Genomic DNA, 56244 nt, shown 5'->3' on the forward strand with positions numbered 1-56244 from the left:
TGCCCGACCGCGCCACCCTCACCATGACCCAGCCGTTCATGCGCGCCTACACCGACCTGCTGGTGCGCACCTGCCACCGGCGCGGCGCGCACGCGATCGGCGGCATGGCCGCGGCGATCCCGCAGCGCGACCCCGCGGCCAACGAGGCGGCCCTCACCAGGGTGCGGGCCGACAAGGAGCGGGAGGCGGGCGACGGCTTCGACGGCTCCTGGGTCGCCCACCCCGGTCTGGTCGCGACCTGCCGCACCGCCTTCGACGAAGTCCTCGGCGACCGCCCGCACCAGCTGGAGCACACCCGCGAGGACGTCGACGTCACCGCCGCCGACCTGCTGGGTGTCCAGCGGCTCTCCGCCGGCCTGCCCACCGAGCAGGGCCTGCACGCCAACGTGGCCGTCGCCCTGCGCTACCTGGTCGCCTGGCTCGGCGGCTCCGGCGCCGTCGCCGTCTTCGGCCTGATGGAGGACGTCGCCACCGCCGAGATCGCCCGCTGCCAGCTCTGGCAGTGGCAGCACCACTGCACCCGCCTCGCCGGCGGCTCCCTCGCCACCGCGGACCTGGTCCGGCGGCTGATCGACCGCGAGCGGGCCGGGCTGCTCGCGGAGCACGCCGACCCGGCGCTGGTGGACGATGCGGTGCGCATCCTGGAGGAGACCGCGCTCGGCGCGGAGCTGCCCGCCTTCCTCACCACCGAGGCCTACGCCCGCCACCTCGTCCGCACCACCGCCCCGGCCGCCTGACCCGGCCGGTCTCCGCATCGCCCCCGAAGGAGGCAATCGCATGAACGTCATCCGCCGTGTCGCCGTCGTCGGTGCCGGGCAGATGGGCTCCGGCATCGCCGAGGTCTTCGCCCGCGCCGGGCTCGACACCGTCGTCTGCGAGAGCGGGCGCGAGGCCCTGAGCGCCGCCCGCAGCCGGATCGACCGCTCGTTGCACCGCGCCGTCGACCGCGGCCGGATCAGCGAGGAACAGCGCACCGACGCCTGGGCCCACCTGCTCTTCGCCGACGACCTCGAAGCGCTCGCCGACCGGCAGCTCGTCGTCGAGGCCGTCGTCGAGGACGAACGCGTCAAGACCGAGGTGCTCACCACCCTGGACAAGGTGCTGGTCGCCGAGGACGCCGTCCTCGCCACCAACACCTCGGCGATCCCCGTCACCCGGCTCGGCATCACCACCGGCCGTGCCTCGCACGTCCTGGGCCTGCACTTCTTCAACCCGGCCCCGGCGATGCCGCTGGTCGAGCTGGTCAGCTCGCTGCACACCGACCCCGCCGTGGTCGGCCGAGTGGAGGCCTTCGCCGCGGACGTCCTCGGCAAGCACGTCGTCCACTCCCGGGACCGGGCCGGGTTCGTCGTCAATGCCCTGCTGGTGCCCTACCTGCTCGCCGCCGTCCGGATGGCCGAGGCCGGGCACGCCAGCCCGGAGGACATCGACGCCGGCATGGTTTACGGCTGCGCCCACCCCATGGGCCCGCTCGCCCTCGCCGACCTGATCGGCCTGGACACCGTCGAGGCGATCGCCCACTCCATGTACGAGGAGTACAAGGAACCGCTGTACGCACCCCCGCCGCTGCTCTCCCGCATGGTCGAGGCCGGACTGCTCGGCCGCAAGACCGGCCGCGGCTTCCACGCCCACCCGGCGGCCTGACGGCCCGTCCGTACCTCCCGCCGCCGGCCACCGGCCACCGGCAGACCCGATGCCCTGGAGACCGCGCCACCCGCGCGCTCCAGGGCGTCGCGCTGCCCGCGTTTCCCGGGGACGGCTCGGGCAGCCACCGGCCGGGCACCGCACGCGTGCGGTGCCCGGCCGGGTCGTACCGTCCTCGGGTCAGTCCGCCAGTTCCTCCCTCAGGCGGCGGGCGGCGCCGACCAGGCTGTCCAGGGAGGCTCGGGTCTCCGGCCAGCCGCGGGTCTTCAGGCCGCAGTCGGGGTTGACCCACAGGCGTTCGGCCGGGATCGCGGCGAGGCCGGTGCGCAGCAGGGAGACGGCCTCCTCGGTGCTCGGCACGCGCGGGGAGTGGATGTCCCAGACACCCGGCCCGACCTCGCGCGGGTAGCCCGCCTCGGCCAGCTCGCCGGCCACCTCCATGTGCGAGCGGGTCGCCTCCAGCGAGATCACGTCTGCGTCGAGGTCGTCGATGGCCGTCATGATCGCGCCGAACTCGGCGTAGCACATGTGGGTGTGGATCTGGGTGTCCGCCCGTACCCCCGAGGTGGCGAGGCGGAAGGCCTCGGTGGCCCACGCCAGGTAGGCCGGGCGGTCGGCGGCGCGCAGCGGCAGGGTCTCGCGCAGGGCCGGCTCGTCGACCTGGACGACGGCGGCGCCGGCGGACTCCAGGTCGACGACCTCGTCGCGCAGCGCGAGCGCGACCTGGCGAGCGGTGTCGGCGAACGGCTGGTCGTCGCGGACGAAGGACCACGCGAGCATGGTGACCGGCCCGGTGAGCATGCCCTTGACCGGGCGGTCGGTGAGGCCCTGGGCGTAGCGGAACCAGTCCACCGTCATCGGGTGCGGGCGGGAGATGTCCCCGGCCAGCACCGGCGGCCGCACGTACCTGGTGCCGTAGGACTGGACCCAGCCGTGGCGGGTGGCCAGGTAGCCGGTGAGCTGCTCGGCGAAGTACTGGACCATGTCGTTGCGCTCGGGCTCGCCGTGCACGAGGACGTCCAGGCCGGCCTTCTCCTGGTAGGCGATGACCTCGCGGACCTCGGCCTCCATCCGCTCCCGGTACGCCCCCGCGTCGATCCGGCCCGCCGTCAGGTCGGCCCGTGCGAGCCGCAGTTCGGCGGTCTGCGGGAACGAGCCGATGGTGGTGGTGGGAAGGAGCGGCAGGCCCAGCCGGGCGCGCTGGGCCTCGGCCCGCTGCGGGTAGGCCTGGGCGCGGCGGGTGTCGTCGGCGCCCACGGCGGCCGCACGGGCCCGTACGGCCGGGTCACGGGTGATGGGGGAGGTGGCGCGGGAGGCCAGGTCGGCGCGGTTGGCGGCGAGTTCGGCGGTGATCGCGCCAGTACCCTCCCGCAGCCCGCGGGCCAGCAGGGCGACCTCGGCGGCCTTCTGCTTGGCGAAGGCGAGCCAGCGGGCGATCTGCGGGTCGACGTCGCGCTCGGCCGCGGCGTCGATCGGCACGTGCAGGAGGGAGCAGGACGGCGCGACGTCGACCCGGTCGGCGAGACCGAGCAGCGTCGCGAGGGTGGCCAGCGACTTCCCGAGGTCGTTGATCCAGATGTTCCGGCCGTCGACGACCCCGGCGACCAGGCGCTTGCCCGGCAGGCCCCCGACTGCGGCGAGATCGTCCAGGTTGGCGGCGGCCGGGCCGGTGAAGTCCAGCGCCAGGCCCTCGACCGGGGCCTTGGCGAGCACCGGCAGGGCTTCGCCGAGGCGGTCGAAGTAGCTCGCCACCAGCAGCTTCGGCCGGGCGGTGAGGCCGCCCAGCTCGCGGTAGGCGCGGGCGGCGGCGTTCAGTTCGGCCGGGGTGCGGTCCTGGACGAGCGCGGGCTCGTCCAGCTGGACCCATGCGGCGCCCGCCGCCCGCAGGTGGGCGAGCAACTCGGCGTAGACGGGCAGCAGCCGGTCCAGCAGGGTGATCGGCTGGAAGTCGGCCGCGACGCCGGGCGCCGGCTTGGCGAGCAGCAGGTAGGTGATCGGGCCGACCAGCACCGGGCGGGCGGCGTGGCCGAGAACCAGGGCCTCGCGCAGCTCGGCGGCCGCCTTGGCCGGGTTCGCGGCGAACACCGTGTCGGGGCCCAACTCGGGCACCAGGTAGTGGTAGTTGGTGTCGAACCACTTGGTCATCTCCAGTGGCGCGACGTCCTGGGTGCCGCGCGCCATGGCGAAGTAGCCGTCCAGAGGGTCGGCCTCGACGGCCTCCCGGTGGCGGGCCGGGATCGCGCCGACGGCCACGGTGGTGTCCAGCACGTGGTCGTAGAGCGAGAAGTCACCGGTCGGGACCTCCTGGACCCCGGACTCGGCAAGCTGGGCCCAGTTCTCCCGGCGCAGGCCGGCAGCGGCGGTCAGCAGCGCCTCCGAGGTGACTGTGCCCTTCCAGTACCCCTCGATCGCCTTCTTCAGTTCCCGGTTACGGCCCTGCCGGGGGTAGCCGTACACGGTGGCCACGGTCGCCGCGGCTGCGGACTGCGCTGTCAAGGGACTCTCCTTCGCGAGCCTGATTCCTCTTGGTGCCCGGTGACGGCACGAAGGCGCGAAGGGGTGACGAACCGGACGGACGCCCGCACGTGGACGCAGCTCCGCCTGGTATGAACGCCGACCCGCCCACGAGGTCACCGGATTGCCGCGCGCGAAACGGTCGCGCACGGGCAGTGGCAGGTCTTCGGACTCGCGGGCACGGCCGCCCTGGTCCCAGGGCGGACACCTACTGGCCGTCGCTTCCCAGACCCTCCCGGGCCCAGTGCGTATGACGGCGGTCGTTCCCACTCACCGCTGCGGGGCAGTCCCGGATTCCCACCGGGTTCCCTCTTGCGACGCGCCTGCCTGGCGGACAGGGCGAACCAGCTGCACCGCCAGCTTAGGGGCAGGACGGCGGAAGCTGAACAGCGAATCGCTCAAATCGTCCGGATGCTGAGACCGGGTCGGCGTCAGGACCGGACGGCCGCGCGGCGTTCCCCGGAGCGGGAGGGACGTCGGAGCCGTCCGCGGCCTCGAAGCGCACCGTGGGTTCGAAGTTGGCGCGCCGGGCGGCCCGGCGGAAGACCGTCAGGACGGCCGGCCCGACGACCAGTACGGCCGTGAAGGTGGTGACGGCCCGGCCGGTGTCCCAGCCGAGCGAGGTGGCCAGGTCGAACAACAGGTAGCGGTGCCACTGTTCGGTGAAGGGCAGGCCCGGCAGGTAGGCGATGGAGCTGTTCGGGTCGGTCGAGAACGGCCAGAAGGACAGGTTGAGCAGGAAGCCGAACAGGTAACCGGAGAACGCCCCGTACACGGCCAGCATCGGCACCTCCCAGCGCCGGCGGGCCGGTGGGAGCAGTCCGGCTAGCATGCCCACGAAGGCGCAGCCGAACATCTGGTACGGCATCCAGGGGCCGACGCCGCCGGTCAGCAGGGCCGAGGCGAACAGCGAGGTGCAGCCGAGGGTGAAGCCGAAGCCGAGGCCGAAGACCCGGCCGGCCAGGACGAGGACGAAGAAGACCGTCTCCACTCCGGCCGTCCCGGCGCCGAGCGGGCGGAGTCCGGCGTTGACGGCGGACAGGACGCCGAGCATGGCGAGAGCCTTGGCGTCGATGCCGCCGGCCGCGATCTCCGCGATGACGACGGCGAGGACCAGGACCAGCAGGGCGCCGAAGATCAGCGGCGGTGCGTAGTTCGAGCCGAACTTCCCGGGGGCCACGACGAACGGCCAGGTGAAGGCGACGACGCCGATGAAGGCGGCCAGCGCGATGACGATGCGGGCCCGGCCGGGGATGCGCAGGGCGGTCATCGGGCGGCCTCCGCCGGTTCGAGGGCCCCGGCGACCTGCCTGGTGGTCAGGTACGGCAGGGGAGCGAGGATCTTGGCGGTCTGCGGGGCGAAGGTCGGTGAGGCCACGATGACCTCGGAGGTCGGGCCGTCGGCGACGATCTCGCCCTCGGCCATGACGACGACCCGGTCGGCGGCGGAGGCGACGAACTCGACGTCGTGGGTGGAGACCACGACGGTCCGGCCCTCGGCGGCGAGGGCGTCGACGATGCCGGTGAGCGCTTCCTTGGCCTGGTAGTCCAGCCCGCGGGTGGGTTCGTCCAGCAGCACCACCCTGGGTGCGGCTGCCAGTTGGATCGCCAGGACGAGGGCCAGCTGCTGGCCCTCGGAGAGGTCGCGGGGGTGGATGTCGTCCGGGATGCCGGGGGCCAGCCGGTCGAGGATCTGCCGGGCGGTCGGCCCTGCGGCGTGATCGGCCTCCAGGTCGCTCTGGGCCAGCTCCTGGGCGACCGTCTCCAGGTACAGCAGGTCGGTGGGGGTCTGCGGGACGAGGCCGACCAGTTGCCGGGCCCGGGCCGCGGGGAGGCGCTTGGGGTCCTCGGCCTTCCCGCCCTCGGCTGCGACGACCTTCACGCTGCCGCCCTGCCTGGGACCGGAGCCCTGGAGGGCCCAAAGGAGTGAGGACTTGCCGGAGCCGTTGCGCCCCATCAGGGCCGTGACCTCGCCCGCGCGCAGCTCCAGCCCGACGCCCCGGACGGCGGCCACCTGGCCGTAGCGCACCACGACCCGCTCGGCGGAGAGCACGGTCTCGCCGGTGGCCGGTTCGCGGCGCGGCGCCGGTGCCGGGCGGTCGGCCAGCCGCTCCCGCAGCGGAGCGGCCGCCCGGCGGGCGTCCCGGACCGAGAGCGGCAGCGGCTGCCAGCCGGCCAGCCGGCCGAGGTCGACCACGGGCGGCGCGATCACGGTGTCCCGGAAGACCTCGGCGGGCGGGCCGTGCACGACGGTCCCGTCGCCGGGCAGGTAGGCGACGCTGTCGGCGTACTGGACGACGCGCTCCAGGCGGTGCTCGGCGAGCAGGACGGTGACGCCGAGGTCGTGCACCAGCCGGGTGACGGCGGCGAGCACCTCCTCGGCGGCGGTCGGGTCGAGGGCGGAGGTCGGCTCGTCCAGGACCAGGACGCGCGGGTGGGCGGTGAGGACGGAGCCGATGGCTACGCGCTGCTGCTGGCCGCCGGAGAGCTCGTGCAGGGCGCGGTGGCGCAGGTCGGCCAGGCCCAGCAGGTCGAGGGTCTCCTCGACGCGCTTGCGCATGACCTCCGCGGGGATCGCCAACTGCTCCATGACGTAGGCGAGCTCCTCCTCCACCGTGTCGGTGACGAAGCCCGCCAGCGGGTCCTGGCCCACCACGCCTACCACGTCGGCGAGTTCACGAGGCGGGTGGTGGGCGGTGTCGCGGCCGTCCACGGTCACCCGGCCCCGCAGGGTGCCGCCGGTGAAGTGCGGCACCAGCCCGTTGACGGCACCGAGCAGGGTCGATTTGCCGACGCCCGTACGACCGACCACCAGGCAGAGCTCGCCCTCCGGGACGTGCAGGTCGACGTCGCGCAGGACGGGCGAGGTCTTGCCGTCGTACACGACACTCACCTGGTCGAATCGGATCACGTGCTCACCTCGGAGGTCGTGCGGTCGGTGCGGTTGCTGTGACTGCTGCCGCCGGTGCGGGCGTCCGGGCGCTGCGCGGGCGGGGCGACGGGTTCGGGCGTCCGGCCGGGCGGCGGTGCGACGATCCCGGCGGCGCCCGCCAGCAGCAGGGCGAGCACCGGGACGAGCGGCAGCGTCGGCCAGGTCAGCGGGTAGAGGGAGGGGTTGAGCTCGGTGGCGTCGTAGCCGACGGTGGCGAACAGCAGGACGGCGGCGGCCACGCCGCAGCCGGCGACGCCCCATTCGGCCGCCCGCCAGCGGTCCGGCCGGTAGGTGGTGCGTCGCACCCGGCGCCCGCCCAGCAGCAGGCCCGCCACACAGAGCACGGCGCCGGCGAGGAAGGCCGGCAGTCCCAGCGCGGCGGGGGCCGTCCCGTCCAGGAGCCCGTACACGCCGGCGCAGAGGCCGCACATGCCGAGCAGCATCAGGGCACCGGTGAGCCGGCGGGAGCGACGGGAGGCGGTGCCGGAGCGCCCGTAGCCGCGCGAGTCCATCGCGGCGGCCAGGTGCAGCGAACGCTCCAGGGCGTCCTCCAGGACCGGCACCACGATGCCACGCAACGCGCGGACGCCCTTGCGCTGCCCGGCACGCAACCGCCGCGCCCGGGCGACGCGTTGGACGCTCTGCACCAGCTGCGGCGCGACGCTCAGCGACACCGTGACGGCGACGCCCAGCTCGTACAGCGCACCGGGCAGGACACGCAGGGCCCGCTTGGGGTTGGCGAGGGTGTTGGCCGCGCCGATGCAGCAGATCAGGCAGGCCAGCCGCAGACCGTCGAAGGCCGCGGAGAGCGTGGCCTCCAGGGAGACCGGTCCGCCGATTTGGATCCCCGCGTACCAGGCGGGCGTGGGGATGTGCGGCAGGGAGAAGAGCAGGTGGTCGTGCGGGGTGATGCCGGTGGCGAAGATGCAGCGGAAGACCACCCGGATCGCCACCACGGTCAGGGCCACCCACAGGTAGTAGGTGAAGCCACGCGCCCACGGGGCCTCGGTCCGGCGGGCGGTGACCACGTACCCGAGCACGGCGAGGACGAGCAGGAGCAGCAGCGGGTTGGTGGTGCGGCTGGCAGCGGTCGCCAGCGCGAGCGCCCACGTCCACCAGGCCAGCGGGTGCAGGTTCCGCGGGCTCCGTCGGCCCCCCGTGCCCCACCCGGGGGCGGGGGGCGGGGAGCCGGCGTCGTGCTTGTCGGTCAGGGCCACCGGATCACTCGGCCTGTCGGCGGCGACGGCGCGCGGTCATCACGGTGACCGCGCCCAGGACCACCACGAGGACGGACCCCACCACGGCGGGGACCATGGAGCCGGAGTCGTGCGGGGCGTCGGCCACCGGAGCCGCGTCCACCACCGGCGGGCCGTCGGCGTGTGCGGTCGACCCGCTCCCGGGGTCGGTCGGGGTCGCGGACGCCTCGGCGGACGGGGTCGCCGACGGCGTGTCGGTCGGCTGCGCGGAGGGTGCCTCGACCGGTACCGGTGTGGCGGGTACGGGTGTGGAATCGGGCCCGCCCGGCGGGGTAATGCCGTCCTCCGGGGTCTCGGCCGTGCCCTTTGCCGGCGGCGTGCCGGGCGCGGGCGGACGGGCCCCGCCCGTCGTGGGCTTCGCGGGGGCCGGGCCCCGGCCCGTGCCGGAGCCTCCGGACGTGCTGGAGCCGTTGGTGGTGCCGGCGGTACCGGAGCCACCGGTGCTGCCGCTCGAACCCGAGCCGCTGCCGCCGGAGGAACCGGATCCACCGGACGAGCCCGAGCCACCGGAGGAACCGCCCCTCGTCCCCCCGGAGGTGCCGCCGGTGCCACCGCCGACCCCTCCCCCGCCGGCCGGCGGCTGGGGCGGCTCGGGCGTGGCGGCGGAGCCGCCCGGGGTGGTGTTGTGCGCCCGCACGCTGTCCGGCGAGAAGGTCGGACGGCCCTCGGTGCCCTCGATGTTGGTGCCGCCGAAGATCCACAGATCGACGCTGCCGGGCTTCGGCTGGTAGCTCATCGCCCCGAGCTGGCTGTAGGACCACTCGTTCTGCCCCGGGTCCGCGTGCCAGTACGACCAGTAGGCCGTGGCCGGGGGTGTCAGCACGCACTTCTCCTGGTCCGCGGTCGGGAACTGCTTCCCGCCCTGGAACCCGCTGTAGCCGATGCGGCAGATGAACGCCGGGCCGTCGTGGCCGGTCCCGGTGGTCTTCCAACCGCCCTGGTTGAGCAGGGCGTAGCCGGTGGTCGGCGTGGTTCCGCAGGAGCGCAGCAGCGGGCCGCCCCACCTGCTGAGGTCCACGGCGAGCACCACCCCGGAGGTGGTGGTGCACTGCTCGATCGGCAGGGGTGCGGCGGAGGCCGGGTCCGCCCCCGCCCCGACGCCGCCGGCGGCGAGGGCGAGGGTCAGGGTGGCGGCCCCGGACAGCCGGCCGAGTCGCCGGATCACCGGTGCCGCCCCGGGGCGGAGGCCGTACGGCGGCGGGCGACGAGGACGGCTGCCGCGCCGATCGCGGTCAGCAGGCCGGCGGTGCCCGTCAGCACCAGGGCCTCGGTGCCGGTGCCGGCCAGTGCGCCGGTGCCGGTGCCGGTGCCGGTCCGGACCGGAGCGCCATCGACCGGAGCGCCATCGATCGGGCCGCCGCCGACCGGGCCGTCGACGACGCCGGCGGCCGCAGGGTCGGACGGCCGCAGGGTGGTACCGGTGCCGCCGGCGGGCGTGGTGGTGGAGCCGGCCGTGGGCGTCGGGGAACCGGTGCCGGTCGGGGTACCCGTCCCGGTCGGGGTCGGCGTACCCGTCCCGGTCGGCGTCGCAGTACCGCTGGGCGTCGGAGTCCCCGTGGAGGTCGGAGTACCGGTCGGAGTCCCCGTCGGCGTCGGCGTGCCCGTCGGCGTCGGCGTCGGAGTACCGCCCAGGTTCCGGGACAGCGTGCCGAAGGAGATCCCGGTGGAACCGCCGACCACCTGCGTCGACGCGCGGACGTCCGATCCCTGCTGCCCGGCGGACGCGACGTTGAACCCGCCGTCGCCGTTCTGCTGGCCGGCGAGGAAGTCGAGCGCCTTGGCGATCTGCCCGCCGTAGGCGGCCTTGCGCAGCGTCATGCCCTGGACGGCGAGGGCCGCCGAGTTGGTCGAGTGGCCGGCCGCGCCGGGGAAGCCGCCGTCGGAAAGCTGCTGGGCCGCGAGCCAGGCGAGCCCCTTGTCGACGGCCGCGGCGGCCTCGTCACCGGGGACGAGGGCGAGCGCCATGAGGGCCATCGCCGTGCTGTCCACGTCGGAGTCGCCGGTGGCGGGTATCAGGCTCGGCCAGGAGCCGTCGGCGTGCTGGAGGCTCTTCAGGTAGGCGATCGGCGCGGCGGCGTTCGTCGCGTCGTCGGCGCGCAGCTGGGCCATGATGCCGAGCGCCTGGGAGAACACCGACGTGGCGTAGGTGTAGTTGCCGGAGTCCGCGCAGCCGGTGTTCTGGTCGGCCTTGGCACAGACCGCCCGGTCGAGCGCGGCGATCAGGTCGTGGCCGCCGAAGGCCCGGGGGTTGCGCCCGACGATCTCGGCGAGCAGGGCCTCCTTGCCGATCGAACCGCCGCCCGCGTACTCGGTCCCGACGGCGGTCCAGTCGTTGACGGTGCGGTCGTTGGGGTCCTTGCCCTGCTGGTCGAGGAAGTCGACGATCTTGCGCAGCGTGACGTCGTCGGTGCCGGTCGCCGCCAGGGCGTAGGCGCCGTCGATGGTGAGGCCGAAGTCGGCGAAGGTCGGGAAGGCCTCGTAGTAGTGACCGTCGATCAGACGGGCCGGATCGGTCAGGTACGTGCTGCCCTTGCCGAGGTCGGGGGTGCGCCCGGCGTCGTGCAGCAGGGTCGTTCCCGTCACGGGGTGGGCGTCGCAACCCCGGGCGGCACCATCGCCCCGGCTGAGGTCGACCGTCACGATCGCCCCGGATGCCGCGGCGCACTGCTCGACCGGGTCGGCGGCGGCCGTACCGGGGTGTCCGAGCAGGACCGCACCGCAGGCGGCAGCCGCGACGGTCCCGGCGACGACGAGGGACGCGAGGTCCCGGCTTCTGTGGCGTGCGCGACTGCTGCTGACCCTCACGACGACTCCCTGGTCGGTCGACGCGGGAGGCAGCGGCGCAGCCGACGGTTCCCGGGCAGGCACCGTCGCGACCGCGTCGTAGTCCGCGACGACGCATGTGCTGTGTGAACAGTCCCCCGGTCCAGGCATTCCGGCTCACCCACCCGGAGGTGGGTCCACGGTTGCGGGTCAGCGCCGGAGTTGGACCGGCTTCCCCTGAATACCGAGGGTGAAAATCGCTTCATCAGACCACGGCGCCTGACGGAGAGTCAACGGATCGTCATGTCGATCACATCACCTGCGCGCCGGGCTCCTCGGAGGGTGCCCGGCGCGCCGCGTGCGGCGACACACCGGTGTCAGGGCGCCGTGATTCCCGGCTGCGCGCCGGCGCCGAAGGACCAGCCCTCGACGTCCCCGGGCGCCGGGTTGTAGCTGCCCGCGCCCAGGTTGCTGTACGACCAAGGGCCGCCGTGCTGGGCGTGCCAGTACGACCAGTAGGCGCCGCCGGTCGGGTTGGTGCACGTCGTCGGCAGTGCGTTGATCTTGCACACGAAGCCGGGGAAGCGCGGGTGGAAGGCCCACGAGAATCCGGCACCGGTCAGCGCGGCGAGGCCGGTGGCCGGGTCGCCGGGTGCGCAGCCGGTCTCGATGCCGCCGCCGACGGCGGTGAAGTCGACCACGACGGTGACGCCGGTGGTGCCACTGCAGGCCGCGGCGTGGGCCTGCGGGGCCTGGACGGCGGAGGCGCCGAGCAGGCCGGCGGTGAGGGCCGCCACGGCGGCGATCGAGCCGAGCGTGCGGCGCGCGGGGCGGGCCGGGGTGAGGGTGTCGGTCATCGGAACTCTCCTCGTGGGGTCGGGGGTTCGGATTCTCAGCGGGCGGCCGGCGCCGGGCAGGCCAGGGTGGGGGCGTCGGGACGCGCGCCGGCGGCGGAGAGGGTCGCCAGCGGGGCTGCGGCCAGGCCGAGGACCGCCTGCGCGGTCGCCCGGGAACCGCTGCCGGGGTTGAAGCCGGTCGCGTCGTAGGCGATCGCGCCGCGTACCGCCGGGTCGGTGGCACAGCCCTGCTGGAACTTCACCAGCCGGCTCCAGCCCTTGACGCCGGCCCCGAAGCGCCCGCCGGACAGCAGCGCCTGCGTGGCCAGCCCGGTGGTGTTGGCGTTGGAGGCGGACGCCCCGGCTGCGGCGAAGCCGCCGTCGGCGTTCTGGTGGGCGGCGAGCCAGCCGAGGCCCGCGTTCGCCTTGGCGGTGCGGCCGGTGGCGGCCAGGGCCTGGGCGGCGAGGGCGGTGGCGTCCGGGTCGCTGGTGCAGGTGGCCTGGCCGAAGGAGACGGGGTAGCCGCCGTCCGCGCACTGGCTGTTCGCCAGGAAGTCGACGGCCGCGGCCGGGGCACCGCCGGGCGTGCGGTGCAGGGCGATCACCGCGAGGGACTGGCCGAACGCGTTGCTGTAGTCGCCCCACTGGGAGCGGTCGGAGAACCGGCCCTCGGCGGTCTGGAGCGAGCGCAGCCGGGCCGGCAGGTCGACGCCGCCGAAGGCCGTCGGGTTCCCGCCGCGCACCTCGACGGCGAGCAGCAGCTTGGCAGTGGCGCCCGCGTACGCCTCGGTGGTGCCGTCGCCGAGGTAGCCGCCGAGGATCTCGGGCTTGGCCAGCCAGGCGGTCGCCTTGGCGGCGGCCTCGTCGGAGCTGTGCGAGGCGGCGAAGGCCAGCACAGCGTCGATGGTCAGGCCCTGGTCGGGGTAGGCGGTGCCGTCGAAGACGGACTCGAAGTGGTCGCCGCCGACGAGCTGACGGGCCAGCCAGCCGGCCGCGGCGGCGTCCGGACGGACGGTCGCGGAGGACGGCGCGGCGGCGGGTGCGGCGGCGGGTGCGGCGTGGGCGGCGGTGGCCGCCGGGAGTGCGGTGGCGAGCGCCAGTGCGGGTATCGCGAGCAGACCGAGGGGGCGGCGGAGCGCGGACATGGGTGCCTTTCCGGGCCTGGACGCAGGGGCCCGGAGGACACCGGCGACGCGCCGGGGCAGCCCTCGGAGCTCCGGCCCGCAGACCACGACGGGAGGAGGGACGACACATCTCCGCCGACGGGTACTCGGGCTCGCCGCCGACGTGGCGTCGGCGGCCTACCGTTGCGGGTCAGCGCCGGATTCGGACCGGCTTCCCCCAGCGGCGGAGTCACTACATGACGGCTCATCATGGCGAAACGGAAAAGATCCGGTCAAGGGATCGTGCGTCACATCACGGTGGGCCGGAGCCTGGCCTTCCTCGGACGCCTCTCGCCTCCGACGGCCGGACGGCCGACGACTGCGAGGGACTCCGCCGAACCGGTGACCACCAGGCAACCGGTCTCCGGGTCGCAGTCGAACTTCTTTACCACAAAGACGACTTCGCCCACCAGGAGGGTGTTCACCGCGTTGAGCGCCTTGGGGCGGTCGAGCGTGATCACCCCGACCCGGTCCCTGCGCTCGACCAGGATCGTCTCGTAGCCGGTCACTTGGCGCCCTCCGTCAGAGTGGTGATGATCGCCGAGAAGTCCAGGCCCGCGCCCTCGCCGGCCGCGAAGTCCGCATACAACTGCGCTGCCCTGCGCCCGAGTTCCGTGCTCACGCCCGCGCTCTCGGCCGCGCCGGCGGCCAGTCCGAGGTCCTTGGCCATCAGAGCGGCGGCGAACCCGGCGGCGTACTCGCGGTTCGCCGGGCTGGTCGGCACCGGCCCCGGGACGGGGCAGTTGGTGGTGAGCGCCCAGCACTGGCCGGAGGCGGTCGATGCCACGTCGAACAGCGCCTGGTGGCCGAGGCCGAGGCTCTCCCCGAGCACGAAGGCCTCGCTCACCGCGATCATCGAGATGCCGAGGATCATGTTGTTGCAGATCTTCGCGGCCTGCCCGGCGCCGGACGCTCCGCAGTGGACGACCCGGCGGCCCATCGCCGCCAGCAGCGGCTCGGCCTCGGCGAAGTCGGCGTCCCCCGCGCCCACCATGAAGGTCAGGCTCGCCGCCTCGGCGCCGGGCACTCCTCCGGAGACCGGCGCGTCGACCGCCCGGTGGCCGGCGGTCCGGGCCAGATCGGCGGCGATCCGGGCGTCCCCGACCGCGACGGTGGAGCAGTCCACGAACAGCGCGCCGCGCGCGACCGACGTCAACTCGTCGTAGGCTTCGAGGACATGGCGTCCGGTCGGCAGCATGGTGACGACCACCCCGGCGGCCTCCACCGCCGCCCCGGCCGAGTCGGCCATGGCCACTCCCCGGCCGGCGGCCCGCCCGCGGGCGGCCTCCGAGAGGTCGTAACCGGTCACCGCGTACCCGGCTTTGACCAGGTTGGCGGCCATCGGGCCGCCCATGTTGCCCAGTCCGACGAATCCGATGCTGTGGGTCACCAGCGCTCCAGGGGTGTGGTGGCGGCGAGGCCCAGTTCGCGCTCGCCGAGCGGGACGAAGTAGCGGGCCACGGTGGCGGGTTCGACGGCACCCAGCGTCGCCGGGCTCCACCGGGGTGTGCGGTCCTTGTCGATCACCTGGGCCCGGATGCCCTCGGCGAGGTCCGGTGTGGAGAGCGCCGCGCAGGACGTGCGGTACTCCTGGTCCAGCACCGCCTCCAGCGGGCCGAGGGCCCGGGCCCGGCGCAGCGCGGCCAGGGTCGCCTTCACGGCGGTCGGGGAGTTGGCGGTGATCCGGTCGACGGCCTTCTTCGCCTCGGGTTCACCGCTGTCCCGCAGCCGGTCGAGGATCTCCTCCACGGTGGCTGCCGCGTAGCAGCTGTCGATCCATGCCCGCTGCCCTTCCAGCAGGCCCGTCGGCGCGGGCGCGACGTGTCGTTCGAGGGCGTCGTGCACGGGCAGTTCGGCCAGGTCGTCCAGCAGGGCCGGGAGCCGCCCGGTGGGCACGAAGTGGTCGGCGAGCCCGCACAGGAGGGCGTCCGCGGCACCGGCGGAGCCCGCGGTCAGGGCGAGGTGGGTGCCCGACTCGCCCGGCGCGAGGGCGAGCAGGTAGGTGCCGCCGACGTCGGGGACGAAGCCGATGCCCGCCTCCGGCATGGCGACGCGGGTGGTCTCGGTGACGATCCGGACGCTGCCGTGGGCGGAGACGCCGACGCCGCCGCCCATCACGATGCCGCTCATCACGGCGACGTAGGGCTTCGAGTAGCGGGCGATCCGGGCGTTGAGCCGGTACTCGTCGCGCCAGAACTCCTCGACGGCTCCGTGGTCGCCGCCGGTGGCGGCGCGGTGGATGGCGACGATGTCGCCTCCGGCGCAGAAGGCGCGGTCGCCGGCCCCGGTGACGACGACGGTCTCGATCCGGTCGTCGCGCTCCCAGGCGTCCAGGGCCTCCGAGATCCGCTGCACCATGCCGTGGGTGAGGGCGTTCAGGGCAGCGGGGCGGTTGAGGACGATCAACCCGGCCCGGCCCTCCCGCTGGACGATGACCTCCGCGGTGTCGTTCCCGGTCATCACGCGGCTCCGGTCAGGCCGCGGGCGACGATGACGCGCATGATCTCGTTGGTCCCTTCCAGGATCTGGTGCACCCGCAGGTCGCGGACGATCTTCTCGATGCCGTACTCGGCGAGGTAGCCGTAGCCGCCGTGCAGTTGGAGGGCGTCGTTGGCCACCGTGAAGCCGGTGTCGGTGGCGTGGCGCTTGGCCATCGCGCAGAGCTGCGGCGCACGGGGGTCCCCCCGGTCCAGGGCCGCGGCGGCCCGCCACACCAGCGCCCGGGCGGCCTCCAACTCGGTCGCCATGTCGGCGAGTCGGAATTGCAGCGCCTGGGCGTGCAGCAGTCGCGCCCCGAACGCCTCACGGTCGGCGAGGTGGGCCACCGCACGTTCCAGCGCACTCTGGGCTCCGCCGAGCGAGCAGGCGGCGATACCGAGCCGTCCGCCGTTGAGGCCGCCCATGGCGATCCGGAAGCCCTCGCCCTCCGCCCCGAGCAGGCGGTCGGCGGGCAGCCGGACGCCGTCCAGCAGCACCTGGCGGGTCGGCTGGGCGTTCCAGCCCATCTTCTGCTCGTTCGGGCCGAAGGACAGCCCCCGGTCGTCACGGTCCACGAGGAACGCGGAGACGCCCTTCGGCCCCGGACCGCCGGTCCGCGCCATCACCACGTACACCTGCGCCGTGCCCGCCCCGGAGATGAACTGCTTGACGCCGTCCAGCACCCAGTGGTCCCCCTGGCGCACGGCCCGGGTGGTGAGCGCGGCGGCGTCGGAGCCGGCGCCGGGCTCGGTGAGGCAGTAGCTGCCCAACTGTTCGGCCGAGCAGAGCGCCGGCAGCCAGCGGGTGCGCTGGGTCCCGGTGCCGTAGCGGTCGACCATCCAGCCGACCATGTTGTGGATGGACAGGTAGGCGGCGATCGACGGGCAGCCGGTGGCGAGCGCCTCGAAGGCCACCACCCCGTCCGCCCGGGAGAGTTCGGAGCCTCCGACGTCCTCGCGCACGTATACGCCGGCCAGGCCGACGTCCGCCGCCTTGCGCAGCACGTCGACCGGGAAGTGCTTGGTCCGGTCCCACTCCACCGCGTGCGGCGCCAGGTACTCGTCGGCGAAGGCCCGGGTGGTCCCGGCGACGGCCCGCTGGTCCTCGGTGAGGTCGTGCACGGCGCTCATCCCATCGTCGGAATGGTGAAGCTCGCGCCCTCCTTGACCCCGGAGGGCCAGCGCGAGGTGACGGTCCGGGTGCGGGTGTAGAAGCGGATCGCGTCCGGTCCGTGCTGGTTGAGGTCGCCGAACGCGGAGCGCTTCCAGCCGCCGAAGGTGTGGTAGGCGACCGGCACCGGGATCGGCACGTTCACGCCGACCATGCCGGTGTTGACCCGGCGGGTGAAGTCGCGGGCGGTGTCGCCGTCCCGGGTGAAGATCGCCACGCCGTTGCCGAACTCGTGCTCGCTGGGCAGGCGCAGCGCCTCCTCGTAGTCGGCGGCGCGGACGACGGTGAGCACCGGGCCGAAGATCTCCTCCCGGTGGATCCGCATCTGCGGGGTGACCCGGTCGAACAGCGAGGCGCCGAGGAAGTAGCCGCCCTCGTGCCCGTCCAGCCGGAAGTCGCGTCCGTCGACGACGAGTTCGGCGCCCTCTGCGACACCGATGTCGAGGTGGTCGCGCACCCGGGCGAGCGCGTCGGCGCCGACCAGCGGGCCGAAGTCGGCCGCCGGGTCGTCCGAGCGGCCGACCTTCAGGGCGGCGATCCGCTCGACCAGCTTCGCCACCAGGGCGTCGGCGGTCTCCTCCCCCACCGGGACGGCGACCGAGATCGCCATGCAGCGCTCGCCGGCCGAGCCGTACCCGGCGCCGATCAGCGCGTCGGCCGCCTGGTCGAGGTCGGCGTCCGGCATGACGATCATGTGGTTCTTCGCGCCGCCGAAGCACTGCGCCCGCTTCCCGTGGGCGGCCGCGGTCGCGTACACGTACTGGGCGATCGGGGTCGAGCCGACGAAGCCGACCGCCTCCACCCGCGGGTCCTCCAGCAGCGTGTCGACGGCCTCCTTGCCGCCGTTGACCACGTTGAGGACGCCCGGCGGCAGTCCGGCCTCCAGGAACAGCTCGGCCAGCCGCAGCGGCACCGAGGGGTCGCGCTCGGAGGGCTTGAGGACGAAGGCGTTGCCGCAGGCCAGCGCGGGCGCGGCCTTCCAGAGCGGGATCATCGCCGGGAAGTTGAACGGCGTGATGCCCGCGACGACGCCGAGCGGCTGGCGCATCGAGTACACGTCGATGCCCGTCCCGGCGTTGTCGGTGAACTCGCCCTTGAGCAGGTGCGGGATCCCGGCGGCGAACTCCACGACCTCCAGGCCCCGCTGGAGGTCGCCGTGGGCGTCGGCGACGGTCTTGCCGTGCTCGGCGGAGAGCAGCCGGGCGAGCTCCTCCCGCTCCTGCTCGACCAGTTGCAGGAAGCGCAGCAGCACCCGGGCCCGCCGCTGCGGGTTCCAGGCGGCCCACTCGGGCTGGGCCTGCGCCGCGTCGGCGATCACCGCCTCGACCTCGGCCCGGTCGGCCAGCGGCACCCGGGCCTGCACCCGGCCGGTGTTGGGGTCGTACACGTCGCCGAACCGGCCGGACGTGCCGGCGGTGCGCTTGCCGCCGACGAAGTGGGTCAGTTCACGGACCATCGGTTCCTTCTCTCATCGTGGATGGGGAGAGGAGGAATGGAGAGGGCACCGCCGGCGTCCGGGCGCACGCTCGTGCGCGCCGGGCGGCAGCGGCGGTTGACGTGGCGTCAGGGGCGGAGTTGCGCCCCGGTGCTCGGCACGGCAGGGCAAGGGGCGGCGGCGGAACGGGAAAGGCAGCCCGAAGTCATGCGTGTCGTCTCCATCCTCGTGGAAAACACGGACCACCCGCGGCCGGTATCCTGACTCCCGGATCAGCGCCCGTCCCCAGGCCTTCCCGGCTGGCTGCCAGTGGCCGTCGAACTGCGAGGACGAACTCCCCGGTCACAGTGGCGGGACCGTGCCGGACTCACACCGGCTTCCCTGACACCGCGGACCTGTCATCGACCATATAGTTGGACGTCCTAGTAAGTCCAGGGGTTCGCGCACGCGCCGCGCCAAGGCGTCCCGTCGGGCACCCTGGCCGGTGCGACCTCGACCCGGCCGACGTGGACGAGCCGACGTGGACGATCCGCCCAGGGCACTCACGGCCGGCGGCCATGACGGCAGCCGCGCTCAGGAACGCCCGTGCCGGAACCGGGCGGTCAGTTCCTCCGGCGCGACGACGGGGGCCGGGTACCGGCCGTCGAACAGCCAGGGCCGGTGGACGGCCGGGCCCGGGAGGTCGGCGAGTTCCGGCACCCAGCGGCGTACGTAGTCCCCGTTGGGGTCGTAACGGTCGGCCTGGCGCAGTGGGTTGAGGATCCGGTTGGGGCGGGTGTCGGTGCCGGTGCCGGCGACCCACTGCCAGTTGAGCTGGTTGTTGGCCACGTCGCCGTCGACGAGCAGGGACAGGAAGTGAGCGGCGCCGATCCGCCAGTCCAGGTAGAGGGACTTGGTGAGGAAGCCGGCCGTCAGCAGGCGGGCCCGGTTGTGCATCCAGCCCTCGTGGGCGAGTTGGCGCATCCCGGCGTCGATGATCGGGTAGCCGGTGCGGCCCTGCCGCCAGGCCTCGGCCTCCTGCTCGTCGTGGTGCCAGTGGTCGCCCCTGGTGCGGTAGTCGTGGCGGGCGGCGTCGGGGCGGGCGGCGAGGACCTGGTGGTGGAAGTCGCGCCAGGCGAGTTGCCGGACGAAGGCCTGCGCGCCGGCGCCGTCGTGCCGCACGGCGTGCGTGGCGAGCCAAGTGGGTGACAGGCAGCCGAAGTGCAGGTACGGGGAGAGCCGGGAGGTGCTGTCGGCGGCGAGGTCGTCGTGGATCTCGGCGTAGCCGTCGATGTCCCAGGCCCGCCAGCGCTTCAGGGCGACGGTCTCGCCACCGCGCGGCAGGCCCGGGGAGAACGGGCCCGCGACCACCAGGTTCGCACTGCCGATGCCGTCCGGAGTGTCGAGCCTGCGGGGCGCGGCCAGCACGGTCCGGCGGGGTGCCTGCTGCCAGGCGCGGTGGTACGGGGTGAAGACGGCGTAGTGATCGCGGCCGGCCGGGGTGATCCCGCCGGCCGGAACCACGGTGAGCGAGGCGTCGTGGACGTGCAGGCGATCACCGAACACCGCCCGTAGCCGTGCCTCGCGCCGGTGCGCGAAGGCGCTGACGCCCGCGGCCACGTGCACCGAGACGGCATCCGTCTCGGCGGCCACCCGGGCCGTCTGCTCCGCGGGTTCACCGTGCCGGACGGTCAGCCTGGAGCCGATGCGGCGCAGCGAGGCGTCCAGGTCGCAGAGGCAGTCGGCGAGGAACGCCTGACGGTTCGGGGCGGCGAAGCCGGCGGCTTCGACGGCGGGGTCGAGGACGAAGAGCGGCACGACCTGGTCGGCGGCGGCGCGCGCGGCGTGGAGGACGGGGTTGTCGTGCAGACGCAGGTCCTGGGTGAACAGGGCGATGGAGACGGTCACGGGTGGGGCCTCGCAGGTGGTGCGGTCGGGGTTTTCGGGTGTCGGCGTGGTGGCAGGGGCACGAAGCCGCTGGTGCGGGCGGCGTACTCGGCCCAGCCCGGCCGTTGCGCGCCCATCCGGCGTTCCAGCATCGGTTTGCCACTGCCGAAAGCGAGCAGCCAGGTCATGAGGACCGGGCTGAGGACGAACGCCCAGCCGGCGGGTGTGTCGGCGGCGAGCAGGAACAGGCCCCACCAGACGCAGGCGTCGCCGAAGTAGTTGGGGTGACGGGTCCAGCGCCACAGGCCCCGGTCCATGATCCGGCCGCGGTTGGCCGGGTCGGCCTTGAAGCGGGCCAGCTGCCGGTCCCCCACCGCCTCGAAGAACAGGCCGACCGCCCAGAGCGCCGTGCCCGCCCGGGCGAGCGCGGCGGGCGGGTCGGGAACGTACTGGGCGGCCAGGACCGGCAGGGAGACGAACCACACCAGAGCGGCCTGGAGCAGGTAGACCTTGCGCAGCGCATACCGGGTGCGGGACGGGCCCGCGGGGGCGCGGGAGAGCATCCGGGCGTAGCGCGGGTCCTCGGGTTCGCCCCGGGCGCGCCACCAGATGTGGGCGGACAGTCGCAGGCCCCAGACGGCGACGAGCACGGTGGCCAGCAGTCGGCGCCCGGTGTCGCCGTACCCGTCGGACAGTGCGTACCCGCTGAGCGCGACGGCGGTGAACGCCAGTCCCCAGGCGACGTCCACGCCGCGGTGGCGCCCGGTACGCACGCCGACCGCGAACGCGGTGAGCAGGACGGCGAGCGCGACGGCGGCGGCGACCGCGAGGCCGAGGGCGAAGGCGGTGACGTTCACGGCCGGGTCCCGGACCAACGGGCTGCCGCGCTCATGCCGTCACCGCTTCGCGGGTCAGCAGCACCTGTTGCACGTCGAGGTAGCCGGTGCGGAAGCCGGCTTCGGAGTAGGCGAGGTAGAGCTCCCAGGTGCGCCGGAAGACGTCGTCGAAGCCGAGGGCCGCGACCTGCGGTGAGCGTTCGGTGAACCGTTCGCGCCATAGCCGCAGGGTCTCGGCGTAGTGCGGCCCGTAGGCATCGGCCCGGACCACCCGGAGCCGGGTGTGGCGGGCGGCGGTCTCCTCGATCGCCCGCAGGGACGGGATGAGGCCGCCGGGGAAGATGTACTTGAGGATCCAGGTGTAGGTGCGGCTGGCGGCCAGCATCCGATCGTGGGGCATGGTGATCGCCTGCAGGGCGACGCGCCCGCCGGGTGCCAGGACCCGGTCGAGGGTGGCGAAGTACGCGGGCCAGAAGGGCCGCCCCACGGCCTCGATCATCTCGACGCTGACCACGGCGTCGAACTCGCCCTCGGCGGCGCGGTAGTCACGGAGGCGGACCTCGGCCCGGTCCGTCTGCCCGGCGTCGGCGATGCGCCGCCGGGCGAGGGTGAGCTGCTCCTCGGAGAGCGTGAGGCTGACGACGTGGGCGCCGCGGGCGGCGGCACGCAGGGCGAGTTCGCCCCACCCGGTGCCGATCTCCAGCAGCCGGGTACCTGGGCCGACGCGGGCGAGGTCGAGCAGCCGGTCGATCTTGCGGTGCTGGGCGGCGGGCAGGGCGTCCCGGGTGCCGAGCGGTTCACGGCCGCCGGGGCCGGTCGGGAAGACGGCCGAGGAGTAGGTCATCGTCGGGTCGAGGAACAGCGCGAACAGGTCGTTGGACAGGTCGTAGTGCCGGTGGGCGTTGCGCCGCGCGTTCGCGGCGGTGGAGAGCTCTTCCACGGGCGGTCGCCGGACGTAGAACCGTCGCAACCACTGCGCACCGGCCGGTACAAGTGTCTCGGGGGCGGTGGCGAGTCCGGTGAGGAGGGCGACCAGGTCGGGGCTGTCCCAGTCGCCGGCCTGGTAGGCCTCGCCGAAGCCGATCAGGCCGCCCTCGCCGACGCGCTGCAGAAAGGCTCCCGGCCGGTGCAGGCGGAGGACCGGAGCCCCGGGCGGGGCCGGGTGCAGGGTTCGGCCGCCGGGCAGTTCGACGCGCAGGCCGCGCCGCGCCGCGACCCTGCACAGCAGCCGTGCGGCGACGGCCGCGCGCAGCGGCGCCTTCGGCACCCGGGCGACGTCCGGCCAGCGCACCGGGTCGACGAGGCCGGCCGAGCGTGTCGCGGGAAGTGTGGCGGTCATGGGGCGGGCACCTCTTCTGCGGGCGGCACGGGCTTCGGGGCGGGCCGGGACGGGCCGCCGGCCGGGCGGGGGTGGACGGGCAGTCCACCGAGCCACAAGCGGATGCCCTGGTAGCGGATGTGCAAACTGACGGCCCAGGTGGCGAGCGGGTGGGCGAGCACGGCACGCAGCAGGGCGGCCGGGCCGGCCGGACGTGCGGTGCCGTGGACGGTGGCGGTGAAGACGCGACCGCCCTGGCGTTCCAGATGGACGGTGAGGTGGAGGCGCTCGCCCGGTTCGGGCAGTACCGTCCGGTAGCGGCCGTCGACGGGGAAGAACGGTGAGACGTAGAAGTCCTTGACGCTCTCACCGCGGCCGCCGGGATCGGGCGGCAGCACGTAGCGGTGCCGCCCGCCGTAGGTGTTGTGGACCTCGGCGACCGTGCACAGCGGGCGCCCGGACTCGTCGCGGCACCAGTACACGGTCAGCGGGTTGAACACGTGGCCGAGCGAGCGGGCCTGCGTGAGCATCAGCACCTGCCCGTCGCCGAGCCGGACCCCGTGGCCTGCGAGGTCGCGCTCCAGGTCCTGGCGGATCGTCAGCGGCTCGCCGCCCGGATCGAGGGTGTGGTCGTGCGGCAGGAAGCGGGCCAGTGGCCGCAGTGGCCGTGGAAGGGCCGGCAGGCGGTCGAGGTCCACCAGCCACAGGTACCCGCGGTGCCGGAACGACCGCGCACGGGGTGCGGTGCGCACGTGGGTGGTGACGGTGTCGTAGAGGACGGCGCCGCCCCAGGGCTCAGGGTAGGCGTTCACGGCGCGCTCACTCCCAGCAGGGACCGTGCGGCCTCGATGCCGGAGCGGCAGCCGTCCTCGTGGAACCCCCAGCCGTGGTAGGCGCCGGCGAACGCGGTGCGGGCCGTGGTGAGTCCGGGCAGCCACTGCTGGGCGGCGACCGTGCGCGCGGTGTAGACGGGGTGCTCGTAGACGGTGCGGGAGACCACCAGCTCGTCGGGGATCGGCTGCTGCCGGTCTTCGTTGAGCGTGACCAGGTAGTCCTCGGCGGTGTCCAGCCGCAGCAGCCGGTTGAGGTGGTAGCTGACCCGCACCCGGTCGCAGGGCGCGGTGCAGTGCGGCATCCGGTAGTTCCACGATCCGCGCGCCGACGGGGCGACGGGCAGGACGGACGGGTCGCGGTGCAGCACCGCCGTATTGCGCGAGTACCGGAAGGCGCCGAGGACCTTGCGCTCGACGTCGGTCGGGTCGGCGAGCAGCCGCAGGGCCTGATCGGCGTGGGTGGCGATCACCACCGCGCCGGCCCCGGTGCGGTGGCCGTCCCCGGTCACCACGGTGACGCCGTCGAGGTGGCGGCGCACCGCACGCACGGGGGCGGAGCGGTGGACGGCGGTCAGTCGCCCGGCGATCCGCTCGACGTAGGTGCGTGATCCTCCCACGACCGTGCGCCAGGCCGGCGAGCCGGTCACGGAGAGCATGCCGTGGTTGTCGAGGAACGCGAAGAGGTAGCGCGCCGGGTAGTCGCCCGCCAGGTCGGGGGCGCAGGACCATACCGCGGAGACCACCGGGGTCATGAAGTGGCTCACGAAGTACGGCGAGAAGCCCTCGGCGGCGAGGAAGTCCCGCAGACTCGGGTCGCCCGCTGCCGGGTCGGCGAGCAGGCGGCGCGCCCGGCGGTGGAAGCGGGGCACCTCGGAGAGCATCCGCAGGTACCGGCCGCGTCCCAGGGTGCCGGGCCGGGCGAACAGACCTGCCGGTCCCCTCGCTCCCGCGTACTCCAGGCCGCAGCCGTCGCACCGCACGGACATGCTCATCTCGCTGTCCCGGGTACGGACGCCGAGTTCGGCGAACAGGCGCACCAGATGCGGGTAGGTCCGCTCGTTGTGGACCAGGAACCCGGTGTCCAGCGGCACCGCCCGCCCGTCGTGGACGGCCTCCTGCGTGTGGGCGTGGCCGCCGAGCCGCCCGTCGGCCTCGAACAGCTCCACCTCCACCCCGGCCCGGGACAGCTCGTACGCCGCGGTGAGCCCGGCGATGCCGGAGCCGACCACCGCCACCCGGCGCGGCCGTTCACCGCCGTCCGCCCCGGCTGAGGTCCGGGTGGCGGAGACGGTGTCGAACATGGTCACGAGAGCCCCTCCCGACGGGGCCGCCGGCACGGCCCGCATTGTCGTTGCACGGGACGTTCGGAGCCGGCGCCGCTTCGGATTGGACCGACTTTGCGGCTGGGGCCCGCTTCGTGGGAAGCCGGGCCGACCGGGGGCCGCTGAGCGTCGACGCGGCGCAGTCGGCGCCCCCACGGGGCCCCGGTGCGCGGGCGGACCGACGCGCGAGCCCCCTCGGGAAGCGGGCAGCGGGACTTCAGCCCGTGACCGCCTGTTCGAGAAGGTCGACGGCGTCGGCGAGGGTGCGGGGACCGGCGGTCCCGATCGGGGGCTTGGAACGGGCCCAGCCGGGGCCGGCGGCGACGGTGACCGCCCCGCTGCGGGATCCGCGCGGACCCCACATGCTGGCGCCGACACGGCGTACCAGCTCGCGGTCCGCGCTGCGCCGGTCCTGGGACCACAGCATCACCGCCCCCGGGCCGAGACGGTGGACGGCGTCGAGCAGGGCCCGGGGTGGGACGGCCCCGCCCAGCATCCGGAACGGGAGCGCGCGTTCGGTCAGCGCCGCGGCCGTGGCTTCGAGCGGGAGCGTGTGCAGTTCGGCGGGCGTCGCGGCCAGCAGGACGGGCGGCACGTTCCGGGGGGCGGCAGTTCCCACCGCCACGCCCCTCAGGACGGTGGAGACGTGCCAGGACAGCAGGTGCTCGACCTCGACGTACTGCTCACCGTCCGCCGCCCACTTGCGGCCCGCGGCGCGCAGGGCGGGCATCATGACCTCCGTCCACGCGTCGATCACCCCGAGCGTGTCGACCGCTTCGCGCAGGATCCTGGCGACCTCCGGCGCATCGAGCCGCACGGCCGCGCGGGCCAGGCCACGGCACTCCGGGCGCACGGTTCCGACCCGCAGGGCTCGGCTTCCGCCCGGGCCGGGGCCCAGGCCGGGGCCGAGCCGGTCGCCGTCCGGGGGGTTCGCCTCCGGCCGACCGAGTGCGGGGCGCGGGGTGGCGTGGTGACCGGCGTCCCGGCGCTCGGCCAGGGCCGCGCGGGCGGCTTCGCCCGGCGGCACCCCGCGGGCGGTCAGGCGGCACATGGCCTCCAGGACGGCGATGTCCTGCCGGCTCCAGCGGCGATGGTGTCCGGCCTCCCGGTGGGCGGGGCCGATGCCGTAACGCCGTTCCCAGGAGCGGACCGTGGTGGGGGAAACGCCGAGCCGCTGGGCCACGCCCCCGGTCGGCAGACCCACGTCCTCCAAGCGGTCGGAGGCGACGGACGGGCCGCTGCCCCGTGCTCCGGTACCGCGCTCGGCGGACGGGCTCACCATCCCCCGATCCTACCGATGGCGAATCCCACGCAGCACACCACCAGGACGGCGATCACCAGCAGGGGAATCCAGCCCGGCCAGGCCGTGTGCAGCTCGACCGCCTCCGGAGTCGAGATGCCCGCGCAGGTCGACGCCTCGCACTCGGGCGTCTCGGCGGGAGGGCTCGCGGGTACGGGGCGCTCCCGGGTCGTGATCAGCTGCTCGGCAGTCATGACGTCCTCCCGCGGATGGGAAGTTCGAGGGGGTGTTCCGGGTCCGGATTCCGGAGCGCCGGACGTGAGTGGTCCCACATCAATTCTGGAGCAGGGGCCCCCGCTGTCGCAGCCGCGCCCCTGCCGCACGGTCTGCGGGGACCGGCCCGGCCTGCAGTCCGCTCGGCCGAGGACGGCCTCCGTCCGGCGTGATCGCCCCGCGCAGCCGGACGAGGCCGTCACGGATCCGGGTCTTGACCGTGCCCAGCGGCACGCCGACCCGCTGCGCGATCTCCCGCTGCGTGTAGCCGCCGTAGTAGGCCAGGACCACCGCCTCACGCTGCGCCGAGCTCAGGCAGGTGAGGGCGGACCGGACCCGCTGCCGGTCGAGCGCACGGACGGCCTGCTCCTCCGGCGGATCGCTCGGCGACGGCTCGTGGAAGCGGACGCGGTGCTCGCGTTCGGCGGACGCGTGCGCGGAACGCACGCGGTCCACCGCCCGGTGGTGCGCGATGGTCAGCACCCACGTCATCACCGGCCCGCGCTCGGGCCGGTAGCCGGCGGCGGTGCGCCACACCTCCAGGAGGACCTCCTGGGCGACCTCCTCGGCGTGCGCCGGGCTGCGCAGCGTCCGCAGCGCCACCGCGTACACCGGCCCGGCAACCGCGCGATACAGCGCCTCGAACGCGGCCTCGTCGCCGCGGGCCGCACGCTGCAGGAGGCGACGGAGGTCCTCGGCCATCGGCCTGGGGCTGTCGATGAGGCTGGTGCCGCTGTCGGTCGTCCTTGGCGAAGTCACGCCTTCACGGTGCAGCGATTCGACTCCACAGGCCCAGTCGAACCGTTTGTGCATCGTTTTGGGCGCTTCGAACGGCCCCGGGCGGCCCGGTGGCTCGCCCGAAACGATGCGACTCCCCTGCGACGTCCTCGCCGGCTGGCCGCGGCCGATGCTCGGTGCGAGGCCGCGTGCTCGGCGGTGGTGTGCCCGCCTCCGCATGCGGGCCTTCAGCGGCCCAGGGCGTTGGCGAGCTGCTTCTTGTTCATCTTCGAACGGCCGTCGATGTTGCGCTGTTTCGCCTCGTTGTAGAGCTGGTCGTACGTCGGGCCCTGCGAGCCCGAGTGGGAACGCTGACCGCCGCGACGCGACGACGACATGTCCTCGATCGACGAGCGGCTGGCCGTCTTCGACTCGCCGTGCCGGGCGCGTTCCTTGTTCACGGTCCGTGCCGCGATCTCCTTCGCGCGCTCCTCGCTCTCACCGCGGTCCTTCGCGCTCTCCTTGATGTGCTCGTACTGGCGTTCACGCTTCTTGTTCGAACCGGCAGGCATGGCTCCTCCTCGCCCTGTCGACCCTGTCGGGATGCTGTTCGGCGCCTACCCCGAACCCGGATTCCGACGCCTCGCGCGTGAACCGGTCTCCTGCTCGGTGTCCGGTGTCGTGGACCCGTCCTGGCGGCCGGAGACGGAGCGAGCGGCCTCGGCGGTCGCGTCATAGCGCTCGCGCACCGCGGTACCGTCCGGTGGCCGGTCTCGGGCGGGGTCCGGGTCGGGCTCGGCGCCGGCCGCGCGGTCACCGTAGGAGCGGTCTCCCGCAGCCTCGTCCCGCGGCTTGGCGGCCCGGCGGGGTCGCGCGTCGGCAGTTGGCAGGTCCTTTCCCCGGCCTCTCATCGTTCGCCTCCTGAAGGCTCGCGTCCCACGGATTCGATCGGGGCGGAAGGCGCGGACGCCGTCCCGCCCCTCGTCCTGCGGCTGCCCGGCCTGCAGCCGCTCAACCACCCGGCGAAGGCCGAAGCGACCAGGACGGGGGCGAAGCATCCCGGGGTCGGATCGGCCGGAAACGGTGTCGACGGAGCTTCAGTTATAGTGCCCACGACAACTTCCACGGTGGGCCGGCCACGAGCCGTCCCGGCGGTGGACCTCCTCGGCCGACCCGGCGCAGGAACCGACAACGTTGCCCAGAGTGCGAGTTGGCTGTCCGGTCACAGGGCGGAACGCGGTGCGCTGCCGTCCGCAGGCCGTGCACGGGGCCGCGGGCCGCCGACCTCGCGGCTTACCGCCGGCCTGAGAGCGCGGGCCACGGACCGCCTCGCCGAGGCCCCCGGACCACTCCCCGTTCAACGCCGGTCACCGGCACCGAAGCTCCTGTCACCCCGCCTCCCCGGTGGGCCCGTTCACCCGAGAGGCCCCGCCCCGGCCATGGCCGATCCTCACGTCAACAGCCCGCCCGAAGAAGCGGATGATCAGCCTCCGGAGCTCCGCGCAGCAACGCCGCAGGACCAGGTCGGCGTCGAACCGGAACAAGGGGCTCCGCAGGTGGCCGCAAGGCGTTCGCGGCCCGGGACCGGCTCGGCGCCGGTGCCCGCCGCCGCGGGAGCGCCGTAGAGACCTCCGGACCGCAGGGCCGGTCCGGTACCGAGAGATGGGGAGAGGAGCCGTCATGGCGTCCGTCCGGGAGAGACTGAGCAGCGCCCGCGTCCAGGCCTTCATCGGCCGGGACGCGGAGCTCGGGCAGTTCGCGCAGGCCCTGGCCGGTGATCCACAGGCGCCGTTCGCGTTCTACGTGTTCGGGCCGGGCGGCATCGGCAAGTCGACGCTGCTGCGCCGCCTGGCGGACGACGCCCGGGCGACGGGACGGCTGGTCGTCGAACTGGACGGCCGCTTCGTGAGCCGGGACCCGGCCGACTTCGAACGGACCGCCGCCCCGTTCCTGGACGTCCCCGGGACCGTCCTGCTGGTCGACTCCTTCGAGCACTGCCAGTGGCTGGAGAGCTGGCTGTGGCAGCGGTTCCTGCCCCGCGCCGCCGACGACAGCCTGGTCGTCCTGGCCGGCCGCCCCGCCCCGCAGCCGCAGTGGACCGCCGACCCCGCCTGGACCGGGCTGCTGGCCGTCCGCGAACTGGAGCCGTTCACCGAGGAACAGGCCCGGAGCCTGCTGACGACGGCGCAGGTCATCCCCCAACTCCGGGAGCGGGTGCTGCGCTTCGCCGGCGGCAACCCGCTGGCCCTCTCCCTCGCGGCCGCCGCGAGGACGGCCGACTGGAACCGGGAGGACGTCTGGGCCCCCTCGGCCGACGTCCTGCGCACCCTTCTCTCGGGGCTGATCGGGGAGGTGCCGACCCCGGCCCACCGCCGCGCCCTGGAGGTGGCGGCCCAGGCCTACTCGACCTCGGAGGAGCTGCTCGCCGCCGTCCTGCCCGACGAGGAGGCCCACCCGCTCTTCGCCTGGCTCCGGGACCTGCCCTTCATGGAGGCCACCCACCGGGGCCTCCACCCGCACGACGCCGCGCGCGAGACGCTGGCCGCCGACCTGCGCTGGCGGGCCCCCAACGCCTACGTGACGATGCGCCACCGGCTCGCCGAGGAGTACCTGCGCCTGCTGCGCGAGGCGCCCGAGGAGCGGGTCTGGACCGTCACCGACGAGCTCTTCTACCTCTTCCGCGAGGGGGAGATCGTGGCCCGCCTGCGCACCTGGTCCCGCGAGGACGAGGTGCACGACCGGCCGCTCACCCCGGACGACCTCGACGTCGTACTGCGCATGGCCACGGAGACCGAGGGCCCGGCCTCCGCGGAGCTGGTCCGCTACTGGGCGCAGCGCCAGCCGCAGGCCTTCAGCGTCTACCGGCTGGTGAGCACCGGCCGGGTCGTGGCGTTCACCGCCCGCCTGGCACTGCCCGCCCCCGCCGATCCGGAGGACCTGGCCACCGATCCGGTCGTGGCGGCCGCCTGGGCGTACACCGACGCCACCGCGCCGGTGCGGCCCGGCGAGCACATCGGCGTCAGCCGCTTCACGGTCTACCCCGAGCGGTACCAGATACCCTCGCGCGTCATCGACCTGAGCAGTTCCCGCGCCCAGGCCGAGTCCGCGCGCGCCCGCGGTCGCGCCTTCGGCTTCGCCGTGTGGCGGGACGCCGAGGCGTGGGCCGCGCGCGTCAAGGGCAGCCTCGCCGACACCGGCGCCCGCCCGCGGGTCGGCGATCACACGTACGGCGTGTTCGGCGTCGACTGGCGGCAGGTCCCCGTCGAGACGTGGCTGCGCCACTTCATCTCGGCCACCGCCGTGCCCGTCCAGGCCGGGCCGTCGGGCGTCTCGCGCAGCGCGTTCGACCAGGCCGTGCGCGAGGCGCTGGCGCACTGGCGCGATCCGGGCGCCTTCGCCGCCTGCTCCCTCATGCGTGCCCGCCTGGCGGCCGACTTCGAGAAGCCCGTCGAGGAGTTGCGCGACCTGCTGCGCCGGACCGTGGACGACCTCGGCCGCGACCCGCGCGGTGTCCGCGCCCGGGACGCCGTGACGGCGGGCTACTTCTCCGGTGCACCCACCCAGGAGGCCGCCGCCCGCCGCCTGAGCCTCCCCTACGGCACCTACCGGCGCCACCTGCGGCAGGGCCTGGACCTGCTCTGCGAAGCGCTGTGGGAGCAGGAGCTGCACGGCACCCGCTGAGGACGCGTGCGCCCGCCTTCCGGGGCGGGCGCACCTGGCGTGGCGGCGCGGCACCGGCGCGAGTGGACAGCTGCGAACAGGGGTGGACAGTCCTCGCCCCGGTCGGGCCTGGCAAGTGGACAGCGTCCCGAACCAGTCTGTGCGCCATGAACGTTGCACGCACGCAGACGGAGCCGGCAGCAAGCCGGGCCCACAGACCGGGAGCGGCGCTCGCGGCCCTCGCCGCAGCCCAGTTCACCGTCATGCTCGCCACCTCGATCGTGAACGTGGCGCTGCCCCAGATCCGGGCCGGGGTCGGCCTCTCGGACGGCTCGACCACCTGGGTGGTCAACGCCTACGGCCTGGCGTTCGGGGCGCTGCTGCTGGCCGGCGGACGGGCGGCCGACCTGCTCGGCCGCCGCCGGGTGCTGATCGCCGGGCTCACCCTGTTCGCGGCGGCCTCGCTGGCGGCGGGACTGGCCGCCACCGCGGGTGTGCTGATCACCGCCCGGGCCGTCCAGGGCCTCGCCGCGGCAGCGATCGCCCCGGCCGCGCTCGCCCTGGCGATGGCACAGTTCCCCACCGGCCCCGGGCGCGGCATGGCCCTCGGTGTGTGGGGAGCGGTCTCCGGCGCGGGAGGAGCCGCCGGCGTCCTGCTGGGCGGTGTGCTGACCCAGGCATGGGGCTGGCCGTGGATCTTCCACTCGGTCGCGCTCGGGTCGGCGCTGGTCCTGGCCGCCGTGGCCGCCCTCGTTCCGTCGGAAGTCGGGCGCGTGGCCGGAAGCGTGGCCGAGGCTGTGGACAAGCGCGTGTCCGGGGTGAAGGCCGGGCGCACGTCCGGGCGGTTCGACCTGCTGGGCACCACCACCGTCACCCTCGCCCTGACCGGCCTGGTCTGGGGCCTGACCACCGCCCGCGGAGCCGGCTGGAGCGACGGCGGGGTCCTCGGGGCCCTCGGCGCCGCCGCCGTCCTGCTCACGGCCTTCGCGCTCATCGAGCGCCGCCGGCCGAACGCCCTGATACCACCGCGGCTGCTCACCACCGGCCGGGTGGCCACGGGCAACCTGCTGATGGCGCTGCTGGGGTCGGTGTGGATCGCCCTCTTCTTCTTCCTGCCGCTCTACCAGCAGCAGGTCCTCGGGTCGGGGCCACTGGCCACCGGCGCGGGCCAACTCCCGCTCGCCGCGGCCAACATGCTCGGCGCCGCCGTGGCACCGCGGGTCTCCCGGCGGCTCGGCCCCGCCACGACCGTGGTCACCGCCCTGCTCACCGAGGCCGCCGGTCTGCTCTGGCTGTCCCGGATCAGTGCCGACGGCAGCTACCTCGCCGACATCCTCGGGCCGAGCGTCCTGATCGGCCTGGGCCTGAGCATCGCCTTCGTCCAGCTCACCGCCCTCGCCGTGGACGGCGTCCCGCCCCAGGACGCCGGGCTGGCCGGCGGGCTGGTCAACACCACCCGCCAGGTCGGCGGCGCGATCGGCCTCGCCGCCCTGACCACCCTGGCCGGCTCCGTCACCACCCGTGCGGCCGCCCGTCAGCCGCACCTCGAAGCCCTCACTGCCGGCTACCGGGCCGCCTTCGCCGTCTCGGCCGCGGTCCTGACCGTCACCGCCCTCCTCGCGTTCATCCTCACCCGGTGCACCGGCCGCCGGAAGAGCGCAGCCGCCTCCCCGCGGACGGCACCCGACCCGCAGACCGTCTGAACCCCTGACTCAGCACACCGAACACCGAAAGGACCCATGCCATGAGCACCCCCAAGCCGTACCTGACCGGCCACTACGCCCCCGTCGCCGACGAGGTCACCGCCACCGGGCTCACCGTCGAGGGCACCCTGCCGCCCGAGCTGACCGGCCGGCTGCTCCGCAACAGCCACAACCCCAAGCCCGGCATCACCCCCACCCACTGGTTCAAGGGCAGCGGCATGGTGCACGGCATCCAGCTGCGCGACGGCCGCGCCGAGTGGTACCGCAACCGCTGGGTGCAGACCCCCGCCCTCGACGGCGCCCCCTACCTGACCGAGCACGGCCCCGACCTGACCGCCAGCGCCGCCGGCACCCACGTCATCGAGCACGCCGGACGGCTGCTCGCCCTCTGCGAGGCGAACCTGCCGTTCGAGCTCACCCGGGAGCTGGACACGGTCGGGGCGTACGACTTCAACGGCAAGCTGCGAACCGCGATGACCGCGCACCCCAAGGAGGACCCGGTGACGGGCGAGCTCCACTTCTTCGGGTCCTCGCCCGTCCCGCCCTTCCTCACGTACCACGTCGCCGACGCCAAGGGCGAGATCGTCCACAGCGCCGAGGTGCCGGGCGCGACCGCCTCGCTCAAGCACGACTTCGCCATCACCCGCCGCCACGTGGTCTTCATCGAGGGCAACGTGACCTTCGACCCCACCGACCACTCCGGCATCCCCTACGGCTGGAGCGACGAGCACCCGGCCCGCATCGGCGTCATGCCGCGCGGGGCCGGCGGCGAGGCGAAGGTCCGCTGGTTCTCCATCGAGCCGGGCAACATGCTGCACGTCGCCAACGCCTACGAGGACGGCCTGGGCCGCATCGTCCTGGAGGGCCCCACCGTGGACCGCGAGGGGTTCCGGCTGTCCTGGAACTGGTGGATCGGTGCCCCCGGCCGCGGCAGCGAGCCCGTCAGCCGCTCCTACACCCGCCGCTGGGTGATCGACCTCGTGGCCGGCACCGTCGACGAGCAGATCATCGACGACCTGCCGGTGGAGTTCCCCAGCCTCAACGAGGAGTACCTGGGCGCCGAGAACCGCTACCAGTACGCCGTCTCCTTCCCCGACGAGGAGGGCTTCGGCGGCTACGGCGTCGTCAAGTACGACCGGATCACCGGGGCGCGCCGCATCCGCCCGGTCGGCGACGCGCGGATGCCCAGTGAGGCCCTCTTCGTCCCGGCCGCCGGAGCCACCGGCGAGGACGAGGGCTACCTGCTCACCGTCGTGTCCGACATCAAGCAGGACGCCTCGCAGCTGCTGGTCCTCGACGCCACCGGCCTCGACCGCATCGCCACCGTCCACCTGCCGCACCGGGTGACCGCCGGACTCCACGGCTCCTGGATCCCCGACGCCGCCCAGGCCCCCACCCGCGGCTGACACCCCGCAGCCCCGCGCGAACCGACCGGCCCCGCCCCTCCGCCCCCGGAGGAGCGGGGCCTTCGACATGGCACCCGCGACGGCGAACAGACGTCTCTCACAGGATGTTCCAGCGCTGTCCGTCGTCACCCGCGCGCAGGCCGGCGATCCTGCGGGCAACCTCGGCAAGCGTCGCCGAACCCGGCACGGCGCGCTTTGCATTCGTCGTGATCATCCTCAGCTCACGCACGTCCCGGAGGACCTCGTAGCCCCGCCACCCGGCGACATCGAAGCCGTACGCCTCGGCGAACGCCTCGTAGTGCTCCCTGCCGTATCCGAATCGGCGGCAGTGGATCTCGATCGTCACCAAGTCCATCTCCGGCGGCCCGTAGCCGGCCGTGTCCCAGTCGCAGAGGACGGCAATCGGGCCGTGGTGGAGGGCGTTCCGGTGCTGCGGATCACCCTGGAGCACCGCCGGCGGCAGAACGAACCGAACGTCGGCCAGGGCTTTCTCCAACCCGTCGAGACGACCGGCCAAGTACTCAAGATCCCCCTCGGCAAGCGCTGTGATCGCGGCCAAGGAGCGCCGGATCGCACCCACCGTATCGAGAGGCCGGAGCCGGAACGGTGGCGCGGGGAGCTCGTGCAGCATCCTCAGCGGGGCGGCGAGTTGCCCCGCCGACACCGGATGGTCGGGTTGGGGCAGGTACTCCCAGAACGTGACGGCGTGCCCGTGGACGAGAACCGGTTGCTCGACCGGCAGCAGGGGAACGGTCGGGAAACCCCTTCGGGTCAGCCACTCGACCAGCTGGACGGTGCGCCGCACCTCCGCAGTCCTGGAGCCGCGCCGTGCGACCTTGGCGACCACAGGGCCGCAGGCCAGCAGGAACACCGCATTGGTGTGCCCGCGCAGGACGGTGGCGCCTGCCTCGTCCAGTCCCACTACGCGGCACGCGGCATCGAGGACCTGGTTCACTTCGGATTCGCTGAAGCCGCCGATCCGGCTCGGTGCACTCATATCCACAAGCCTCGCGGACGACCGGCCCCTGAGGCCCACTCCCCGGCCGGCGGTTCCCGAAGGGACGGAGAGCCGGAGGCCACCGGGCCAGGCGGCCGAAAACCAGGGGTGCCGACGGCTCGCCACCTGTCATGATCCGGAAATGACGAGCGAAGATCTGTTGACCCGCAGCCGGCGCCTCTGGGCCGGCTGCGCCGCCGTGCCCACCGACTACCCCGCGGGCACCGCCGGCGCGACCGTGCTCGTCTCGCCCGACTCCGGCCTCTGCCCACCGGGATGGGTCGGCGTGGTCGTGCTCGGCGGGACGGCACTGATCACCGCGCCCACCGAGCAGTCGGCCGAGCGGCTGCGGCGTGCGGCGGTCGAGCTGCCGCCTGCCGCGCTCGGCGACCCGGAGCGGCTCGGCCGGCTGGTCCCGCTCGCCCAGGTACTCGGGCCGGCCAACCTCGCGTATCTCGACGCGACGGAGTTCACCCCGGTCGAGCTCACACAAGAGTCATACGCCATGGTCGAGTCGACACTCGACGAGCCGGCTGTCCACGCCCTGCTCGCGCGCGCGAGTGAGGCGGACCGCGAGGAGTGCGCCCTGGCCGACGTCACCTCACCGGTGTTCGTGCTCCGCGACGGCGACCAGGTGCTCGCCGCCACCGGCTACCGCACCTGGCGCGGTGGCGCGGCCCATCTCTCTGTCCTCACCGATGCGGCCTACCGTTCCCGAGGCCTGGCCCGGGCGGCCGCCTCCGCCGCGGTCGCGCACGCCATCGCAGCCGGCCTGCTGCCGCAGTGGCGGGCCCGCCCGGCCGCGTCCCGCCGAGTGGCCGCGGCGCTCGGCTTCCGCGATCTCGGCGTACAGCTCAGCTGCAAGCTGGCGGACTGACTTCGGCCCGGCGGGCTGTGTCGGGGGCGGCGGGGAGGCCCGGCGGCCGGCTTCGCGTGGGAACGGGAAGGGACTCCGCACGGTTCGGACGCTCCGGCGGGGCTGCGGCGCGCTTGGATCATCCGGGTCGAGGATTGCGTGCGAGGACGCTCCGGGGGTCGTCGGCGAAGATGATGGACGGCGACCGATGAGTTCGTCCATGATCAGCAGTCAGAACTCATGGCTGGTCCGGGCGGCGCGCTGCACGTGTGGTCGTGGTGGTGTCGTCGACGGACCGGCCGAGACGTGGCAACCGAATCCGAAGGAACACCGGACATGCGCACCCTGATCAGCACTGCCTTCATCTCGCTCGACGGCGTCGTCGAGGCCCCGGGCGGCGAGCCCGGCTACCGGAACTCCGGGTGGACCTTCAAGCACACCGAGTTCCTGCCCGAGGCGTTCGAGATCAAGGGCCGGGAGCAGAGCGAGGCCGCCGCGATGCTGCTGGGCCGCACCAGCTACGAGGCGTTCAGCCCGGTGTGGCCGGACATGGCGGACTTCGCCGAGTACAAGGTGATCCCGAAGTACGTCGTCTCCACCACCCTCACCGAGGACGACCTGGTGTCGAACTGGGGCGAGACGACGATCCTGCGCTCGCTCGACGAGGTCGCCGCGCTGAAGCAGACCGAGGGCGGCCCGATCATCATCCACGGCAGCGCCTCGCTGAACCGGAGCCTCTCCGACGCCGGGCTGATCGACCGCTACCACCTGCTGGTCTTCCCGCTCCTGCTGGGTGCGGGCAAGCGCCTGTTCAGCACCACGGACAAGGACGCCCAGAAGCTCAAGCTGGTCGAGCACCGGGCCTACGACAACGGCCTGCAGCTGAACGTCTTCGACGTCGTCCACTGACGCGGCCGGGCTCCCGCGGCGTCCGGGCAACCGGCCCGACCAGCGGTGGACGGCGGGCGGACACATCCGGCACACCCAATGCTCACCAACCGACAGACCTTCAAACAGCAGGACAACTCCCCAACCCGGCTCAGAATTGGCGGCCACAGCCCGAAGATTGGTGTAGAATCATAGGTGCAGGGGGGCCTTCGGAGCCGATGCCGAAGTCATCGGCAGGCCACCCGCCGGCAGGGGGAACGACCGCCATGAACTACCACCTCGACACCGCGCGCGCCATCATCGACGAGCGGATGCGTGAGGCCGAGCAGCACCGGCTCGCCCACGCGCTGTACCTGAAGAACCGCGCCGAGGCCAAGACCCGTCGGGCGCGCCTGCTCCTCGCCCGCCTCGGCGGATGAGCACCACCACCGCGGCGGGTCGTCACCCAGAGCGTGACGACCGGACCGCCGACCGGCCGACAGGCGTCCTACTCGTAGGGCGCCTGTCGGCCGTTCCCGTGGGAGCCGCCGCATGACCCCCGCCACCGGCGGCGAGGACGCCCCGATCGTGGTCGACGGCAGCGGGATGCTCTGCGTCACCCTGCTGCTGCACCTGCGCAAGCGCATCGCCGGCGCTCCCGGCGGCACGATCGTCCACGTCATCGCCACCGACCCGGCGGCCCCGCTCGACCTGCCCGCCTGGTGCCACCTCACCGGCCACGCCTACCTCGGCCCCGTCCCCGACGAGACGGACCGCGGGCGTGACGTCTACGCCCTGCGCCTGGCCGACGACCCCGCACCGACCCACCCCGACGCCCCCTGGCGCACCACGACGAGGCAGGACCCGCCGGCAGGTCGTTGACCTGCGGGTCGCGCAGCGACGGCCAGCGCGCAGGCCGGCTCAGGACGCAGCGCGCAAGTGCTTCCGGCCGGCCTTCCGGACGGCGTCCAGCAGCTCGTCCCGGTTCATGGTGGAGCGGTGCGGGATGTCGAGGTCGGAGGCCCGCTGGTACAGCTCCGCCTTGGTGAGGCCGTCGAGGTCTTCCTCCTGCTTTGCCGCCGACCGCTTCTTCGCCGCGGGCTTCTTCGCGGCGGCCTTCCTGGCGGCAGGCGCCTTGTCCGGGGACTCCGACGCGGCGGACGCAGAACCGGACGCCGGCTTCCCGCCCCGGGCGCCCTCCAGGCTGCGGCGCAGCACGTCCATCAGGTCGACCACGTTGGTGGCCTCGGCCGGCGGCCCCTCGGAGACTGCGATCTCGCGGCCGGCGGCCTTGTCCTCGACCAGCTTGCGCACCTGCTCCGCGTAGGTGTCGTGGTACTCCTCCGGGTCCCAGTCGACCTCCAGCATGCCGATCAGCTGCTCCGCGGTGTCCAGCTCCCTGGTGGTGGGGTTCACGTCCTCGCCGGGGAGTCCGTCGACCTCGCGCCGGGGGTCGCGGACCTCGTCGGCGAAGTGCATGGTGTGCAGTTCGAGCAGGCCGTGCTCCGCCCGGACGGCGGTCAGGTACTCCTTGCCGCGCATGGCGAACATGGCCAGCCCGGCGCGGTTCGACCGTTCGAGCGACTTCGTCAGCAGGGCGTAGATCTTGGCGTACTCCTTGGAGCGCGGCCCGAGGTAGTAGGTGCGGTCGAAGTAGATCGGGTCGATCTCCTCCAGATCGACGAAACCGGAGATGTCGATCGTCTTCGAGCGGCCCGGGGAGATCTGCTCCAGCTCCTCCGGCTCCACGACGACGTACTCGCCCTCGGTGAGCTCGTAGCCCTTCACGATCTCCGCGAAGGGGACCTCCTTGCCGGTGCGCTCATTCACCCGCTTGTTGCGGACCCGGTCGGAGGTGCCGCGCTGGAGCTGGTGGAAGCGGACCGAGCGGTCCTCGGTCGCCGTGTACAGGGCCACCGGCACGGTCACCAGGCCGAAGGTGAGCACGCCGCTCCACACGGGTCTGGCCATCTCCGCCTCCTCGTCCCCTTCGTCGCTGTTCCCTCCCTCCAGGATCGCCGGTCCCGGTGGTCCGCCGCCGGTCAGATCTGGTCCTCCATCCGGATCGCGTCGCGGAGGTCCGCCTGGGCATCGCCCCGGCGGCCCTCCTGCTCCTCCAGGAGCGCGGCGGCGATCGCGTCCAGCTTGCGCTGGATGGCCCTCTCGGCCCGGCGCTCGGAGTTCTTCAGCAGGGCGAGCAGCAGCAGAGTGACCGCCGACATCAGGTCGCCGACGAAGAACTGCACGCCGAGCGGGGCGTCCACCGCGTAGAGCAGCACGAACGCCACGACCAGCAGGACGCACAGGGTGGAGAACAGCAGTGAGCCGGTGAAGTTGGATCCGGCCTCGGCGAAGCTGGCGAACCGGCTGCGCCGGTCGCCGCCGCTGTCGGCCGGGTGGGCGAGTTTCATGCCATCACCACCTGTTCCGGCGTCTCGGCAGCGTTCGCCGCACTCAAACCCGGTCCGGTCGGACTCAGCGCAGCAGGACGGACAGCAGCTCGGCGATGGTGGGCCCGCTGTCGGCCGGGTGGCGCAGCTGCTTGCTCGCGATGACGTGGTACTGGTTGACGCGCCCCTGCCGCTCGTGGCTGAGGTAGCCGGCCGCCTCCAGGTCGACGATGATCCGCTGCACCGCGCGCTCGGTGAGCAGGCAGCGGGCGGCGATCTCCCGGACCCGGATTCCCGGGTCGCGCGCGATCTGGACGAGCACGCGGGCGTGGCTGGTCAGGAACGTCCACTGCCGGACCGGGGTTGTCGGTGCTCCCATTTCCACGCCTCCAGGCTACGGCCGCTGATCGTCCGCGACGAGGCCGCGGGCCCCGGGTCTCCTCGGTCGGGCGGTCCGGTGGGACGCTCCGGCGGGTACCCGGGCGGCACGGATTCACGCAGCGCGCAGGCCGGTCGGCGGCACGGTCCGCGCCCGGCGGCTCCGTCAGCCGGTCCTGCCGAGCAGGCTCCCGTCGAGCTCGGCCAGCAGTTCGGCGGTGTCGCGGTGGACCTCGGCGGCGCCGGAGCCGAGGAGTTCCGCCGCGGCGAAGCCGCCGGTCTCCACGGCGACGCACGGCACCTCGGCCCGGCCGGCGGCGGCGACGTCCCAGACGGTGTCCCCGACGAAGACGGCGTGCCGGGCCTCGGCCTCCGCCCGGTCCAGGGCGGCCCGGACGAGGTCCGGGGCGGGCTTGGTGGCGGCCACGTCGTCGGCGGTGGTGACGGCCGCGATCACCTCGTCGGCGCCGAGCGCTTGCCGCAGCACGGTGAGCTCCCGCTCGGAGGCGGAGCTGGCCAGGACGATCCGCCAGCCGCGTCCGGCGCAGGCGCGGAGCAGTTCGGGGGCGCCGGGCAGCGGCCTGACCACCGGCCAGTGGCTGGCGTAGAGGGCGTCGTGGGCGGCGGTGATCGCCTCGTCGGCGTCGCGGTCGCGGTGCTCGCCGAGCAGGTGGTCGAGCAGCTGGTCCGCGCCCATGCCGACGGCCCGGTGGACGCGGGCGGCCGGCACCGTCCGGTCGTACTGCCGCAGGGCCTCCCACCAGGCCAGGGTGTGCAGGTAGGTGGTGTCGAGCAGGGTGCCGTCGACGTCGAACAGGGCTGCTGCGGTGGAAGTCATGGCTCGTCCTTTCAAGCGACGCGGTACTCGGCGGCCCGGGCGGGGGTCAGCCGGAGTCCGTCGCCGGGGGCGGCGGTGCTCCTCCCTCTCCTTCTGCAGACGGAACCCCCCGCAGCGCGGCTGTCCGCTACGGGGGGTCGGAAACGCGGGTCGAGAGGGGAATCGGCGTGGGAACGGGCAGACCGGGCGGGCTCAGGCCGGAAGATCCTGGCCCTCGTCCCCCCACCCGGGGGCGTCGCGGTCCTCCAACTGCTCGCGCAGCCGCGTCAGGGTGGCGGTGAGCAGCCGGGAGACGTGCATCTGCGAGACACCGATCCGCTCGGCTATCTCGGACTGCGTCCGGCCCTCCCAGAAGCGCAGTTTGAGCACGAGCTGCTCCCGCCGGGGCAGTTGGGCGAGCAGCGGCTGCACGGCGGTGCGGAAGACCGCGAGTTCGATGCCCGGGTCGCAGGCGCCGAGGCGGTCGAGCAGCGCGCTGCCGGTCTCGTCGCTGTCGGGGTCGCGCAGCGCGTCCAGGGAGTTGGGGCGGTAGATGCGTCCGGCGACCAGCCCTTCGACGGCCTCGTCGACGGTGATGTGCAGGTCCTCGGCGATCTCGTCGGGGTGCGGGAGGCGGCCGAGCTGCTGTTCCAGCCGGTCCGAGCCGCGGGCGACGGTGAGGTACAGCTCCTGCATGCTGCGCGGGACCCGCACCGGCCAGGAGGTGTCGCGGAAGAAGCGCTTGATCTCCCCGGCGATGGTGGGGATGGCGTAGGTGACGAACTCGACGCCGCGTGCCGGGTCGTAGCCGTCGACGGCCTTGATCAGGCCGACCGTGCCGACCTGGAGGATGTCGTCCATGTCCTCGGCGCGGTGCCGGAAGCGGGCGGCGATGAACCGCACCAGCGGCATGTTGAGCTCGATGATCGTGCCGCGGACGTAGCTGTAGGCGTGCGTCTCGCGCGCGAGACCGGCAAGCCGCTCGAACAGCGCGTCACTGAGTTCGCGCGCCTCGGACTTGCCCATCGTGCGCAGCTCGGCCTCGGTCGGGCGCAGGGGAAGGTCGGAGGGCAGCTCGCGGGCGGGCTCCGGCGGGCGCTCCGAGGACGGAGCGGCCGCGGGGCGGGTGCGCGCGGGCGGGGTGGCTTCCAGTGGGGCTGGCACTTGGTTCTCCAGGGCATCGGGGTGAACGCCCGGTGTGACGGTGCGGGCTCGCGCTCGCGCGTCTCAGGCTTCTTCCCCCAGGACCTGTGCCCGGCTTCTTCAAGCGAAGGTCCCGGTGGCACCCGTTGGGGTGCGGGAACGGCGGCGGGTCCTCCGCAGCCGCTGTAAGTCGGTTCTACCCCCATATGCGACATTTGATTCACGTTTTAGATGGTTTGTATTGATTCCTCCGGGTAGGCGCGCGCGCACAACGACGTCCGCGACGAAAGGACGTCCGCGAAGAAAGGAGGGGCGACCGTGCCCCGGGGAATCATGTGCAGCTCAGCGTGCGGTCAAGGTCCGGCTCGGCGTGCGCGGCTCAGCGCCGGTGCCCGGCCGGGACCGCGCGGACGTGGTGGTCGATCGGGGACGCCACCTCCATCCAGACCGCCTTTCCGCACCCCTCGGGCACCGAGCCCCAGGCGCGTGCGAGCCGGTCCACCACCCGGAGGCCGTAGCCGCTCGGACGCCCCCGGTCGGACCGCGGGCGGAAGCGCGGCGGTACCGGGCTGGCGTCGGCGACCTCCGCCCGCAGCCGCAGGCCGTTCCAGCGCAACCGCAGCTCGCGGGGGCCCCCGGGAGCGTGCAGACAGGCGTTGGTGACCAGTTCCGAGACCATCAGCACGACGTCCGCGGCAGCGTCCTGCTGCTCCTCGTCCGCGGCGGGCAGCCAGTGCCAGCACAGCAGCGCCGCCCGGCAGAAGTCGCGACTGCGCTGCACCGCGGCCGAACGGCCCCCGAGGCGCAGCCGGACGGTGCGCTCCGGACCCCGGGCGGGGCCCGGCAGCGGGCGTGTCCCGAAGCCGGCCATCCGGGCCTCCTCGCGCCCGGTCAAGGGCGCCTGGTCGGGGATGGGTGTCTCCGGCCGAGGTCCCGCCACGGAGCCGTCGGCCGGCGGGTGACCATCGTGCGGGAGACCGTCGGGTCGCTGGGCTTCGGCCCGCGGCCGGTCGGTCACCGGGCGTGTCCGCCGCCCGTGAGCCGCGCCTACCCAGCCGCGCCGCCGTCACACACGCGCAGACCCGCCGGCAGGCGTGAACCGGCCGACGTTTCGGCGGCGCCCGGCAGGCAAGACGCGGGCCATGACGATCCCCGCCCGTTCACAACCCCGGACCGTGGTCATCACCGGTGCCACCGCGGGCGTGGGCCTGGCCTGCGTGCGCAGCTGTGGGCCTCCCAGCACCACGGCCTGCCGGCGGCGGGCGGGGCGGCCGCCCTGCTCGGCGCCGCCGCCGGGGCGCCGGCCCGGGGGCGGTGAGCCGCGGTGACCGGGACGGGCACACCGCCGGTCGTGCCGACGGTGGGTGTGGAGGAGGAGTTCCTGCTGGTCGACCGGCGCACCCGGCTGCCCGTCGAGCGGGCACCCCAGGTGATCGCGGCCGCCGCCGACGTGCTGGGCGACCAGGTCCAGAACGAGTTCTACCCCGTCCAGGTCGAGGTGAGCAGCCGCCCGGCCGAACGGCTCGACGACCTGCGCGCCGACCTCGCCCGCCTGCGCTCGGTCCTCGCGGAGGCCGCCGCCGACGCCGGCTGCCTGCTGGTGGCCTCCGGCACGCCGGTGCTCTCCGGGCCGGGCCCCGGCCGCATCACCGACAGCCCGCGCTACCGGCGGATGGCGGCCCGCTACGCCGGCGTGCTGGACGGCTACGACGGCGCGCTCTGCGGCTGCCACGTGCACCTGGGCACGGAAGGGCGCGGGCAGGCGCTGGCCCTCTGCAACCACCTGCGGCCCTGGCTGCCGGTGGTCCAGGCGCTCGCGGTCAACTCCCCCTTCTCCGCGGGACGCGACAGCGGCTTCGCCAGCTGGCGCACCGTCCAGTGGGCGCGCTGGCCCACCGTCGGTCCGCCCCCGGTCCTGGACGAGGCGCAGTACGAGGCGCTGGCGGACGCCCTGGTGGAGTGCGGGGTACTGCTCGACCGCAGAATGATCTACTGGTACGCGCGGCCCTCCGAGCACGTCCCGACGCTGGAGGTGCGGATCGCCGACGTCAACGCCGACCTGGACACCGTCGTGCTGCTCGCGGGGCTGCTGCGCGGCCTCTCCGCCGTCCTGCTCGGCGAGGTCGGGGCCGGCCGGCCGGCGCCCGACCTGCCCTGCGGCGTGGTCGGTGCCGCCCACTGGCAGGCCGCGCGGACCGGCCTCGCCGGGGACGGGATGGATCCGTGCACCGGCCGGCACGCCCCGATGACCGCGCTCGTCGACCGGCTCCTGGAGCGGGCCGCCCCCGGGCTTGCCGCCGCCGGGGACCTGGCCGCCGTGGAGTCGGCCCTCGCCCGGCTGCGCAGGCTCGGCACCGGCGCCGTCCGCCAGCGGCAAGCCCTGCAACGCCACGGCGGCCGTCTGGCGGCCGTGGTCGACGACCTCGCCGAACTCACCGTCGCGGTGCCGTGACGGAGCCGGACCCTGGGTCCTGGGTCCTGGGTCCTCAGTAGACGTCCCGGACGTAGCGCTTGTCGGCTGCCAGCCGACTGACGTAGGCGGCGGCCGCCTCCTCGGTGAGGCCGCCGTGGGTCCGGGCGATCTCGTGCAGGGCCCGGTCGACGTCCTTGGCCATCCGGGAGGCGTCCCCGCAGACGTAGAAGTGGGCGCCGTTCTGCAGCCAGTCCCAGAGCCGGAGCCCGTGCTCGCGCATCCGGTCCTGGACGTAGACCTTGTTCCGCTGGTCGCGGGAGAACGCGAGGTCGAGGTGGTCCAGGTGTCCCGACGCCCGGAAGTCGGCGAGCTCCTCGCGGTAGTAGAAGTCGGTGGCCTCCCGCTGCTCGCCGAAGAACAGCCAGTTCGGCCCGGAGTGGCCGGCGGCCCGGCGCTCCTCCAGGAAGCCGATGAAGGGCGCGACACCAGTGCCAGGGCCGACCATGATCATCGGTGCTGCCGGGTCGGCCGGGGGCCGGAAGTGCGGGGAGCGCCGGACGAAGACGGGCACCGGCCCGTCGTCCGCGCGGTCCGCGAGGTACGCGGAGCAGACGCCCGTTCTGGTCCGCCCGGAGCCGTTGGGGTAGCGCACCACCGAGACGGTCAGCCGGACCTCGTCCGGGTGGGCGAGCGGGCTCGACGATATCGAGTACAGCCGGGGCTGGAGGCGCTTCATTACGCCGGCCCACTCCTCGGCGCGGGCCCGCACTGGCAGCGAGCCGACGACGTCCACGGCCTGCCGGCCCCAGCTCCACTTCGCCAGCTCGCCCGTGTTGTCGGGGCGCAGCAGCCGCTTGAGCTCGCGGTCGCCGGAGCGCTCGGCCAGGAACCGCAGGAGGTCCGGGGTGATCCTGGCGATCTCCAGGCGGCTCCGCAGGGCCTCGGCGAACGGGACCGCTCCCCCGTCGCCGAGCGCCACGGCGTCGTCCGGGTCGAGCCCGGTGACGGCGAGCCATTCCGCCACGAGCTCGGGGCTGTTGACCGGCCGGACGCCGAGCGCGTCGCCCGCTTCGTAGACCAGGTCGCCGTGGTCGCCGCCGCGGGTGGCGAAGGCGAGCTGCCGGACTTCCTTCGCGGAACCCGGGAGGCTGAGCAGCCGGTTGCCGACCAGCAGGGTGCCGAACGGCGAGGCCTTGGAGTACCCGGAGCCGGTCGTCGGGGCCGTCGGGGCCGTCGGGCGGACGGCGGGGGCGGCAGCGGCCGTGGCCGGCTCCGCGGCCGGGGCCGACCCGGGAGGCGCCGACGAGGGGGCGTCGGCTGCGTGTCCGGCCAGGGCCGTGAGCACCTCGTCGAGCCAGCGGTCGGCCGCCTCCTGGTAGTCGGGCTCGCAGTCGGTCCGGGGGGCGAGCCGGACCGCGCCGAGCTCGCCGAGGCGCTGGTCGAGTCGCCGGCCGTGGCCGCAGAAGTCGTCGTAGCTGGAGTCGCCGAGGGCGAGCACGGCGTAGCGCAGTCCGCCGGCGCCGGGGAGGCCGTCCCCGGTGAGTCGGTCCCAGAACGCCGACCCGTTGTCGGGGGCCTCTCCGTCGCCGAAGGTGCTGGTGATCAGGAGGACCGGCGCCCCGTCGGCGAGCGTTCCGGGCCCGGCCTCGTCCATGCCGAGGACCAGCGGCTGCCAGCCCGCCGCCGCCAGACGGTCCGCGGCCCCGGCGGCGGCCTCCTCGGCGTTGCCGGTCTGGGAGGCCCACAGCACGAGGACCGTGCGGGCCGGTGCGGCCGGCTCCTCGACCGCCACCGGCACGTCGTGGGCCTGGGCGGTCCCGAGCCCGCCCGCCTCGGTGCGCCCGCCCGCCTCGGGTCGCGAGTACGCCTCGGTTCGCCCACCCGCCTCCGTTCGGGAGTACGCCCCGGCCAGGGCGCCGTTGATCCAGCCGGCGTGCTCCGGGTCGAGCGGGACCCGGGCCGGGAGCACGGGCACGGCACCGGCCGGCGGGGGCGCGGACTGCAGTCCGGAGAGGAAGCCGGCGACGTACGTCCGCTCGATGCCGGTCAGCGCGGGCGGTGCGAGGTCGGCGACGCCGAGCAGCCTGGCCACCGCCGCGACCGGCTCCGGAACGCCCGCCTGCTCACCGGCTGGCTCCGGGACTCCCGCCTCGAGCGGCCGCCGCGCCGCCGGGACGGCGGAGTCCGCCGGGGCGGCGGACGCCACCGGCTCGGGTGCCGCCACCGCACGGAGGGCGACGGCGCAGACCTTGAGCTCCGGCTGGAAGGAGATCGGGTCCACCGCGTCGCTGGTGACGGCGTTGATGCTGAGGTACTCGCCGAACAGGTCGTTCCAGTGGAACGGCGCGAAGCAGTCGCCCGGCCGGACGCGGTCGGTGACGACGGCCGGCAGCACCGCGCGGCCTCGCCGGGAGGCGACCTCCAGGTGGTCGCCGTCCGTGACGCCCAGCGCCTCGGCGTCCTGCGGATGGACCTCGACGAAGGGGCCGGGGTCGAGCCGGTTGAGCTTGGCGACCTTGCCGGTCTTGGTGAGGGTGTGCCACTGGTGCTGCAGGCGGCCGGTGTTCAGCACGAACGGGTAGTCGTCGTCCGGCAGTTCGGCGGCCGGCAGGTGCGGCCGGGCGAAGAAGGAGGCGCGGCCGGTGGGCGTCGGGAAGGCCAGCCGCGGCCGGCTGCCGTCCGGCCGCTCCAGCAGGGTCTGGCTGACGCCGTCGTTGAGGTAGCGAATCGGATTGCGGTCCGGACCGTCGGTCCGGGCCGCGGGCCACTGCACGGGGGTCTCGCGGAGCCGCCCGTACGTCACCCCGCGCAGGTCCCAGCCGGTCTTGGGGTTCCACGCGCGCTTGATCTCCTCGAAGACCTCCTCGGCGCTCGCGTAGCCGAAGCCCTCCTCGAAGCCCATCTCGCACGCGATCCGGGCGATGATCTGCCAGTCCGGCAACGCCTGGCCGACCGGCCGGGCGGCGGGCCGGGCCAGGGTGAGGTTGCGCTCCGAGTTGACCAGCACCCCCTCGGACTCCGCCCACATGGCGGCGGGCAGGACCACGTCGGCGTAGGCGTTGGTCTCGGTGTCGGCGAACACGTCCTGGGTGATGACGAGTTCGGCGGCCTCCAGGCCGGCGATGACGGTCTTCCGGTTGGCGACCGAGGCGACCGGGTTGGTGCAGATGATCCAGCAGGCCTTGATCTCGCCCTCGGCCATCCGCTCGAACATGTCCACGGTGCCCCGGCCGGCTTCGGCGCGCAGCGTCCCGGCGGGCAGGCCCCAGAGCTCCTCGACGAAGGCCCGCTCCTCCGGGACCAGCACCGAGCGCTGGCCGGGCAGCCCCGGCCCCATGTAGCCCATCTCCCGGCCGCCCATCGCGTTCGGCTGCCCGGTGAGCGAGAACGGGCCGCTGCCGGGGCGGCAGATGGCGCCGGTGGCCAGGTGCAGGTTGACCAGGGCGTTGGTGTTCCAGGTGCCGTGCGTGGACTGGTTGAGCCCCATCGTCCAGCAGCTCATCCACTCCCCCGCCTCGCCGATCAGGCGGGCGGCCCGGCGGATGTCCTCCTCCGGGAGGCCGGTGGTCGCGGCGACGGCGGCGGGCGGGTAGTCCGCGAGGAAGGCGGGCATCTCGTCCCAGCCGTCGGTGGACTCCGCGATGAACTCCGGATCGGTGTGCCCGTTCTCCACCAACAGGTGCAGCAGCCCGTTGAGCAGGGCGAGGTCCGTGCCGGGCCGGATCTGCAGGAAGAGGTCGGCCTTGTCGGCGGTCGCGGTGCGGCGCGGGTCCACCACGATGAGCTTGGCTCCCGCCTTGACCCGCTCCATCATCCGCAGGAACAGGATCGGGTGGCAGTCGGCCATGTTGGAGCCGATCACGAGGAAGACGTCCGCGTGGTCGAAGTCCTGGTACGAACCGGGCGGGCCGTCCGCCCCCAGCGAGAGCTTGTAGCCGCTGCCCGCACTCGCCATGCAGAGCCGGGAGTTGGACTCGATCTGGTGGGTGCCGACGAAGCCCTTGGCGAGCTTGTTCGCCAAGTACTGGGCCTCCAGCGTCATCTGGCCCGAGACGTAGAACGCCAGCGCGTCCGGACCGTGCTCGTCGAGGACCGCCCGCAGGCGCCGCGCGGTCGCGGAGATCGCCTCGTCGACCTCGGCGGCCACGGCCTCCGCCCCCCGCTCGGTCCGGATCAGCGCGGCCTTCAGCCGGCCGGGGGCCGCCAGCATGTCCGCGGTGGTCGCGCCCTTGGTGCAGAGCCGTCCGGCGTTGGCGGGGTGGCTCCGGTCACCGGACGCCTTGAGGACGGTGCGACGGCCCGTCAGCGGGTCCACCGCGACGTCGAGCAGCATCCCGCAGCCGACGCCGCAGTACGAGCAGACGGTCCGCACGCTCTCGACGGGGTTCGTACCCGGTGCCGTCACCAATGCTCCCTCCCAGGTAGCGATCCTCGTCGCCGGCCCCGGGCCCCTGCGGACCCGCGCTGCCCGACGGTGGGGAGTCCCACCGTCTGCACCGTAGGAAGACGGCGTTACCGGAAGATCACGAAGGCCCGCCCCGAACGTAAACCCCGCCGCACGGCCCAACTCTCCGGCCGTGAGTGACTGCAGGTGCCCACGCTACCGGGACGGGCCCGCGGGGGAACCGGGGCGTGCACGGATCCGGGCGAACCGGGCCGGCTCGCTGTCCCTACCGGCGGTGGCCGTGCGCGCATGCCGGAGCCGCACCGACCAGCACCGGTCGGAGCGGCCCGGTCGTTCGGGCGCTCTCGTGTGCAGGCGGCCCGGTCGTTCGGGCGCTCCGGTCGTTGCCGTTCGGGCGCTCCGGCGTACGTGGCTCAGCCGGCCCACCGCAGGACGGCGCCGACGCCGCCGGGCGGGCCGGCGGCCGCCTCGGGCACCAGCAGGGCCTCCGCGCCCGCCGCCGTGGCGGCGCGCAGGAGCGCGTCGGCGGCGGGGGCCAGTTCGGGGTGGCCGACGCCCATGGCGCGCACGTCGGCGCGCTGGACGCCGATGTGCTCGGGGCCCGGGCCGACCCACACCGGGCGCTCCGGGTCTCCGCCGCCCTCCTGGACGAGCAGCGCCGCGAGCTGGTGCTGCCGGGCCGCGCTCACCACGGCGGGGACGCCCTGGGCCGCCGCGCCCGGCGCGGTCTCGGTGCCGGCGCCGTCGGTGGCGTGCTCGCCGGGACGGCCCAGACCCGCTCGGAAGGCCCCCAGTACCTCGTCGAGGTGGCCGGCCCGGTGGTCGGCCCAGGCCTGCCGGATCTGCCGGTCGAAGGCGGCGCGGTCGATGCCCGCGGCCCGGCCTCCGCCATCGACCTCGACGGTGGCCTCCCGGAGCTGCTGCGGCAGACGGTCGTGGACGGCCCGGCGCTCACGGGCTCCGCCGGCCAGGACCAGCAGGTCGGCGCCGCTCCCGGGCCAGACCCGGGCCAGATGGTCGGCGATGACCGCGGCCGTCCGGTCCCAGGCGTCCTCGACCCGGTGGCGGTAGTGCCACTCGTAGCGGTCCGCGGGCGGCGCGCGGTGGCCCCGGCCCTGCCACTGCTCCCCGTCCACGGCACCGGCCGGCTGCATCCGGCCGAGGTCGTACCGCTCCAGCTCCGCGCCGGTCCGGTCGACGGACGCGACCAGGCAGCGTGGCAGGGCGTCGTCCAGCAGGCCGAGCAGCGGCGCGGTGTGCGGGAGCGGCGCCCAGGTGGCGGCCACGTCCGGCGGCGACACCGCGAGCGGCACGTCGAGCGCCACGTCGCCGTCCGCGGCGAACAGCGCCCGCCCCGGCGGGGAGTCCGCAGCCGGTTCGGCGGCGAGCGTGTCACGGACGGCCGCGCAGGTGCGTTCGTCCGCGCCGGCGCCGGCCAGCCGGTGCACGGCGGAGCGGTCGATCAGGGCCCGGCGCTGGGCAGCGTCCTCCGTGGCGCGGGAGGTGTCGAGGTAGACCGACGCCCAGGGGCCGGTCCGGTCGAGCAGCGGGGTCAGGAAGGTGAGGTCCATGGCGGCCTCCCGAATCGGTGGCTCTCCCAGGCGCCTACCCGCCCGGGGAAGGGGAACACTCCGCTCGTCCGGCCGGTCCGGGAATGGCCGGGCAGCGGCAGAACCCCGGCACGGCGCTCCGCAGCTCCGGGGTGCGTCAGGACTTGGACTTCCGGGTGCGTCAGGACTTGTCCGGGGCGTCACCCGGGGGCAACCGCAGCTCGCACCAGACCGCCTTGCCCGGGCCCAGCGGGCGCCAACCCCACTGCAGGGCGAGGCAGCCGAGCAGGAAGAGACCGAGCCCGCCCGGGGCCTCGGCGCCGCGCGGACGACGGGGCCGCGGCGGTCTGGAGCTGGAGTCACTCACCTCGATCCGCAGGAGGCCTGGACGGCGGACCAGCAGCAGCCAGCCCGGTTGTCCGGCGTGGCGGATGGCGTTGCCGACGAGTTCGGACACCAGGAGCACGGCGTCGGCGACCACCGACGGATCGGCCACGTCGGCCAGGAAGTCGACGGTCACGGACCGGGCGTCGGCCACCACGCCCGCCCGGTCGGACAGCGGCAACCACCGGGCGCGTGGCCCCGCGAGGGAGCGCGGCACAGCGGGCAGCCGGGCCCGAGCCATGTGACCGCACCTCCCTCGCACCCTCCGGTGTCGTGGTGCTCGTGCTCCTCGCGGCCTCGTCCGTCACGTCAGCTCCCGAGGATCATCCTCTTCGTCCCGGCACCGGCCACGCTCACCTGACCGCGCCTACCCGGACGGACCCGCTCCTAACGCCGCGCCTACAGGAGCAGCGCCGCGACCCGGGCCTCCGGCGGTTTGCGGCCGTACCTCCAGGGAAGACGCGCGGGCAGCCATGGCGGCGATCCGGAGGGAGGACGTCATGACCATCCCAACACCCCCTGATCCGGACACGGAGCCGATCCCCCACCCCTATCCCGCGCCGCGGCCCGGCGAAGGACCGGACCCGATTCCACCGCCGATCCCCCCGTTCCCCGATCCCGACCCGGCACCACCGCCGGAACCGCACCCGGGGCCGCGGTGACGGGCGGCTGAAGCCTGCCCGCTTGGCGGCGCCCTCCGTCGTCGGCGCTGCCGTCAATTCGGACGGACTTGGTGGTCGAGCGGGGACGGAACCTCCAGCCAGACCAGTTTCCCGCCGCCCTCGGGCAGCGAGCCCCACGCCCGGGCGAGCCGGTCCACCACCCGCAGGCCGTGCCCGCCGGGCCGGGCCGGGTCGCTGTGCACGAGCAGGCGCGGCGGCACCGGGCTGGCATCCGCGACCTCCACCCGCAGCCGGACGCCGTCCCAGTACAGGCGCAGCTCCCGCGGGCCGCCCGGGGCATGCAGGCAGGCGTTGGTGACCAGCTCGGAGACCATCAGCAGGACGTCCTCCGTGACGGCGCGCTGCTCCTCGTCGGTCGCGGGCAGCCAGTGCCAGAGGAGCAGCGCCGCCCGGCTGAAGTCCCGGCAGCGCAGCACCGCACCCTCGCTGCCGGCGAGGACGAGGCACCTGGTCTGCTCCGTACCGGCCGTTCGCGCGTCCTTCTCGGGCCACCTCATATCTGGGCCCCCTCACGCCTCGTCGGCGGACGCAGGGGGCGGCCGGCCTTCGTCCCCCGGTCCGGCGCCCGGGCCCGGCGCCTTCAGCGCCGTCCCACGGTCGGGGTGGATCCGGATCACGCTGTCGACCCCGGTGATCGCGAACAGCCTGGCCACGGCCGGCTGCAGGTCCGCCACCTCCAGGCTCAGCCCGGCCGCCTCGGCATCGAGTCGTGCCCGCAGGAGGAGGTTCAGCCCTGTGGAGTCACAGAACCGCAGGTCACCGAAGTCGACCAGGATCCGCTTGATCCCGTTGTCCACGAGCCGGGCGAGCGCCGTCCGCAGCTCCCCCGCCGTGTCGTGGTCCAGTTCGCCCGCCACGGTGACGATCCGCACCGCCCCGTCCCGGCCCACCGCCACCCGCAGCCTGGAATGGACCTCCTCGCCCCCGATGGGCTCCTCGGCTGGCCGTGGCATGGCGGGCTCCCGGTCCGGTCGGTAAGAAGACGTGCCGTCCCGCCCATGATGCCGCGCGGCGCGCCCGGGTGCGCGCACGGGGTCCGTCGGGGCGGCCTCCGGGGCGGCCGGCCACGACACGTGCTCGTCCTCCATGCCCCGCGTTTGCCCGACTCCGGCGCGGCTACACGTACCGGCACGGCCGCACGACGGCCACGGGTACCGGGGAGGAGGAGGCGGCCACCATGACGACACCCGACACCGGGCGGAACGCCCGCGGCCGCCGGCCCCGGACCGGCCGCCGGGAGTCGGCGGAGGAACGGGCCGACCGGCGCTGGGGCGACCTGCTCCAGGAGGTCCGCGTCGCCCAGACCGGCTCCCAGGTCCTCTTCGGGTTCCTGCTGAGCGTCGTCTTCATGCCCCGTTTCACGCAGCTGAGCGCCTTCGACCGCGGACTGTACGTGAGCACCGTCGTCCTCGGGGCGCTCGCCACGGGTGCGCTGACCGCGCCGGTCGCCTACCACCGGATCTTCGCCGGGCACCTGCTCAAGCCTCAACTCGTCGACTCCGCTGCCAGGCTGGTCGCCATCGGCCTGGTCCTGCTGGCCCTGACGATCGGCTCGGCCGTGCTGCTCCTGTTGCGGGTGGCGACCGGGTCGGCGCTCGCGGGCTGGATCGCGGGGGGCGTCGGGCTCTGGTTCGCGACCTGCTGGCTGATCCTGCCGGTCCAGAAGCTGCGACGTCACAACGGCCACTGCACACGGCCTCCCCACGAGACATACCTCACCCTCGGGCAGGCCCCGCCGCACGGCGGAGAGCCGGTCCGGAAATGACGGAACCCGACCACCCGATCATCGGACGTTCCGGTGCCGCCGTCCGGCGAACGGGTGGTCCGGCACGGTGATCCCGCGCGTGGCGGCGGCGCTCGCGTTCGGCGTGCTGACGGCGCTGGTCGGCGCCGTCATGTGCTGGCAGCAGCGGCACCTGAAGCGGATGCCGGCGTTCTCCACGGTCGGACACGTGGGCCTGTTCCGCCGCCGCGCTCCGCCGCGACCCCCGGCGCGGCACCGGCGGGCTGTACCGGGCGACCGTCCTGCCCCTGCGCCGGCTGCACTCGGGGCTCCTGGGCGACTACGTGGCCTGGCTGGCGGTGGGCACGGCCGTCCTGTTGGTGGCCCTCGCCGCGCAGCTGTGACCGACCGCCCGTGGAGCGCGTCGCGACACGGAGCGCCGCCGGGCGGCTGAGAACGCGTATCCGGGGTAGACGCTCGGCGTCGAAGCAGCCCGGCCCGACCCCGGGAGGAGACGATGGCCGCCGAGGACGCCCTGGAGCACTACCACCGCCGACGCGACTTCTCCCGGACCGCCGAACCACGCGGCGAGCGGGGAGCCCCGTCCCGGGACGGGCCCAGGTTCGTGGTGCAGATCCACGACGCGCGCACCATGCACTTCGACTTCCGGCTGGAGGCCGACGGCGTGCTGAAGTCCTGGGCCGTCCCCAGGGGCCCCTCCACCGATCCGCACGACAAGCGCCTGGCCACCCCGACCGAGGACCATCCGCTGGAGTACCGCACCTTCGAGGGCGTCATCCCGCACGGCGAGTACGGCGCCGGCACCGTGATCGTCTGGGACGAGGGCACCTACCGCAATCTGACCACCGACCGTGACGGCCGGCCCGTGCCGTTCACCGAGGCACTCGCCGACGGGCACGCCTCGTTCCACCTCGACGGGCACAAACTGCACGGCGGCTACTCGCTCACCCGGATCCGCGCCCGCGCCAACGGCAGCGACCGGGAGGCCTGGCTGCTGGTCAAGCACGCCGACACCCGCGCGGCGGCCGGCGGCACACCCGACCCGTACCGGGCCCGCTCGGCCCGGACCGGCCACACCCTGCGCCAGGTCGCCGCCGGCGCCCGCCCGGAGTGACCCCGCCATGACCGCCACCACCAGCGTCAAGGATCGAGCGCCATGAGCAGCGCCGCGGACAGCGCGAACCCGGGTGGATTCCAGGCCTTCGTCGACGCCCTGGACTACCCGGTCCACATCGTCACCACCGCCGTCGACGGCGAGCGGGCCGGCTGCCTGGTCGGGTTCGCCGGCCAGTGCTCGATCCACCCCGCCCGCTTCGTGGTCTGGATCTCCAAGGCCAATCACACGCACCGGGTGGCGGCCCGGGCCCGGTTCGTCGCGGTCCACCTGGTGCCGCCCGGGCACGGCCTCGCCGAGCTCTTCGGTTCCGCCACCGGCGACGAGGTGGACAAGTTCGCCACCGCCGCATGGATCCCGGGGCCGGGCGGCGTACCGCTGCTGTCCGGTGTGCCGGCCTGGTTCGTCGGCCAGGTCCTCGACCGTGCCGACTGGGGCGACCACACCGGGTTCCTGCTCGATCCGATCACCGCCCGCAACGACCCGGCGCACGCGACGGCGCTCACCTACCGCGACGTCCGCGGCGTCGAGCCCGGTCACCCGGCCTGAGGCGACGGCGTCCGGCGGCCGGCCCGGTCAGCGGCCGCCCTTCCCGCCGGCCCTACCGCTGTCGCCGGCCCTTCCGCCGTCGCCGGTCCCGGAGGAGTCGCCCGTGGACTCGTCCTCGTCGACGAAGTCGACCTCGACCCGCTGTTCGGGGCGGCGCTGCTCCTGCTGGGCGATCGCCTCCAGGACCTCCTCGTCCGGGCCGGTGAGCGGAGGCTGGAGCAGGCTCCGGGGCCACAGCCGACGGGCCACGACCACATTGGTCTCGGCCGCGTAGACCGTCACCTGCGCGGTGAGATAGAGCCAGAACAGCAGGCCGATCACCGTCGCGAAGAACCCGTAGATCTGCGAGGCGTGGCGCAGTTGATGGCTGACCAGGAGAGCGCCGAAAGCCTGGAGCAGGGTGAAGACCGGCCCCGCGGCAAGGCAGCCGGGCCACAGTCCGCGGCTCGGGACCTCGCCCGGCGTCAGGATGCGGAAGCACGTGAAGCAGAGCGCCGTGTTGATCACCACCGAGAGCAGCAGGGAGCCGACGCGGGCCGCCGTCCCCCCGAGTGTGGTGCCGGTGAGGGTCGCCGCGCCGGTGGCCAGGACCAGGCCGGTGCCGAGCGTCGCGAACAGGAGCAGGGCTCGGGCCAGGCGACCCCAGTAGCCGGGACGGCGCGTGCCCGGCACGTTCCACACCTCGGCCATCGTGTGCTGGAGGACCTGGGCCACGCCGAGGACACCGTAGAGCAGTCCGAGCAGGGCGACGATCAGGGCGATCCCGCTCCCCTCGACGGAGTGGACGTTCTGCCGGAGCTGGCTGCCGATGATCGGGAAGTCGGCGAGCGCGGAGTCCACCACCGCCTGCTGGGCAGACGGATTGCCGTGCAGGACGAAGCCGAGGACGGTACTGAGCAGGAGCAGCAGCGGGATCAGGGCGAGAAAGGCGTAGTACGTGATCAGGGCGGCCAGCAGGCCTCCCCGGTCGTCCCCGTACTTCTTGATCACGCCGATGACGAGGGCCGGGAAGGTGCGGCGCTGCTGGGCGCGGTCGAAGGACCGCAGGACGCGTTCGACGGGGTTCATCCGGGCCTCCGGAGGAAGAACGCCGGGACGGGGCGCCGGGGAGCCCGAGCGCTGGTCCGGCGTCCGGGCTCGTCTGCCTCTTCCTTGTCGGGGCTCGCCACGGGGACGGGCTGCCGTGCGTGTGACCGGGACGGGCTCCGTTCAAACCTCCCGCAGGAACGCCCGGTCGCTTCGCAGGTTCCCGGCCCGGTCCGTGCGGGCACGGTGGTCCTTCCCGTGTCTTTCGTCCCGTGGCGCCGTTTGCTGCGGTCGCGGCCGGGTAGGCAGCACGGCCACACACAGGGGCCCGCCGCGACGGGCCAGTACGACCCACGGGTGACGACCATGAACAACGCCAAACTCGCCATAGCTGTTGGCGGGGGCTACCTCCTCGGGCGCTTGCACAAGGCCCGGTGGGCACTGGCCCTGGCCGGAATGGCCGCAGGCAAACGACTCAGTACCAATCCGGGAGTGCTCCTCGGCCAGCTCGTCGACGCCTCCCCCCAGCTCCGCGAGCTGGCCGGGAGCGTCCAGGGGGAGCTCGCCGAGGCGGGCAAGAAGGCCGCGGTCACCGCCGCGAGCCACCAGGTGGGCGCGCTGACCGACCGGTTGAAGCAGCGCACGAAGGACCTGCGCGCGGGCACCGAGCGCCTCGGAGAAGAGCCCGAGGAGGAACCCGAGGACGCATTCGACGAGGAGCCCGAGGAGGAACGCGAGGAGCCCGACGAGGAGCCGCAGGAGGAGCCGCAGGAGGAGCCGAAGAAGCGTACGCGGGCGTCCTCGTCCTCCGCCGGGGCGGCCAAGTCCAAGTCGGCGGGCACCCGGTCCACCCGGGCGAGCGCCGGCAAGAAGGCCGCTTCCGCGAAGGGCGCCGCCTCCACCAAGGCCGACGCCGCGAAGCGCACGACCAAGGCTCCCGCACGCAAGACGGCCACGGCTCGCAAGACGGCGGCCGGCAAGGCACCCGCCCGCAAGGCCGCCTCCTCCGCGTCGTCCGCACGGAAGTCCGCCGGTAGCACGGCGAAGAAGACGACAGCGCGTGCCACCGCACGCGGACGGAGTTGAGGACGATGGCAAGGCAGGACGAGGACCGCGGCGGCAGCGCACTGGTCGACGTTCTGGAGAAGCTGCCCACCGAGCAGCTGCTCGACCAGACCCGCGAGCTGGCCGTTGCCGCGGGCGAACGCGCGGTCGCGGTCGCCACCAATAAGGTGGGCGACCTCACCGAGCGGCTGCTCGACTACGTCGAGAACGGCGGCCCCGGCCTCTTCGGAGGCGGTGGGACGCCGGTGCGGACGATGCTCGGCGCCGGGCTCGCCGGCGCCCGGCACCTGGTCACCAACAGCCTGACCGGTGGCGGCAAAGGCGGCGGCAAGGGTGGTGGCAAGGGCGGGAAGCTCAAGGTCACCAACATCGTGGAGGAGATCGAGGTCGGCGTCCCCGTCCGGGTCGCCTACAACCAGTGGACGCAGTTCCAGGACTTCCCCCGCTTCACGAAGCGGCTGGAGAGTGTGGAGCAGGAGTCCGACCAGAAGATCGCCTG

50 protein-coding genes, 1 pseudogene and 4 riboswitches (2 of these 55 only partly in view) are annotated in these 56244 nt (G+C 74.0%); of the genes and pseudogenes, 16 read left to right on the plus strand and 35 right to left on the minus strand.

All coding sequences use genetic code 11. The features are described from left to right. A protein-coding gene (aceB, locus tag ACIPSC_RS07085) for a malate synthase A (RefSeq protein ID WP_400823836.1) crosses the window boundary here: on the plus strand, positions 1 to 737 show its 3' portion. It extends 877 nt beyond the left edge of the window; only the last 737 of its 1614 coding nucleotides appear in the window; the start codon falls outside the window, past its left edge; its stop codon occupies positions 735 to 737. A gap of 40 nt (positions 738 to 777) precedes the next feature. Continuing rightward, on the plus strand, positions 778 to 1644 hold the full coding sequence (locus tag ACIPSC_RS07090; protein WP_400823838.1) for a 3-hydroxybutyryl-CoA dehydrogenase: 867 nt from the start codon (positions 778 to 780) through the stop codon (positions 1642 to 1644). A 180-nt stretch (positions 1645 to 1824) separates the two neighbouring features. On the opposite strand, the gene metE is transcribed toward ACIPSC_RS07090, so the two are convergent. The 22 genes from metE to ACIPSC_RS07200 all read right to left on the minus strand — a co-directional run bounded on the left by metE (position 1825) and on the right by ACIPSC_RS07200 (position 27167). After that, positions 1825 to 4140 (minus strand): 5-methyltetrahydropteroyltriglutamate--homocysteine S-methyltransferase, encoded by a 2316-nt coding sequence (metE, locus tag ACIPSC_RS07095; RefSeq protein WP_400823840.1) that lies wholly within the window; start codon positions 4138 to 4140, stop codon positions 1825 to 1827. Positions 4141 to 4297: 157 nt separating this feature from the next. After that, positions 4298 to 4522, minus strand: a riboswitch (cobalamin riboswitch). After that, entirely contained in the window at positions 4520 to 5428 is a 909-nt protein-coding gene (locus ACIPSC_RS07100; RefSeq protein WP_400823842.1) for an ECF transporter S component, read from the minus strand. It overlaps the preceding riboswitch by 3 nt. Next, the gene (locus ACIPSC_RS07105) at positions 5425 to 7068 is read right to left on the minus strand and encodes an ABC transporter ATP-binding protein (protein WP_400823844.1); all 1644 of its coding nucleotides are present in this window, start codon (positions 7066 to 7068) and stop codon (positions 5425 to 5427) included. Before ACIPSC_RS07105 ends, ACIPSC_RS07100 begins: the two co-directional genes overlap by 4 nt. Beyond that, on the minus strand, positions 7065 to 8306 hold the full coding sequence (locus ACIPSC_RS07110; protein WP_400823846.1) for a CbiQ family ECF transporter T component: 1242 nt from the start codon (positions 8304 to 8306) through the stop codon (positions 7065 to 7067). The genes ACIPSC_RS07105 and ACIPSC_RS07110 overlap by 4 nt, the downstream gene beginning before the upstream one ends. A gap of 4 nt (positions 8307 to 8310) precedes the next feature. Then, positions 8311 to 9510: a hypothetical protein gene (locus ACIPSC_RS07115; protein WP_400823848.1), complete on the minus strand. Its 1200-nt coding sequence runs from the start codon at positions 9508 to 9510 to the stop codon at positions 8311 to 8313. Continuing rightward, positions 9507 to 11150: a prenyltransferase/squalene oxidase repeat-containing protein gene (locus ACIPSC_RS07120; protein WP_400823850.1), complete on the minus strand. Its 1644-nt coding sequence runs from the start codon at positions 11148 to 11150 to the stop codon at positions 9507 to 9509. The genes ACIPSC_RS07115 and ACIPSC_RS07120 overlap by 4 nt, the downstream gene beginning before the upstream one ends. 102 nt (positions 11151 to 11252) lie before the next feature. After that, a riboswitch (cobalamin riboswitch) is annotated at positions 11253 to 11396 on the minus strand. Positions 11397 to 11485: 89 nt separating this feature from the next. After that, positions 11486 to 11965, minus strand: coding sequence for a flagellar hook-length control protein FliK (locus ACIPSC_RS07125; RefSeq protein ID WP_400823852.1), 480 nt, complete (start codon positions 11963 to 11965; stop codon positions 11486 to 11488). Positions 11966 to 12000: 35 nt separating this feature from the next. Then, entirely contained in the window at positions 12001 to 13089 is a 1089-nt protein-coding gene (locus ACIPSC_RS07130; RefSeq protein ID WP_400823854.1) for a peptidase, read from the minus strand. A 98-nt stretch (positions 13090 to 13187) separates the two neighbouring features. Next, positions 13188 to 13327: riboswitch (cobalamin riboswitch) on the minus strand. A gap of 28 nt (positions 13328 to 13355) precedes the next feature. Further along, positions 13356 to 13616, minus strand: coding sequence for an enoyl-CoA hydratase-related protein (locus ACIPSC_RS07135; RefSeq protein WP_400823856.1), 261 nt, complete (start codon positions 13614 to 13616; stop codon positions 13356 to 13358). Continuing rightward, entirely contained in the window at positions 13613 to 14497 is an 885-nt protein-coding gene (gene mmsB / locus ACIPSC_RS07140) for a 3-hydroxyisobutyrate dehydrogenase (RefSeq protein WP_400823858.1), read from the minus strand. Before mmsB ends, ACIPSC_RS07135 begins: the two co-directional genes overlap by 4 nt. Beyond that, positions 14494 to 15567 carry an enoyl-CoA hydratase/isomerase family protein gene (locus ACIPSC_RS07145; protein WP_400823860.1) on the minus strand — a complete coding sequence of 358 codons (1074 nt, stop codon included), beginning with the start codon at positions 15565 to 15567 and terminating at the stop codon, positions 14494 to 14496. The genes mmsB and ACIPSC_RS07145 overlap by 4 nt, the downstream gene beginning before the upstream one ends. Continuing rightward, positions 15567 to 16715, minus strand: coding sequence for an acyl-CoA dehydrogenase family protein (locus tag ACIPSC_RS07150; RefSeq protein WP_400823862.1), 1149 nt, complete (start codon positions 16713 to 16715; stop codon positions 15567 to 15569). Before ACIPSC_RS07150 ends, ACIPSC_RS07145 begins: the two co-directional genes overlap by 1 nt. Next, the gene (locus tag ACIPSC_RS07155; protein WP_400823864.1) at positions 16712 to 18211 is read right to left on the minus strand and encodes a CoA-acylating methylmalonate-semialdehyde dehydrogenase; all 1500 of its coding nucleotides are present in this window, start codon (positions 18209 to 18211) and stop codon (positions 16712 to 16714) included. Before ACIPSC_RS07155 ends, ACIPSC_RS07150 begins: the two co-directional genes overlap by 4 nt. A gap of 211 nt (positions 18212 to 18422) precedes the next feature. Next, positions 18423 to 18615: riboswitch (cobalamin riboswitch) on the minus strand. A gap of 148 nt (positions 18616 to 18763) precedes the next feature. Further along, positions 18764 to 20077 carry a cryptochrome/photolyase family protein gene (locus tag ACIPSC_RS07160; RefSeq protein WP_400823866.1) on the minus strand — a complete coding sequence of 438 codons (1314 nt, stop codon included), beginning with the start codon at positions 20075 to 20077 and terminating at the stop codon, positions 18764 to 18766. Continuing rightward, on the minus strand, positions 20074 to 20913 hold the full coding sequence (locus ACIPSC_RS07165) for a DUF1295 domain-containing protein (protein WP_400823868.1): 840 nt from the start codon (positions 20911 to 20913) through the stop codon (positions 20074 to 20076). Before ACIPSC_RS07165 ends, ACIPSC_RS07160 begins: the two co-directional genes overlap by 4 nt. A gap of 31 nt (positions 20914 to 20944) precedes the next feature. Next, on the minus strand, positions 20945 to 22231 hold the full coding sequence (locus tag ACIPSC_RS07170) for a class I SAM-dependent methyltransferase (RefSeq protein WP_400823870.1): 1287 nt from the start codon (positions 22229 to 22231) through the stop codon (positions 20945 to 20947). Beyond that, a complete protein-coding gene (locus ACIPSC_RS07175; RefSeq protein WP_400823872.1) occupies positions 22228 to 23022 on the minus strand; it encodes a DUF1365 domain-containing protein in 795 nt (264 codons plus the stop codon). Before ACIPSC_RS07175 ends, ACIPSC_RS07170 begins: the two co-directional genes overlap by 4 nt. Then, positions 23019 to 24344: an NAD(P)/FAD-dependent oxidoreductase gene (locus ACIPSC_RS07180; RefSeq protein ID WP_400824095.1), complete on the minus strand. Its 1326-nt coding sequence runs from the start codon at positions 24342 to 24344 to the stop codon at positions 23019 to 23021. The genes ACIPSC_RS07175 and ACIPSC_RS07180 overlap by 4 nt, the downstream gene beginning before the upstream one ends. Positions 24345 to 24582: 238 nt before the next feature. Beyond that, the gene (locus ACIPSC_RS07185) at positions 24583 to 25647 is read right to left on the minus strand and encodes a MerR family transcriptional regulator (RefSeq protein WP_400823874.1); all 1065 of its coding nucleotides are present in this window, start codon (positions 25645 to 25647) and stop codon (positions 24583 to 24585) included. After that, a complete protein-coding gene (locus ACIPSC_RS07190; protein ID WP_400823876.1) occupies positions 25641 to 25859 on the minus strand; it encodes a DUF6480 family protein in 219 nt (72 codons plus the stop codon). Before ACIPSC_RS07190 ends, ACIPSC_RS07185 begins: the two co-directional genes overlap by 7 nt. Positions 25860 to 25938: 79 nt before the next feature. Beyond that, positions 25939 to 26580 carry a sigma-70 family RNA polymerase sigma factor gene (locus tag ACIPSC_RS07195; protein ID WP_400824096.1) on the minus strand — a complete coding sequence of 214 codons (642 nt, stop codon included), beginning with the start codon at positions 26578 to 26580 and terminating at the stop codon, positions 25939 to 25941. Between the two features lie 263 nt (positions 26581 to 26843). Further along, positions 26844 to 27167 carry a plasmid stabilization protein gene (locus ACIPSC_RS07200; protein WP_400823878.1) on the minus strand — a complete coding sequence of 108 codons (324 nt, stop codon included), beginning with the start codon at positions 27165 to 27167 and terminating at the stop codon, positions 26844 to 26846. A 1108-nt stretch (positions 27168 to 28275) separates the two neighbouring features. Between ACIPSC_RS07200 and ACIPSC_RS07205 the strand changes: the two genes are divergently transcribed. The 3 genes from ACIPSC_RS07205 to ACIPSC_RS07215 all read left to right on the plus strand — a co-directional run bounded on the left by ACIPSC_RS07205 (position 28276) and on the right by ACIPSC_RS07215 (position 33364). Beyond that, positions 28276 to 30276 (plus strand): ATP-binding protein, encoded by a 2001-nt coding sequence (locus ACIPSC_RS07205; RefSeq protein WP_400823880.1) that lies wholly within the window; start codon positions 28276 to 28278, stop codon positions 30274 to 30276. Positions 30277 to 30422: 146 nt separating this feature from the next. Next, positions 30423 to 31958 (plus strand): MFS transporter, encoded by a 1536-nt coding sequence (locus ACIPSC_RS07210; RefSeq protein WP_400823882.1) that lies wholly within the window; start codon positions 30423 to 30425, stop codon positions 31956 to 31958. 41 nt (positions 31959 to 31999) lie between these two features. Continuing rightward, positions 32000 to 33364, plus strand: coding sequence for a carotenoid oxygenase family protein (locus ACIPSC_RS07215; RefSeq protein WP_400823883.1), 1365 nt, complete (start codon positions 32000 to 32002; stop codon positions 33362 to 33364). 97 nt (positions 33365 to 33461) lie between these two features. Here ACIPSC_RS07215 and ACIPSC_RS07220 read toward each other — a convergent pair whose 3' ends face one another. After that, complete coding sequence (locus ACIPSC_RS07220) at positions 33462 to 34361, minus strand: phosphotransferase family protein (RefSeq protein WP_400823885.1); 900 nt, start codon at positions 34359 to 34361, stop codon at positions 33462 to 33464. A gap of 142 nt (positions 34362 to 34503) precedes the next feature. Between ACIPSC_RS07220 and ACIPSC_RS07225 the strand changes: the two genes are divergently transcribed. From ACIPSC_RS07225 to ACIPSC_RS07240, 4 genes are all read left to right on the plus strand, one after another. Next, positions 34504 to 35238, plus strand: a complete 735-nt coding sequence (locus tag ACIPSC_RS07225; RefSeq protein WP_400823886.1) for a GNAT family N-acetyltransferase — start codon at positions 34504 to 34506, stop codon at positions 35236 to 35238. Between the two features lie 315 nt (positions 35239 to 35553). Beyond that, positions 35554 to 36126, plus strand: coding sequence for a dihydrofolate reductase family protein (locus tag ACIPSC_RS07230; protein ID WP_400823888.1), 573 nt, complete (start codon positions 35554 to 35556; stop codon positions 36124 to 36126). Positions 36127 to 36371: 245 nt separating this feature from the next. Continuing rightward, on the plus strand, positions 36372 to 36524 hold the full coding sequence (locus ACIPSC_RS07235) for a hypothetical protein (protein WP_209413824.1): 153 nt from the start codon (positions 36372 to 36374) through the stop codon (positions 36522 to 36524). Positions 36525 to 36636: 112 nt separating this feature from the next. Then, positions 36637 to 36966, plus strand: a complete 330-nt coding sequence (locus ACIPSC_RS07240; RefSeq protein ID WP_400823891.1) for a sulfurtransferase TusA family protein — start codon at positions 36637 to 36639, stop codon at positions 36964 to 36966. A 39-nt stretch (positions 36967 to 37005) separates the two neighbouring features. Here ACIPSC_RS07240 and ACIPSC_RS07245 read toward each other — a convergent pair whose 3' ends face one another. From ACIPSC_RS07245 to ACIPSC_RS07270, 6 genes are all read right to left on the minus strand, one after another. Next, entirely contained in the window at positions 37006 to 38055 is a 1050-nt protein-coding gene (locus tag ACIPSC_RS07245; RefSeq protein WP_400823893.1) for a Ku protein, read from the minus strand. 71 nt (positions 38056 to 38126) lie between these two features. After that, positions 38127 to 38495 (minus strand): hypothetical protein, encoded by a 369-nt coding sequence (locus ACIPSC_RS07250; protein ID WP_400823894.1) that lies wholly within the window; start codon positions 38493 to 38495, stop codon positions 38127 to 38129. Positions 38496 to 38559: 64 nt separating this feature from the next. After that, complete coding sequence (locus tag ACIPSC_RS07255) at positions 38560 to 38853, minus strand: MarR family transcriptional regulator (protein ID WP_400823895.1); 294 nt, start codon at positions 38851 to 38853, stop codon at positions 38560 to 38562. Between the two features lie 165 nt (positions 38854 to 39018). After that, positions 39019 to 39690: an HAD family hydrolase gene (locus ACIPSC_RS07260; RefSeq protein ID WP_400823897.1), complete on the minus strand. Its 672-nt coding sequence runs from the start codon at positions 39688 to 39690 to the stop codon at positions 39019 to 39021. A gap of 192 nt (positions 39691 to 39882) precedes the next feature. Then, complete coding sequence (locus tag ACIPSC_RS07265) at positions 39883 to 40833, minus strand: SigB/SigF/SigG family RNA polymerase sigma factor (RefSeq protein ID WP_400823900.1); 951 nt, start codon at positions 40831 to 40833, stop codon at positions 39883 to 39885. 358 nt (positions 40834 to 41191) lie between these two features. Beyond that, positions 41192 to 41683 carry an ATP-binding protein gene (locus tag ACIPSC_RS07270; protein ID WP_400823902.1) on the minus strand — a complete coding sequence of 164 codons (492 nt, stop codon included), beginning with the start codon at positions 41681 to 41683 and terminating at the stop codon, positions 41192 to 41194. 480 nt (positions 41684 to 42163) lie between these two features. Here ACIPSC_RS07270 and ACIPSC_RS07275 point away from each other — a divergent pair, with 480 nt between their 5' ends. Further along, complete coding sequence (locus ACIPSC_RS07275) at positions 42164 to 43264, plus strand: glutamate--cysteine ligase (protein WP_400823904.1); 1101 nt, start codon at positions 42164 to 42166, stop codon at positions 43262 to 43264. A 34-nt stretch (positions 43265 to 43298) separates the two neighbouring features. On the opposite strand, the gene ACIPSC_RS07280 is transcribed toward ACIPSC_RS07275, so the two are convergent. The 5 genes from ACIPSC_RS07280 to ACIPSC_RS07300 all read right to left on the minus strand — a co-directional run bounded on the left by ACIPSC_RS07280 (position 43299) and on the right by ACIPSC_RS07300 (position 51200). Then, complete coding sequence (locus ACIPSC_RS07280; RefSeq protein ID WP_400824097.1) at positions 43299 to 47558, minus strand: molybdopterin-dependent oxidoreductase; 4260 nt, start codon at positions 47556 to 47558, stop codon at positions 43299 to 43301. A 485-nt stretch (positions 47559 to 48043) separates the two neighbouring features. Further along, positions 48044 to 49201 (minus strand): hypothetical protein, encoded by a 1158-nt coding sequence (locus ACIPSC_RS07285; protein ID WP_400823906.1) that lies wholly within the window; start codon positions 49199 to 49201, stop codon positions 48044 to 48046. A gap of 160 nt (positions 49202 to 49361) precedes the next feature. Next, entirely contained in the window at positions 49362 to 49805 is a 444-nt protein-coding gene (locus tag ACIPSC_RS07290) for an ATP-binding protein (RefSeq protein WP_400823908.1), read from the minus strand. Between the two features lie 474 nt (positions 49806 to 50279). Next, a complete protein-coding gene (locus ACIPSC_RS07295) occupies positions 50280 to 50744 on the minus strand; it encodes an ATP-binding protein (RefSeq protein ID WP_400823910.1) in 465 nt (154 codons plus the stop codon). A 12-nt stretch (positions 50745 to 50756) separates the two neighbouring features. Continuing rightward, positions 50757 to 51200: an STAS domain-containing protein gene (locus tag ACIPSC_RS07300; protein WP_400823912.1), complete on the minus strand. Its 444-nt coding sequence runs from the start codon at positions 51198 to 51200 to the stop codon at positions 50757 to 50759. A 224-nt stretch (positions 51201 to 51424) separates the two neighbouring features. Between ACIPSC_RS07300 and ACIPSC_RS07305 the strand changes: the two genes are divergently transcribed. The 4 genes and pseudogenes from ACIPSC_RS07305 to ACIPSC_RS07320 all read left to right on the plus strand — a co-directional run bounded on the left by ACIPSC_RS07305 (position 51425) and on the right by ACIPSC_RS07320 (position 53654). Then, the gene (locus tag ACIPSC_RS07305) at positions 51425 to 52012 is read left to right on the plus strand and encodes a DUF6328 family protein (protein WP_400823914.1); all 588 of its coding nucleotides are present in this window, start codon (positions 51425 to 51427) and stop codon (positions 52010 to 52012) included. A gap of 85 nt (positions 52013 to 52097) precedes the next feature. Further along, positions 52098 to 52211 (plus strand): annotated as a pseudogene (locus tag ACIPSC_RS07310) (proton-conducting transporter membrane subunit); the annotation flags it as partial. A gap of 276 nt (positions 52212 to 52487) precedes the next feature. Then, positions 52488 to 53105, plus strand: coding sequence for a DNA polymerase ligase N-terminal domain-containing protein (locus ACIPSC_RS07315; protein ID WP_400823916.1), 618 nt, complete (start codon positions 52488 to 52490; stop codon positions 53103 to 53105). A gap of 42 nt (positions 53106 to 53147) precedes the next feature. Then, complete coding sequence (locus tag ACIPSC_RS07320; protein ID WP_400823919.1) at positions 53148 to 53654, plus strand: flavin reductase family protein; 507 nt, start codon at positions 53148 to 53150, stop codon at positions 53652 to 53654. A gap of 27 nt (positions 53655 to 53681) precedes the next feature. On the opposite strand, the gene ACIPSC_RS07325 is transcribed toward ACIPSC_RS07320, so the two are convergent. Next, positions 53682 to 54722: a YihY/virulence factor BrkB family protein gene (locus tag ACIPSC_RS07325; RefSeq protein ID WP_400823921.1), complete on the minus strand. Its 1041-nt coding sequence runs from the start codon at positions 54720 to 54722 to the stop codon at positions 53682 to 53684. A 315-nt stretch (positions 54723 to 55037) separates the two neighbouring features. Here ACIPSC_RS07325 and ACIPSC_RS07330 point away from each other — a divergent pair, with 315 nt between their 5' ends. Both ACIPSC_RS07330 and ACIPSC_RS07335 read left to right on the plus strand, forming a co-directional pair. Next, complete coding sequence (locus ACIPSC_RS07330; RefSeq protein ID WP_400823923.1) at positions 55038 to 55766, plus strand: histone protein; 729 nt, start codon at positions 55038 to 55040, stop codon at positions 55764 to 55766. A gap of 5 nt (positions 55767 to 55771) precedes the next feature. After that, on the plus strand, positions 55772 to 56244 hold the beginning of the coding sequence (locus tag ACIPSC_RS07335) for an SRPBCC family protein (RefSeq protein ID WP_400823925.1). The gene runs 652 nt beyond the window's last position; the window shows 473 of its 1125 coding nt (coding positions 1-473); it begins with the start codon at positions 55772 to 55774; its stop codon lies off the right edge, out of view.

It is taken from the genome of Kitasatospora sp. NPDC090091, from assembly GCF_044747365.1.
In the GTDB taxonomy this organism is placed as follows: Bacteria; Actinomycetota; Actinomycetes; order Streptomycetales; family Streptomycetaceae; genus Kitasatospora.

Bases quoted from the DNA above. Each gene is read 5' to 3' on its own strand.
- ACIPSC_RS07315 (WP_400823916.1), top strand. From the start codon at position 52,488: ATGGCCGCCGAGGACGCCCTGGAGCACTACCACCGCCGACGCGACTTC.
- ACIPSC_RS07235 (WP_209413824.1), top strand. From the start codon at position 36,372: ATGAACTACCACCTCGACACCGCGCGCGCCATCATCGACGAGCGGATG.
- ACIPSC_RS07190 (WP_400823876.1), bottom strand. From the start codon at position 25,859: ATGACTGCCGAGCAGCTGATCACGACCCGGGAGCGCCCCGTACCCGCG.
- ACIPSC_RS07205 (WP_400823880.1), top strand. From the start codon at position 28,276: ATGGCGTCCGTCCGGGAGAGACTGAGCAGCGCCCGCGTCCAGGCCTTC.
- ACIPSC_RS07100 (WP_400823842.1), bottom strand. From the start codon at position 5,428: ATGACCGCCCTGCGCATCCCCGGCCGGGCCCGCATCGTCATCGCGCTG.
- ACIPSC_RS07305 (WP_400823914.1), top strand. From the start codon at position 51,425: ATGACGACACCCGACACCGGGCGGAACGCCCGCGGCCGCCGGCCCCGG.
- ACIPSC_RS07215 (WP_400823883.1), top strand. From the start codon at position 32,000: ATGAGCACCCCCAAGCCGTACCTGACCGGCCACTACGCCCCCGTCGCC.
- ACIPSC_RS07250 (WP_400823894.1), bottom strand. From the start codon at position 38,495: ATGAAACTCGCCCACCCGGCCGACAGCGGCGGCGACCGGCGCAGCCGG.
- ACIPSC_RS07290 (WP_400823908.1), bottom strand. From the start codon at position 49,805: ATGGCTCGGGCCCGGCTGCCCGCTGTGCCGCGCTCCCTCGCGGGGCCA.
- ACIPSC_RS07130 (WP_400823854.1), bottom strand. From the start codon at position 13,089: ATGTCCGCGCTCCGCCGCCCCCTCGGTCTGCTCGCGATACCCGCACTG.
- ACIPSC_RS07320 (WP_400823919.1), top strand. From the start codon at position 53,148: ATGAGCAGCGCCGCGGACAGCGCGAACCCGGGTGGATTCCAGGCCTTC.
- ACIPSC_RS07270 (WP_400823902.1), bottom strand. From the start codon at position 41,683: ATGGCCGGCTTCGGGACACGCCCGCTGCCGGGCCCCGCCCGGGGTCCG.
- ACIPSC_RS07220 (WP_400823885.1), bottom strand. From the start codon at position 34,361: ATGAGTGCACCGAGCCGGATCGGCGGCTTCAGCGAATCCGAAGTGAAC.
- ACIPSC_RS07155 (WP_400823864.1), bottom strand. From the start codon at position 18,211: ATGGTCCGTGAACTGACCCACTTCGTCGGCGGCAAGCGCACCGCCGGC.
- ACIPSC_RS07225 (WP_400823886.1), top strand. From the start codon at position 34,504: ATGACGAGCGAAGATCTGTTGACCCGCAGCCGGCGCCTCTGGGCCGGC.
- ACIPSC_RS07280 (WP_400824097.1), bottom strand. From the start codon at position 47,558: ATGCTGCTCGACGTCGCGGTGGACCCGCTGACGGGCCGTCGCACCGTC.
- ACIPSC_RS07210 (WP_400823882.1), top strand. From the start codon at position 30,423: ATGAACGTTGCACGCACGCAGACGGAGCCGGCAGCAAGCCGGGCCCAC.
- ACIPSC_RS07090 (WP_400823838.1), top strand. From the start codon at position 778: ATGAACGTCATCCGCCGTGTCGCCGTCGTCGGTGCCGGGCAGATGGGC.
- ACIPSC_RS07185 (WP_400823874.1), bottom strand. From the start codon at position 25,647: ATGGTGAGCCCGTCCGCCGAGCGCGGTACCGGAGCACGGGGCAGCGGC.
- ACIPSC_RS07195 (WP_400824096.1), bottom strand. From the start codon at position 26,580: ATGGCCGAGGACCTCCGTCGCCTCCTGCAGCGTGCGGCCCGCGGCGAC.
- ACIPSC_RS07125 (WP_400823852.1), bottom strand. From the start codon at position 11,965: ATGACCGACACCCTCACCCCGGCCCGCCCCGCGCGCCGCACGCTCGGC.
- ACIPSC_RS07240 (WP_400823891.1), top strand. From the start codon at position 36,637: ATGACCCCCGCCACCGGCGGCGAGGACGCCCCGATCGTGGTCGACGGC.
- ACIPSC_RS07150 (WP_400823862.1), bottom strand. From the start codon at position 16,715: ATGAGCGCCGTGCACGACCTCACCGAGGACCAGCGGGCCGTCGCCGGG.
- ACIPSC_RS07200 (WP_400823878.1), bottom strand. From the start codon at position 27,167: ATGCCTGCCGGTTCGAACAAGAAGCGTGAACGCCAGTACGAGCACATC.
- ACIPSC_RS07230 (WP_400823888.1), top strand. From the start codon at position 35,554: ATGCGCACCCTGATCAGCACTGCCTTCATCTCGCTCGACGGCGTCGTC.
- ACIPSC_RS07145 (WP_400823860.1), bottom strand. From the start codon at position 15,567: ATGACCGGGAACGACACCGCGGAGGTCATCGTCCAGCGGGAGGGCCGG.
- ACIPSC_RS07295 (WP_400823910.1), bottom strand. From the start codon at position 50,744: ATGAGGTGGCCCGAGAAGGACGCGCGAACGGCCGGTACGGAGCAGACC.
- ACIPSC_RS07255 (WP_400823895.1), bottom strand. From the start codon at position 38,853: ATGGGAGCACCGACAACCCCGGTCCGGCAGTGGACGTTCCTGACCAGC.
- ACIPSC_RS07170 (WP_400823870.1), bottom strand. From the start codon at position 22,231: ATGACCGCCACACTTCCCGCGACACGCTCGGCCGGCCTCGTCGACCCG.
- ACIPSC_RS07180 (WP_400824095.1), bottom strand. From the start codon at position 24,344: ATGTTCGACACCGTCTCCGCCACCCGGACCTCAGCCGGGGCGGACGGC.
- ACIPSC_RS07325 (WP_400823921.1), bottom strand. From the start codon at position 54,722: ATGAACCCCGTCGAACGCGTCCTGCGGTCCTTCGACCGCGCCCAGCAG.
- ACIPSC_RS07285 (WP_400823906.1), bottom strand. From the start codon at position 49,201: ATGGACCTCACCTTCCTGACCCCGCTGCTCGACCGGACCGGCCCCTGG.
- ACIPSC_RS07245 (WP_400823893.1), bottom strand. From the start codon at position 38,055: ATGGCCAGACCCGTGTGGAGCGGCGTGCTCACCTTCGGCCTGGTGACC.
- ACIPSC_RS07260 (WP_400823897.1), bottom strand. From the start codon at position 39,690: ATGACTTCCACCGCAGCAGCCCTGTTCGACGTCGACGGCACCCTGCTC.
- ACIPSC_RS07300 (WP_400823912.1), bottom strand. From the start codon at position 51,200: ATGCCACGGCCAGCCGAGGAGCCCATCGGGGGCGAGGAGGTCCATTCC.